Raw genomic sequence first — 53,169 nt, forward strand, 5'->3', positions numbered from 1 at the left:
TGCTCAAGACAAAAGTTCTTTTACTTTCTTCACATATTTTTTCACCGTTGATAAAGAAACATTATATTTCTCTGCGATGAATTTTTGGGTAATATACTGTCCTTGTTGCTGCCTCCATACATACTCGGTTGCCGCAGCCCATGCAGAATGATTAGAAAAGTGCTCGGTTGTTTCTAGCGCTTTTACAAATATATAAAACCAAGTGATGTACATTTTTTCATCGTCAAAATGATTTTTTTCCCATAATCGATTAATGACTAAGTGGCTATCAGCTATATAAACAGGAATAAGCGGATTCGTTTCAAAGAGAACATAGTCAGCAAATTGTTTAATTAACGGATGGTTAGCCATATGGCGTTTTACATTGCTATAAGCCACTAATTCGTTCTTATAGAGGGATTTGCTCATTAAATATAACCCGTACAAAATTTCCTCTGTTTTCGTACCGTTGAGCCATTGTGTAATTTTTTCTATTTCCTTCTGTATGAAGAGGGGAGAGTCGTTCCAAGGTTCTTGGCCTTGCTTGTCCGGGCTTAAGTTGATGACTTTTTCCCAAGCGGTTTTTGCCAGTTGGTCATGTCCTGTATAATAAGCAGCATAGGAAAGCCAATAATAAAAAGAATAATCACCGTCAAAACGAATTTTATATAAGTGCCGCAACCATTTAAATGCAAGGTCAAAACGACCGACAAGCGCAAACGTTGCCCCAAGCTTGTAACGATGTTCGACTAAAAAAGGATGAACACGCGCTAATTGCTGAACAAGGCGGTCGACTTGCTTATCATCGCGTAAATAGTAGTAAAACACAAGCCGATTACAAAGAGCGTGCAAATTACCCGGATTTCGTTCGAGCACTTCGTGAATAATTTCTTGTGCTCTTTTTGCATTTCCCATGTAAAAATGCGCTAACGCCAAGTTATTATAAGCAGACCAAAATTCCGGATAATCAGCAATAATGCTTTCTAGCACGTTGATCGCATCGCGAAAATCCCCTTTTTCGAGCAGTGTGCGCGCTTTCTCTTGCTTCACAATTAAATCATCTTGATTGCCGATCTCATCATAATCTTCGTTTTCAATGCTTAATAATTCGATTAAATCTTCCGTCTCATCTGCAAAATCGCCGTTAGGATCGCGCTCGAGATATGTTTCTGCATATTTCATGGCTTCACGAAATAAGCCGAGATGCGCATAATTATTAGCTAGAAAATAAAAACATTCATTCATCTCGCGGTCAAGTTCGTGAATTACTTTGAAAAACAACTGATTCGATGCTTGATATTCGCCTAACTCTGCTAAAACAACAGCGAGCTGGGAGACAAACATCGCTTCACGTGCATTTAGCTGCACCGCTCGTTCCAAATACTTTTTCGCCTTATATAGATCACGACGTCGGTAAGCGTTTATTCCTTTTTCAAAATAATATTCACCGCTCTGAACGAACGGAATGATTTTTGCTGTCGATCGATTCGGTTTCAATTGTTTTCCCATCTAGTCCTCCATATTCCGTTGAATTCACCGAACAGAAGTATAGCATATTCTTGCGCCGAACAGTAAGGTTTCCAGAAAAAATAACAAAAGCTGACTCAAAAGTCGTCAAGCCCTTCCGATACAATACATCCTGCCATCATCAGGGGAAGCTAGACGACATGAGTCAGCCTCTCGCTATTGTTTCGCTGCATGACGCTCGCTTAATACGTTCAAAACGGCATCAAGCGGAAGTTTTTGTTCCCGTAAAAGCACAAGCAAGTGATACAACAAATCCGCTACTTCCCATTTCAATTCTTCCGGATTGCGATTTTTTGCAGCAATAATCACTTCTGCAGCTTCTTCGCCGACCTTCTTTAAAATTTTATCAATCCCTTTTTCAAACAAATACGTGGTGTACGCTCCTTCTGGTCGTTCTGCTTCACGCTCAGCGATAACTTTTTCAAGCTGATCAATAATCGCGAACCGATCAGTCAATGGACGAAAGCTTTCTCCATCAACACGTTCAGAAAAGCAAGAATAGCTCCCCGTATGACAAGCAGGCCCAGCTGGTTCGACAAGCACAAGGAGCGCATCTTTATCGCAGTCATAACGCATTTCGACAATGCGTTGCGTGTTGCCGGAAGTCGCTCCTTTATGCCAAAGCTCCCCGCGCGAGCGGCTGTAAAACCAAGTTTCACCCGTTTCTAGCGACTTTTTGAGCGATTCTTCATTCATGTATGCAAGCGTCAACACTTCTTTACTTTGTGCATCTTGCACGATCGCTGGAACAAGTCCTTTTTCGTCAAATCGAATGTGAGAGACGTTCACCGCACATTCACTCCTCTCTCTTTCAAATATGCTTTCACTTCTTTCACCGATGTCTCTTTATAGTGAAAAATCGACGCTGCCAATGCCGCATCTGCTTTTCCTTCGCAAAACGCCTCAAGAAAATGTTCTGCCTTGCCCGCACCTCCTGAAGCAATGACAGGAACAGAAACCGCTTCGCTCACCTTTTTAGTTAACGCTAAATCAAAACCGTTTTTGCCGCCATCACAATTCATGCTCGTTAATAAAATTTCTCCCGCACCGCGCTTAACGGCTTCCTTCGCCCATTCGACCACTTCCCAGTCTGCTGCATTACGCCCCCCATGTGTATACACGCGCCAAGAGCCAAGCTCATCATCATATTTCGCGTCAATGGCGACAACGATGCATTGCGAACCGAAAAAATCGGCTCCCTCGTTAATAAGTTGCGGATTTTTAACGGCTGCCGTATTTAAGGAAACTTTGTCCGCACCTGCGCGCAAAATCCTTTTCATATCCTCTAACGAATGAATCCCGCCGCCGACCGTAAAAGGAATCGCCAGTTGTGCAGCAACTTTCTCAACGACTTCAATCATTGTTTTCCGTCCTTCGTGGGAAGCGGAAATATCTAAAAACACAAGCTCATCCGCTCCTTGTTCATCATAAAACTTCGCTAGTTCCACCGGATCGCCAGCGTCACGTAACTGAACAAATTGCACTCCTTTAACGACTCGTCCATCTTTGACATCTAAGCAAGGAATAATGCGCTTTGTAATCATTCGTCTTGCACCACCTTCAGCGCCTCAGCAACAGTAAACTGCTTCGTATATAGTGCTTTTCCTACAATAGCTCCAACAACGCCATCTTTCGTAAATTCCTTCAATGCTTTTATATCAGCAAGCGAACTTACTCCACCGGAGGCAATGACGTTTTTTCCGGTCACACGCGCCATTTCGGCAACGGCTTGTATATTCGGCCCCGACAACATTCCATCTGTGGCAATGTCCGTAAAAATAAACGTCTGTGCTCCAGCTTCCGCTAGCTCTTTTCCGAGCTCTGTCGCTTTAACATTCGAAGTGTTTAACCACCCTTCTGTGGCGACAAAGCCGTTTTTTGCATCTATCCCAACTGCAATGCGTTCACCATATTTTTTTAGCATCTCTTTGACAAACGGTGGATTGGCGATAGCAGCACTTCCTAAAATCACGCGGGCAACCCCATTTTCCAAATAATACACGATATCTTCTTCCGTACGAATGCCGCCGCCAATTTGCACATTGACATTGAGCTGTTTCACCACTTCCAGTACAAAACGATCGTTAACGCGCTTTCCTTCTTTCGCACCGTCTAAATCAACCATATGAATCCATGTTGCTCCCTGTTCGGCAAACAATGCGGCCATGTCAACCGGCGAATCTCCATATACGGTCTCTTTATTATAATCACCTTGCAGAAGACGAACACATTTGCCTCCGCGCATATCAATCGCCGGATAAATCGTAAACGCCGCCATCACTCATTCCCCTTCCCTTCCACGATGTTTGCATAGTTTTGTAAAATGCTCATGCCGATGTAGCTACTTTTTTCCGGGTGAAACTGTGTGCCAAACACGTTTCCTCTACCAACAACAGCAGGAACATCGACATCATAGGAGCTGCTCGCTAACACAACGTCTTTATCCTTCGTATCGACATAGTACGAATGCACAAAATAAACGTGTCCTTCTTCGACATTCGTTAGTAGCGGGGACGGATGGCGAAAGATAAGGCGATTCCATCCCATATGCGGCACTTTATACGTTTCACCGCTTGCGGTTACGCCCGGAAACCGGACGACGCGACCTTTCAATAATCGTAATCCTTCTGTTAATCCGTTTTCTTCGCTTTCTTCAAATAAAAGCTGCATGCCAAGACAGATGCCAAGTAAAGGGATTCCCTCATTGGCAGCTGTACGAATAAATTCCGACAGCCCCGTCTCATTTAAAATGCGCATTGCATCCTTGAAGGAACCGACACCCGGCAAAATCAGACCCTTGGCTTCTTTTAATTTGTTGAGATCATCAGAAATAAAATATTCATAGTCTAGGCGCTCTAACGCCTTGCTGACGCTATATAAATTGCCCATACCGTAATCAATAATGCCGATCATTTATAACATTCCCTTCGTTGATGGAACTCCTTTAATACGCGGGTCAATCATTGTTGCCTCATCCAATGCGCGCCCTAATGCTTTAAATACCGCTTCAATCATATGGTGCGTATTGCGTCCATAATGGACGATAACGTGCAGATTCATGCGTGCTTCAAGGGCTAGCTTCCATAAAAATTCGTGAACTAATTCCACATCAAACGTCCCTACTTTTTGGCTTGGAAACTCACCGCGAAACTCGAAATGCGGACGGTTGCTCAAATCGATAACGACTTGTGCAAGCGCCTCATCCATCGGCACAAACGCATTGCCGTAACGTTTAATCCCTTTTTTGTCACCGAGCGCTTCCCGAAGCGCCTGCCCTAAACAAATGCCGATATCTTCTGTTGTATGGTGGTCATCAATGTCAATATCGCCTTTGGCTTTGACCTGTAAATCGAACTGTCCATGCTTTGTAAACAAATCGAGCATATGGGTTAAAAACGGTACCCCTGTATCTAACTCCGCTTTTCCTTCTCCATCAATAGCAAATTGCAGCTGAATATCAGTTTCTTTTGTCGTCCTTGAAATCGACGATTTCCGTACCATTCCCGTTGCTCCCTTCTGTTCATTTGCTTGTCAAGTGCGGCTTTTTAACCGTTCTTCAACCGCACGCGCATGCGCTTCTAGTCCCTCTAATCTCGCCAATGCCGTGATTTTTGTTCCATGCTCTTGTAGCGCTTGTTCGCTATATAAAATGATGCTTGATTTTTTCACAAACTCATCGACGCTTAACCCGCTTGAAAATCGTGCCGTTCCGTTCGTTGGTAAAACGTGATTCGGTCCAGCGAAATAATCACCAACAGGCTCAGAACTGAAGCGGCCTAAAAAAATCGCTCCGGCATGTCGAATTTGTCCAAGAAGACTCGTTGGCTCCGCCGTGATGACTTCTAGATGTTCCGGCGCCAATTCGTTGACGACCTCTACCGCCTCTTCTAACGTTTCCGTCACATAAATCGCTCCATATTGTTCGAGCGACGCAGCAGCAATCTCTTTTCGTGGCAATGTTTCTAATTGTTTCTCCACTTCGCTCGCTACTTCTAACGCGAACTTCATGGAAGGCGTGACAAGAATGCTTGACGCGCGCTCATCGTGTTCTGCCTGTGATAAAAGATCAGCTGCGACTTCATTGGCTTTCGCTGTTTCATCGGCTAACACGACAATTTCGCTCGGTCCGGCAATCATATCGATTGCGACTTGACCGAACACTTCTCGTTTTGCTAGCGCCACGTAAATGTTCCCCGGGCCGAAAATTTTATCGACCGGCTGAATCGTTTCGGTTCCATAGGCAAGAGCAGCAATCGCTTGGGCTCCGCCAACTTTATAAATTTCTTTGACTCCTAGCTCATTGGCGGCCACTAATACCCCTGCTGGCAACGTGCCGTGCTTGTTTGGCGGAGAGACGATGACAATGCGCTTCACTCCCGCTACTTGCGCAGGGATAACATTCATGAGTACAGACGATGGATAGGCAGCTGTCCCCCCCGGAACGTACAAACCGACGGCATCAAGCGGTGTCAATTTTTGCCCAAGAATCGTTCCGTCTTCTTTGGTCATCATCCATGATTCGCGCTTTTGCCGCGCATGGTAATCGCGGATGTTTGCCGCTGCTTCGCGAATAAAGCAAAGTAAGTCTTCTGCCATTGCTTCATAAGCTGCTTTCATTTCTGCTTCCGTTACACGCAATGAATCCAATGTTACTTGATCGAATTTTTCCGTATACGTTTTTAACGCTGCATCACCATGCTTACGCACGTCATCAATAATTTGCCGAACTGCCCGTCTTTGCTCTTCCGTTCCTGTTTCAATCGTCCGTCGCAACGATAACTGCCCCGTTACTCGTTCGATTCTCATCTCGTTCCCCCCCTCATTCATCTGGAATCACGACCGATAGCCGTTCTACCATTTGATTAATTTGCACATCTTTCATCCGATAGCTGACCGGGTTAACAATGAGACGTGATGTGACATCGGCAATTTTCTCGAATTCGACAAGACCATTTTCTTTGAGCGTCCTTCCGGTAGACACAATGTCAACGATGCGATCCGCAAGCCCTATTAACGGAGCAAGCTCAATCGAGCCGTTTAACCGAATGATTTCAACTTGCTCCCCTTGCTCACGAAAATAGCTCGACGCGATATTCGGGTATTTCGTGGCGACGCGCGGAGCGATATGATGAACTTGGCCGTGAGGAAGCCCGGCGACCGCTAAATGACATTTGCTAATTTTTAAATCTAGCAATTCATAGACATCCCGTTCTTCTTCTAACATAACGTCTTTTCCAGCAATCCCTAAATCAGCTACTCCATGTTCTACATACGTCACGACATCCATTGGCTTCGCGAGAATAAATCGCATCTTTTCCTCCGGAACTTCAATAATTAATTTGCGTGATTCAGCAAATTCCGGCGGAAGCGTATAACCCGCTGTTCGCAACAATTCCAGCGCTTCTTCAAAAATCCGCCCTTTCGGCATCGCAATCGTCAACACCACTTACTCCCCCTTCCCCGTATGACCAAGCAAATACGTAATATGTTGATACCGTTTGCTGTACGCATCAATATCCTGAATGCCAGAAATGTGTTGCAATACGACCCGCTTTCCTTCTCGGCGCTTTTCATTCGCTAATTGAATCGCTTCGCCAAACCGTTCTTGACTAAAAATAATGCATTCGATTTTTGCTTCTGTTTCCATTTCTCCGAGTGCTTCGATTAAACGGTCGAGGCGAATGCCAAAGCCAGTCGCCGGGGCTTTGCGCGCAAACTTTTCAAGCAATTCGTCATAACGTCCGCCATTTCCAAGCGGAAATCCGATATTTTCCGCATACACTTCAAATAAAATGCCTGTATAGTAGCTCATATGGCTCACAAGTGTCATATCCATTTTGACAAAATCAGCAACCTCATACAGTTGGAGTGCATTCCACAGCTCATGAAGCTCTTCGATCGCGTTTACCCCTTCTTCCGTATGAACAAGCTCTCGCGCTTCGTGAATCGCCGTTTCGTCACCACGTAAATCAAGAAGATGAAGAAGGCGTTGCTGGTCGATCGATGAAAGAGGCAACGATTTAACATGCTCACGATAACCGACGTAATTTTTTTCATATAAAAATCGGCGTAAAACGTTGGCACGCTCTTCGTTCCCTAGAATCTCCAAAAATAATGCATTCACGTAGCCTATATGACCGACAGCTACAGTAAAATGCTGTAATCCGGCCTGTTGTAATGTCGCAATCATTAAACTAATCACTTCCGCATCCGCGGCGACCGTACCATCGCCAATGCACTCAACACCCATTTGTTCAAATTCCGCTGGTCGGCCGCCTTCACGCTGCTGAGCGCGAAATACACTTGCATTATAGGCAAGACGTAATGGATTGCCTTGCTGGTAAAGGCGGGAGGCCGCCAAACGTGCGATCGGTGCGGTCATATCCGGGCGAAGCACAAGCGTATGGCCTTGCTGATCGAGCAATTTAAACAATTGATGGTCCGCAATCGCTGACGCTGAGCCCACCGTCTCGTAATATTCTAAAGTCGGCGTTTCGATAAATTCGTATCCCCATTTTTCAATTTCACTCGTCATTGCTTGACGAACAGATTTTTTTATCTCATATAGAAACGGCAATGTATCACGCATGCCCAACGGTTTTTCGAACATAAATAATTTTGACATGTTCACACGTCCTTTATCCCCAAATACTTTAGTTTGCTAATATGGTAGAGAAGTGAAGTTATTTGTAGTTTACTCCTCATAAACCCATGCGTCAACTATAAAATATTCATTTTACATAAAAGAGATGGACAATAAAAACAAATAGATCCGCTCAATAAGGAGGGCAAAAGAATTTTAACCCCTGTGCTGTTCCATTGAGAAAAACAACAAAACGAGCAGGATGAAGTGCCATCCTGCTCGTTAATACTTTCTTAATCCATATCGTCAATACCCAGCTCTAGTATTAAACGATGAAAAGTATAAAATGCCAGTTCTGGAGTATATAATTATCTCGCAATAATACCAAATTGACGGAACAGATCGTCGATAGAACCGTCCGCATCTCGCAAACCAACAAGCTCATAATGGGCAATGTGAAGTTCTTGGCGTAAAGCATAAAATGATCCGGATGATCGCCTTCAGGACTTTATCCTGATGTTCATAAGATCTGTCTTTGCCGGTAAAAGGGTGCCCTCCAGTAGGTCAACCGTTCTCAGGAATCCGTATAGGAACCGATTCGAGTATGTGGGCAGTCTTTAAGATTTTTTCCCCGAAAACAACGCAGCACATATTCTATTGAAGCCAGTATATCTTTCAGATCAATTGTTTCTTCGAATACCTCCGTATAGAACTTATATCCGACATAATCCAATGACTCCACAAAAACTCGCCCGCCAAGCTGAAAAATACGCTCCCAGAAATCAGGAACAACCGGACCGAAATGATCTGGAACTGCACTGAACCCGATATTCCCCTGAACGCCAGTCGCTTCCGTTTCCTCTTTAGCCGCGATAATCCCTTGGACCAAAGCGTTTTGCACATTCGATTAGCGCTTCGACCGTAATTCGCAAGGAATCGAGACCAAAACTATATTGTCTGATGATGGTACGAATCAGCTCGAGCCAGCCAGCTAGCTCCATCCCTGAATCTTGAAAGCCTAGTGCTACATCCCGCTTGAACTCCCATTTCACTAACGTTCAACGTAGGATAAGGTTTTATTGGCTGATTCAGATCCACTATATAAATGTAATAATGTTTTTTCTGTTCCTTGAAGCTCTTTTAATGCCCAATAAATTTTTCATCATTATCCTTCGGTCCTACAGCTAAACCTGCTGGCGTCCCCGCCACGCTGAACATAAACACCAAAAATCAAACCGGATGAACTCATGAGAGAACCTCTCCCCATAGTATTGAGAAACTATGCAAGCAATCAGTTACACATCATAAGCGCAGTTTCACTACGATAAGTTAGTATCGCTTTGCTGCTTGCCTTGGCAACTAATGAAATTGAATTATGATTCCCATCACGATAAACTAAATTTAGTCAATAAATATTTTCTATAAACAAAAAATATTTAATAAATATTTACTTTTTACACCTCTATATTGTTAATTAAAAAAGCCATTAAATTCATATTTTTTACTTAAAACTCAAATAAATAGTAAATAATTATTCCCTAATATCAATGCGTTAAAAAAGAGAAAGGATGTATTCAATGACACGAGTTCAAAAAATCGCCGAAAGCTTTGCTCAACTTCTTCCTCTGTTTGATAACAAAGTTTTTAAACCGATTATCCAAGCTACCCCCATTCCGAAAAAACAATCGGATTTGACTCATTTGCAGTTTCACATTTTGGAAGCTTTATTCCATGCAAAGACAGGGATCTCGATGACCCAATTGGCCCAAAACTTAAGAATTTCCAAGCAGCAGTTGACCCCTCTGATTCGAAAATTGGAGGAAAAGGACTATGTGGTAAAAGTGCAAAGTTCTACTGATAGACGGTTTGTTATACTCACACTGACCGAAAAAGGGAAACAAATCGTACAGAAACGCTGGGAGGAAATTTATCGTCTATTTTGTGACAAGATAGGGAAACTCAGTGAGGATGACTTGATCGACTTGGACTATGCAATCACCAAGCTCGTTCGAATTATGGCCAAACTCGAGTAAGTCTCATCTTTGATCTGTGTTTTTCTCTCTAAATAAACCAATTTTTAATCCCTAATATCATGTCAAACATCGCTCGATTTTCGAACAACGTATGAAGGCCGGCATTAAACAGAGAAAGCTAAAGCTCACAATCCATCTCCAAAATAAAGAGGTGAGTCCTTTATCTAGAAAGCTCCCTGACAAAGTCGAACAAAAGCGGGAAAGGAATTGATTTTGAGAAGGAATTCGATATTAAAATCCCCCTACTTAACCGAAGGAACTGTGGAGATCGCTCAGTAAATAAGAAACTGGTCTCCCGCCTCTACACGAATGCAGGCGGGAGACCCAAGCTATTTATTGGAATGACCTTTTCTTTTCTCCATCTCTTCTTTCGTATAAATAATTCTCATCGGATTACCGGCGACAAAGGAGCCAGCCGGCACATCCTTATGCACGACCGTTCCCGCTGCCACTACAGCGCGGTCACCAATAACAACGCCGGGGAGTATGGTCGAATTGGCGCCAATCATCACCTCATTGCCGATGACAACATCACCGAGCCGATATTCATCAATTAAATATTCATGTGCTAAAAGAGTCGTATTATACCCAATGACCGAGTTACGGCCGACTTTAATTTTTTCCGGAAACATAATATCCGGCATCACCATTAACGCTAACGCTGTTTTTTCGCCAATTTCCATGTGTAAAAACGTACGGTACAGCCAATTTTTTAGCGGCAAAAACGGCGTATAGCGCCCGATTTGAATAACGATGAAATTTTTGATGACTTTCCAAAATGATACAGTCTTATAAATCTGCCAAAGCGAATTCGCTCCTGACACCGGATACTTCGTCGTCCGCCTCACGCCCTATTCCACTCCTAAAATGTTCAATAAATCACTCATTTTTTCTAACATAAAATCCGGTTCATACTGCTCCAAGTATTCTCGTCCTTTAATTGTCCATGCAACTCCTGCCGTCTTTGTTCCTGCATGTTTTCCCGCTAAAATATCATGATAATTGTCGCCGACCATCAACGTTTCTTCTGGTGTTGATTGCAGCACCGAAAGCGCCTTAAAAATCGGTTCTGGGTCTGGCTTTGCCTTTTTCACATCGTCAAGCCCGACGACGCAATGAAAAAACGAATCTAGTTTCGTTCGCTTTAGTCCCATCAAAGCGGTCGAGTGTATTTTAGTTGTTACCACTCCTAATTTAAATCCCTTTGCATGAAGCGTTTGAATTGTTTCATAGACGGTTTCATATTCTTTGATAAGGGCATCGTGTTGCGCATGATTGAACGCCCGATATGTATCAATCATTTCTTGTACCCGTTCCTCATCCAACGCTACAAATGTATCGTAAAGCGGTGGACCAATAAACGGTAATACGTCCTCACGCTTATATTTCCCCGGATAGTACATTTCTAACGTGTGCAAAAAAGATTGAATAATCAGTTCATTCGTATCAATTAACGTTCCATCTAAATCAAATAACACGGTACGAATATTCATAAAGCAGCTTCCTTCCTTCGAGTTTGTGCGATACGATTCCAAGTAAAACTAGCTATCATCGTCAATATAATCGCGGTGATTAAGCGAATCAATAAAAGTGACCATACTGGAATTCCAAGCGGAACAAACAGCAATGTATCTTCCACCACCGCATGACACGCAACAAGAAAAAGAAACACTAGCGTTAAATCTCGTTTTGACACTCCATCTTCTTTTACCGCTTGAATCATTACACCCGCTCCGTACGCAAGCCCAAATAAAAGCCCCGCAGCAAGCGTCATCGATGTATTTTCCTTCATTCCCAGCGCTCTTGTCACCGGAGCCATCCAACGTGAAAACACGTCAAGCCATTTTAAATCTTTTAATAATTGAATACCGATCATTAACGGGATGACAATCATTGTTAATTGAACGATGCCAAGAAACGCTTTTTTGACACCAGCGATGATGATTGCGCTCCAACTCGTGAGTTGTTCAGGAGAATTGGAGATAAAACCGTACTGAGCCATCTCGTTTCCGCCTTGCCAAAAAAGATGGATAAAAAAAGCAGAAACGATCGCTAATGCAAGGCGCACCAATACCGTTAAAGCAATATTCATTCCGGTTTTTGCCGCTACGGTCGATTCAACAAGCAAATTATGAGAAAACGAAAGCATCACAGCTAAAATAAACACTTCTTTTACCGTCAAGTCTAACGTTAAAATCGCTCCGATCCCCGCATACAAACTTAACAAATTCCCTAACACAAGGGGAATCGCCGCATCGCCGGGCAAACCAATCCATTTCATTAGTGGGGTGACGAATTCAATCACCCATTGTAAAATCGGAGTATGCTGTAACATTGATACGATCAAGGTAATCGGAAAAATGACTTTTCCAAGCGTCCATGTCGTTTTCAACCCGACGATGAGACCCCGCTTTAGCGTTCCAAGCATAGCTCTTCTCCCCTTTTCTAATCTGTATAACGCTCCTTGGCTAGCCCTCTCACTCTTCTAAAAATCCATAGACTGACGGCAATGAGAATAAGCACAATCGACATCACTTGTGCCATGCGAAGATGAGCAGTTAGCATTAAACTGTCCGTTCGCATTCCTTCAATAAAAAAGCGGCCGATCGAATACCAAATAAGATAACTAAGGAATAACTCACCACGTCGCAAATTGATGTTTCGAAGCGCTAGTAAAAGTAAAAAACCGATGAAATCCCAAACCGACTCGTATAAAAACGTCGGGTGATAGTACTGACCGTTAATATACATTTGATTAATAATAAAATCCGGCAAATGCAGGCTTTCAAGAAACTGTCGCGTCACCGGACCACCGTGTGCCTCTTGATTCATAAAATTCCCCCAACGGCCGATCGCTTGCCCTAAAATAATGCTTGGTGCCGCGATATCCGCCAGCTTCCAAAACGATAAACCACGCACTTTGGCAAAAACGATTCCTGTGGCAATCGCTCCAATCAACCCACCGTGAATCGCCAGCCCCCCTTCCCAAATTTTTGGAATTTCAGAAAGATGCTTTGAATAATAGTCCCACTCGAAAATAACGTAATATGTACGCGCACATATAATCGCGATTGGTACAGCAAATAGGACAAGATCGACAAACGTCTCCTTTGGTAACCCTCGCCGCACTGCTTCCCGCGTCGCTAACCATAATCCAAGAAGCACTCCCGTTCCGATAATGACACCGTACCAATAAATGGTGATCGGGCCTAGATGCAAAAACACGCGGTCTAACGGTTGAATCGTTGTCTCCATTGATGTTCCCTCCTATCTTTTATTCATAATCATGGTCTCCATCCTCAATCGCATCTGTTAGACGCGCTGAAAACTCTTCTGCTGCATTCATGCCCATCCGTTTTAAGCGGAAATTCATCGCTGCTACTTCAATAATGACCGCAAGATTTCGCCCTGGTCTTACAGGAATCGTCAGCTTCGTCAATTCTGTATCAATAATTTTGACTTTCTCTTCCTCAAGTCCGAGGCGATCATATTGTTTGTTTGGGTCCCAAAGTTCCAAATCAATCACTAACGAAATGCGCTTATGCGTCCGAACGGCTCCAGCTCCAAATAATGTCATCATATTAATAATGCCTAAACCGCGAATTTCCAAAAGATGTTCAATTAATTCAGGAGCGCTTCCCACAAGTACACCTTCATCTTCTTGGCGAATTTCCACACAGTCATCCGCCACTAACCGGTGCCCTCTTTTAACAAGTTCAAGCGCCGTCTCACTTTTTCCAACGCCGCTTTTTCCAGTGATCAAAACACCAACCCCATAGACATCCACTAATACACCATGCACTGCTGTCGTTGGGGCTAGTTTACTTTCCAAATAGTTCGTCAAACGGCTTGAAAGGCGTGTCGTTTTCATCGTGGAACGCATAACAGGAACAGATTGACGTTCAGAAGCCTCAATAAGCTCTTGTGGTATCTCTAACCCACGCGACACGATAATGCCGGGAGTAATATCGGTACAAAGTCGTTCCATACGCACTTTTCTCTCTTTCGGACTTAACGTTTCAAAAAAAGAAAGCTCTGTTTTTCCTAATAATTGAATGCGTTCAGCAGGATAATAAGCAAAGTATCCAGCGATTTCTATCCCTGGACGCGACAAATCACTCGTCGTAATCGGGCGGTGAATTCCTTCAGCGCCGCTGATCAATTCCAATTGAAATTGGTCAATAATATCTTTTGTACGTACTTTCGGCATGTCGGCCCTCTCCTTTCCTCGTCTTTTTCCATTTTAGCACTTTTCCTCCCTTCATTGAATGGGAGACAATAAGAAAAGAATAAGCGTCCCAAGTTCTCCTAAAACTTGCCCACGTCCTGTGTGCAAACAGAGAAACATCACCATCCTAGCTCCGCGATGGTCAAACGTTCTTCGTCCACAAAAGTGCTTGCACTTCGAGTGCGAAGACTATTTGACACAAGAGAGGCAGCCGAAGGAAGACTATTTTCCAGACTCTGCACCTGCGATCACTCGTCACATGTCAGCGAAGAAGTTGGTTTAACCAGCAGATATGTTTCTAATTAGACACCCCTTCTCAAGAAAGGAAAAAAGATATAATGATGAAAAAGGTGAGCACCGATTCAGGTGTCTCACCTTTGTACTACGATCTGCGCTGCAATGGTTCGATAATTGCTTTTTGGATGAGCAAATGGAAAAAGGAAAGAACGATGGAAGCAAGCAGTGCCGTTCCAAATCCACCAATTTCAAATGCATCGCCCATAATAGCGGCAGTCATCATCAACGTTATTGCATTAATCACAAAGAAAAATAATCCAAGCGTAAGAATCGTAACCGGCAATGTCAAAAGGATTAAAATCGGCCGTACAAATATATTGAGAATGGAAAGAATGAGGCTCGCAATGAACGCAGCCCCCACTCCGCTAAAGTGGATCGAGGCAAAATACCCATCAATTGCCATCAATAAAACTGTGTTCACAAGAATGCTAATCAGCCAGTTCATCATGAAAAAATCACGGAAAAGTAATGTTTCCTTCTTATGACTGTCACTCGTTGCTTCATATACTATCATCTCCAATGGATTGTAATGAAATCGAACCTGTTTTGGAATCGGCATAAACGCGTAACAGTGGTTGTTCCGTTTGCTTGCTTACAAACTGCAGCCCCTTTTGTGCTGCTTCATGCTTTTCTTCAACAATGACGAGATTGGTATGGTTATACGATAAACTGCCGAGATTCGTCTTTATCTCCCCTTCTAGACGAGCGTCTGCTGGAACGAATAATTTCGTATTTCCTGTTACGGTTTTAGTATATATCGTCCCTTCTTTCCCTTCATTCTTACATATCATCGTACCACTAAATGTGCGCAAGTGCACGTTTTTGTATGTTCCGTTTATTTCGATAAGGCCATGAACATTTTCAGCCTCAATATCTTGCACTGTGCTTTGCAAAAGAGAGATGGAGCCGTTTGCCGTTTCCAACTCCGCTTCTTCAACAATGAGGTGATGAAGCGCAATCGAACCATTGACCGTTTTCGCACGCAGCTGTCTTGCTTGCAAACGATCCGCGTGAATATCACCGTTAAATAAACGCACTTTTACATGATCATAATAAGTCTCTGGAATGTAAACAGTGGCCTTTGTTTTCATGAATGGCTTCGGAACGGAAAATCGGCAATATCCGTTTTCGATTGAAAAAAATACCTCCCGCAAAAAGGACTGCCGCGCTGCTTCCAATGACTCAGCCCGATATACTTTTGCCTCACACTCGATACGAACATCCCTTTGATCCCATGGCACTACCTTTACATTGCCATTGGCGATATGAACATCAATGGCTCCAAAAGAGGCATCGCTTTGCTGAAAAATATGTCTTACTTCAAAAGCAGTACCGAAATGAAGATCTAAGTCTTTGATCTTTTTCACCGTTGTATCCAAGAAGTCGAATAGCTTTTCTTTTAACGATGACGACTTGACAGAATCTTGCTTTGTATCGGTAAACTGAACATCTGTTGTTAAAAACGCAGCATCTCCACTTTTTTTTCCTTCCTCTAATTGTTCAAGCAATGTAAGCGCCTCTTCTACCGTTAGCATTCCTTCCTTCACCATTTTTAATATGCGCTTTTTTTCCTCCATGCGCGTATCCCTCCATCACCGTTATTTTAAGACTTGAATCCCTTTAATAATGTTCCAAACTACAACAATCATATTAACAATCCCCGCAATAATGATCCCTATTAATACAAGACCTGGCATTGAGTCAACCGCGCCACTTTGATGAAAAATTCCAATAGAGATGCCCATAATCACAAAGAGCACAATCGTGGCAAACGGGATAAGATGAGAAAGAAACGCTTTTTTCGCATGCGTTTTTACTTCAACACGATCGCTGACGAAATACACAATAATCGGAAAAATAAACCCGGCAAAAAAGACACTAAAATAACATAACGAAGCAAGCACTTTATTTGAATTCATCGTCGTTTCCCCCTTTGCTTTTTATATACGACATGGGTGGCAAAAAGTTTCTAAAAAAAAGCACGGCGGGTATTACACCCCCGCCGTGTCATACATGGCTCTCATTCGCTTGCGATCCCGCTCAAGAATCGGTTTTAAATACTTTCCTGTATAAGAACCTTCCACTTCAGCAACCTCTTCCGGTGTTCCCGTAGCGACGATTTGTCCACCTTTATCGCCGCCTTCCGGACCAAGGTCAATAATGTAATCAGCTGCTTTAATAACATCAAGGTTATGCTCGATGACAAGAACGGTATCGCCGTTATCGACTAATCGCTGCAACACTTTTAACAAACGAGAAATGTCATCGACATGCAATCCGGTTGTTGGCTCATCTAAAATATAGAGCGTGCGCCCTGTAGAACGGCGATGCAATTCCGACGCTAATTTCACACGCTGAGCTTCTCCGCCAGAGAGCGTCGTTGCTGGTTGACCAAGCTGAATATATCCTAAGCCAACGTCATAAATCGTTTGCAGCTTCCGTTTGATTTTCGGGATATTTTCAAAAAATTGGAGCGCATCTTCAACTGTCATCTCTAACACTTCAGCAATATTTTTTCCTTTATATTTCACTTCTAACGTTTCGCGATTGTAACGTTTGCCGTGACACACTTCACAAGGTACATACACATCCGGCAAAAAGTGCATTTCGATTTTAATAATTCCGTCGCCGCGGCACGCTTCACATCTTCCACCTTTGACATTAAAGCTAAACCGGCCTTTTTTATACCCGCGCACCTTCGCTTCGTTCGTTGCGGCGAACACCTCACGAATATCATCAAATACTCCTGTGTATGTGGCAGGATTGGAACGCGGCGTTCGACCGATTGGCGACTGGTCAATGTCAATCACTTTATCTAAATGCTCAATACCTTTGATCGCTTTATGTTCACCCGGCTTCGCTTTAGCGTGATGCAGCTTTTGCGCCAATGCTTTATGCAAAATTTCATTGACAAGCGTACTTTTTCCAGAGCCTGACACACCTGTTACCGCAATAAACGTGCCGAGCGGAATTTTCACCGATACATTTTTTAAGTTATTTTCCCGCGCGCCGACAATTTCTAACCAACGTCCGTCAGGCTTGCGTCGCTCAACTGGAAGCGGAATAAATTTTTTCCCTGACAAATATTGTCCGGTAAGCGAGTTCGGATCGTTCATCACTTCTTCCGGCGTCCCTGCGGACACAACTTGCCCACCATGAATGCCGGCCCCCGGGCCAATGTCAATTAAATAGTCGGCCGCAAGCATTGTATCTTCGTCATGTTCAACGACAATAAGCGTATTGCCGATATCACGCATACTTTTTAACGTCGCAATTAAGCGATCGTTATCGCGCTGATGAAGACCGATGGATGGTTCATCTAAAATATAGAGCACACCTGTCAAACGAGAACCGATTTGGGTCGCTAAGCGAATACGCTGCGCCTCGCCGCCCGAAAGCGTTCCCGCCGAACGACTTAACGTTAAGTAGTCGAGACCAACGTTGTTTAAAAAGCCAAGGCGTTCAATAATTTCACGCAAAATCATATTGGCGATTTTCATTTCTTTTTCGCTCAATTGTAAATTTCGGAAAAAGTCGAGCGCTTCAGTAACCGAAAGTGCTGTCACTTCTCCAATATGTTTGCCGCCAACAAATACGGCTAGGCTTTCCTTTTTCAACCGGTTTCCTTTACATGTCGGACATGGCTGATCCGCCATGTACTTTTCCATTTGCTCGCGAATATAATCGGAGCTTGTCTCACGATAACGGCGTTCAACGTTCGGAATGACCCCTTCAAATTCAATGTACTGCTCGCGAACTTGTCCAAAATCGTTTTCATAACGGAAATAAATTTTCTCTCCATTGCTTCCGTATAAAATTTTATCAAGCTGATGCTTTGGCAGCTCTTTCACTGGCACATCCATGTCAATGCCGTAATGACGGCAGACCGCTTCTAGCAATTGCGGATAATATTGCGAGCTTTGCGGTTCCCAAGGGGCAATCGCATGCTCACGCAATGTTAATTCATCGTTTGGAATGACTAAATCTGGATCGACTTCTAACTTAGCTCCTAGCCCATCACAATCCGGACAAGCTCCGTACGGGCTGTTAAACGAGAACATGCGCGGCTCTAGCTCGCCGATGGAAAAACCGCAATAGGGGCACGCATGGTGCTCGCTGAACAACAATTCTTCCTCGCCAATGACATCAATAATCACTTTACCATCTGCAAGCTTCAATGCCGTCTCAAGCGAATCCGCCAAGCGTGAAGCGATTCCTTCTTTGACCACAATTCGGTCCACAACTACTTCGATGGAATGTTTTTTGTTTTTCTCAAGCTCGATGTCTTCGGTCAACTCACGCATTTCTCCATCAACGCGAACGCGCACATAGCCTTGCTTTTTAATCTCTTCGAGCGTTTTCACATGTGTCCCTTTTCGCCCTGATATGACCGGTGCGAGAATTTGAATTTTCGTCCTCTCCGGATACGCTAAAATACGATCCACCATTTGCTCGATCGTTTGCGACGTAATTTCAATCCCGTGCTCCGGACAAATCGGGCGCCCGATGCGGGCAAACAACAGGCGCAAATAGTCATAAATTTCCGTTACTGTTCCGACCGTTGAGCGCGGGTTACGGCTCGTCGTTTTTTGGTCAATGGAAATCGCCGGTGACAACCCTTCAATCGCATCAACATCCGGCTTGTCCATTTGCCCTAAAAATTGACGCGCATAAGCGGACAGCGATTCAACATAGCGCCGCTGTCCTTCCGCATAAATTGTGTCAAAGGCAAGCGACGACTTTCCCGATCCGGATAAACCTGTCAACACGACAAGCTTATCGCGTGGGATTTCTACATCAATGTTTTTTAAATTATGAGCTCTTGCTCCTTTAATAATAATCTTATCCTTAGCCATATATTGCGATCATCCTTCCGCTTTTAGCTCAAAAATTAAATCACGCAACTCGGCTGCTCGCTCAAAATCAAGCGCTTTGGCCGCTTCTTTCATTTCCTTTTCTAAGTTGGCAATGAGCTTGTCTCGCTCTTTTTTGGTGAGATTGCTGTAATTCGGCTTTGTGTCGTACGTTTCCTGTTCTTCCGCAGCATACGTCGCACGAATTACATCGCGAATGTCCTTTTTAATCGTCTGCGGCACAATGCCATGCTCGCGATTGTACGCTTCTTGGATGGCACGACGCCGCTTTGTCTCATTAATTGCGATTTCCATGGACTGGGTAATCGTATCAGCATACATAATGACATGCCCATTCGCGTTACGGGCAGCACGACCAATCGTCTGAATCAGCGAGCGCTCGGAACGCAAAAATCCTTCTTTATCGGCATCAAGAATTGCCACAAGAGATACTTCCGGGATATCTAACCCCTCCCTGAGCAAGTTAATGCCGACCAACACATCGTATTTGCCCATACGCAAATCACGAATGATTTCAATTCGCTCAAGCGTTTTAATTTCCGAATGCAAGTACGCCACTTTAATGCCAATCTCTTTTAAGTAATCCGTCAAATCTTCCGCCATTTTTTTCGTTAACGTCGTCACAAGCGTACGCTCATTTCGTTTGACGCGCTCGTGAATTTCCCCGATTAAATCGTCAATTTGCCCTTGAATTGGACGAACATCAATCGTCGGATCTAACAGTCCCGTCGGGCGGATAATTTGTTCAACGACCTCAGGACTATGCTCTAATTCATATGGTCCCGGTGTTGCCGATACATAAATAATTTGATTAATTTTTTGTTCAAATTCCTCAAACGTTAACGGGCGGTTATCAAGTGCTGATGGCAAACGAAATCCATGATCCACCAATACTTGCTTGCGCGCCCGGTCCCCATTATACATTCCGCGAATTTGCGGCAATGTCACATGTGATTCGTCGATCACAATAAGAAAGTCATCAGGGAAATAATCAAGCAACGTATATGGCGTCGACCCCGGCGGACGCAATGTTAAATGGCGGGAATAGTTTTCGATACCTGAGCAAAAGCCCATTTCCCGCATCATCTCAAGGTCATAGCGCGTCCGCTGTTCCAAACGCTGCGCTTCTAGCAGTTTTCCTTGCTCACGCAATTCTTTCAACCGTTCCTCTAGCTCTTTTTCAATATTTTGAATCGCCAGTTGCATTTTTTCATCGCGCGTAACGAAGTGGGATGCTGGGAAAATGGCAACATGTTCCCGTTCACCGATAATCTCTCCTGTTAACGCATCCACTTCGCGAATGCGATCAATTTCATCACCAAAAAATTCAACGCGAATGCAATGTTCATCGCGCGAAGCTGGAAAAATTTCAACAACGTCGCCGCGCACGCGGAACGTTCCGCGCTGAAAGTCAATATCGTTCCGTTCATATTGCACATCGACAAGGCGACGCAACAGTTCATTCCGTTCTATTTCCATGCCTACACGCAATGACACGACGAGCTCGCGATATTCTTCCGGCGAACCTAAACCGTAAATGCACGATACGCTCGCGACAATAATGACATCGCGCCGCTCAAACAGCGCCGATGTCGCCGAATGTCGTAATTTATCGATTTCATCATTAATGCTTGCGTCTTTTTCAATGTACGTATCCGTTTGCGGCACGTATGCTTCCGGCTGATAATAATCATAGTAACTAACAAAATACTCCACCGCATTGTTCGGAAAAAACTCCTTAAATTCGCTATATAATTGCCCCGCTAATGTTTTATTATGGGCAATCACAAGCGTCGGCTTATTGACTTCTTTAATGACATTGGAAATGGTAAACGTCTTTCCCGTTCCTGTGGCCCCTAACAACGTTTGATGCTTCACACCATTTCGAATTCCTTCTACTAATTTGGCAATCGCCTTTGGTTGATCGCCTTGCGGCTGATAGGTTGAGACTAACTCAAAACGCTCTCCCACATGCAAAGCCTCCTATTCTCATTCATCCTAACTCTCATTGTAGCATATTGAAAGAAAAGATGCACAAAAAAAGCGAACTTATATTCGTTCCAAAAAATCCAATCGTTACAAAAAAACGTGCCTTCCGTATTCGAAGGCACGTTCTCATTTCATTTTTTTAGCCTTTTGACCATCTTTTCTGCATACAAAAATCCGACGGTCGTGGATACAATATCAGCTAAAATTTCATGTAATTCATCCGTATACCCTTTCACATAAGAAGCCACTAATAAAGCGACCGTTAACAGCGTACCGACATAATGGTTATACGTCACACGTGTGAATAAAAGAACTAGCAAGCATGGCACAATTAACGCAATGATAAACCACATCGCCAAAACTCCTTATTTAGACGGCTTCAGAGGCCCATTTTTTTCGTTGTTGCACAAACAATAAACCAAGTTCATGGTGTTCATCTTCATATAATGCTCCTTGCACAAAGCGAACTTCTCCATTTTCTCCCAACACTTCTAACTTGCAAAACGCGCGATTCCGCTGCAATGCTCTGTAAAACTCTTCTTCCGTTTTCACTGGCATTCCATTTACCTTCACAATCACTTCACCAATTTGAAGTGCCATCTTCTCCGCTTTCGATTTCGGAAGGATCCCTACGATTACCAGCCCGTTCGCGCGCTGCGAAAAGTAAGGCGGCTGGGAACGGTCTTGAACATGCTGGGAAAACGCAAACCATTCTCTCACAATAAACGCTACAGCTGCCGCGGCAATCGCTAACGTCACATACCAGTAGCTTACCACGGCCAGAATGCTGGTCACAAGTGACAACAGCATGACACGTTTCCCCGTAAAGTGAATCGATCGATGCGGATTCATTCCTTGAACATGCTGGGAAAAGCCAATGAAAAACGGGACAAGCATGAGGGAATACGTGTCATTCCCTCCCGGAAACAGCGGCCACCACGAAAATGGAGGAACAAGCGCATCCCCCGTCACCGGAAGCAGTATCGGCACAAACCAAAGCCGTTGTGCCCAATGTTCCCCGACGATGAACCCACGCTTACTTTTCGTCAATTGCGGAGATGTCCCTACAGCCCCATTTCGTAAAATCAACCACGCTTCCGCCATTAAAAGCAACGCTAGCAATATCGCTAACGCTGGCAAATTCGTTTCATTAAGTCCAGGAAAATTGGCTGTAAAAAATGATTTTGTTCCTTCATATCTAGCTAAAAAACTAACAACAAAAAAAGTCAATCCGATCGTGTAAGCAGGCGATAACAACCTCATTTGTAACGTCAGCCCAAGCAATATCGTTACCCAAGCGAGCAACATCACCGCATCCCGCGGAAACGCCACACCGACAACAACGGTCACAAACGAAATAACAACGCCGATTCCAAGACCGCTACGCCAAAAAAATTTGCTTTCATGAAACCAATCATACACACGAATATGAAAATGACTTCGCTCTTTTTTTACCCGGCGCCATCCAACAAAAAGCACCAACAAAATTCCATAATAGAAAAGAGGTTGTATCCATAACCGACCAATTCCTTTGATTATTTCTAACACCCACGCGGACATTCCCTATCACCTCGCTATGTTCACGATTCTGCCAATCTACTTGTATTCTATCAAATCGCTGTCGTAAATCCTATGACTGTTAGGAATTTTTTTCAACGCCTCTTGCCAACAATTGACGAACCGTTCGAGATGACCACTTTCTTTGCCGAATCCGCACTAGTTTTGTCAAGCCGAAAGGAAATCAGCACTCGATGGAAAAATGATATAAGCAAGAAGAAAAAGGAGGAGGAAACTATGGAGCTAAAAACAAGTAACGTCGCCAAACGCCTTGGGGTATCGCCGAAAACGGTTCAACGTTGGGTGAAAAAATATAACATTCCGTGCTCAAAAAACGAAGCTGGTCATTATGTATTTGATGCTGAAACACTGGCATTGTTAGAACAAATTAAGTTTGAACATGGAGCCGCTCTAGAAGACAGCGATATCATCGATATAGAAGAAAAAGATGCCTTCTCTGCCGAAGCGTTTTTCACCACTTACGTCCAACCGCAACTCGACAAATTCACCTCACGCCTCCAGCGCATGGAGCGCCAACTTGATCAAAAAGCCGATGAAGTCGTTTCATTTCAACTATTGCAACACCGTCAAGAAATTGATGAGCTCACTACTTACATTCACGAATTAGAACAACGGCTGGCTCTTCTCGAAAAAGTCAATCACGACCGCTCCCTCGATGAAGAAAATAGCAGAAAAAAACCAAAACGACGCGGTCTTAGCCGCATTATGAGTTTATTTGCATAAAATCGTTTCGTTCTCCCTTTCCGCTTGCTAGCGCACAGCGGGAAGGGAGTTCTTTTTTCCACTAGAATTCATCGCGCTACCTTTTACTTTTCTTAATAAATTTTTTATTGTTTTTTAATCATTTTGTCTTATAATAAATGCCGTTTTGACTAAGTTTAAACAAGAAGGAGCGGAGAACAATGATACCGTGTAACAAACAAGTCAAAAACAAAGAACAAATAGCCATATGGATCGCAGTCCTCCTTTTAGCTCTTTATCTCTCTCCGCTTTATCTGTTAGGAGAAAACGCTCATATTCGCGTTCATGATAACTTAGATTCCAATATTGCGTGGTATAAGGTGCTGACAAAAAGCGGAGAGTTGTTTGGACCGCTCAATGCCACGATTCCACAAGTCATTAATGGTCTGCCTCGCAACGCTTTTGGCACGGAGTTTAGCGGCATCGTCTGGCTCCATGCCCTGTTTCCTTCAATGGTTGCGTATGCCCTTAGCCAGACGATTACACGAGTGTTCGCCTTTCTTGGGATGTATTTGTTACTAAAACGACACTTTTTGACAGAACAAGAGGCCTATCTCATTCGCGTCGGGGCAGCTCTCGCGTTTGCCCTTACCCCTTTTTGGCCATCAGGTATGTTAAGTACACTCGGGATGCCGCTTGCGCTTTGGGCGTTTTTAACCATTCGAAATCGACAAGCGTCATGGAAAGAGTGGCTCGTTCTTGCCCTTCTTCCGTTTTATGCAAGTTTTGTCCTTGGCTTTTTCTTCTTTTTAACGGCGATGGCATTACTTTGGTTGCGCGATGTCATCGTCAAAAAACAATGGAATCTCCCGTTCCTTGGGAGTATCGCCTTTATGACGGGACTGTTTCTAGCCATTGAATATCGTCTCGTTTACTCACTGCTGTTCGGAGAAGAACCGACGAGCCGAAACGAGTTTGTATCTTCCAAACTTGGTTTTTGGCACACGGTTCGCCTTGTCTTTAAAAATTATTTACTTGGACATACCCATGTGATGACATTGCATACCTTCATTATCTTACCTGTGCTTTTCATTGCATTTGCCTTTGTCATCGCCAAACAAAACAAGAAAATAGAAAAACAGTTTTTATTTCTATTTGTCTTAAATTTCGTCTTATCCGTCTGGTATGCGTTCTGGTTTTACAAAGGGTGGCAGCCGCTCAAGGAAAGATTTTCGTTGCTGAACACTTTTAATTTCGCTCGCTTTCACTTTTTACGCCCGCTTGTCATCTATCTGGATTTTGCGATTGCGTTATGGATTCTCTGGCAAAGAGGAGAAAAATGGAGACGGTTTGTCGTTGTCTCCCTTGTCCTGCAAATTCTCTTGCTCTGTGGCTTTAACGAAGAAATTCGTTATCGAATCATTGGCACTCCATCATTTAAGGAGTTTTACGCAGAGCATTTGTTCCAAGAGATTAAAGACTATATCGGACAACCACAAAGCTCCTACCGGGTCGCCAGCATCGGGCTTCATCCGGCGATTGCGCAATATAATGGGTTTTACACGCTCGACACGTACAACAATTTTTACCCGCTTTCTTACAAGCACGAGTTCCGAAAAATTATTGCGAAAGAGCTCGATAAAAGTCCGGAACTCAAAGATTACTTCGATCATTGGGGCAATCGGGTGTATATTTTCTCAGCAGAACTAGGCAAGCATTACGATTTTCGAAAAACGTCTCATAAAAAGATTCGCCATCTTGACATCAACACAGACGTCTTTAAAAAAATGGGAGGACGCTATATCTTTTCTTCTGTTCCGATTATGAATGCGAAAGAAAACCATCTTCGCTTGATGAAATCATTTGAAGACTCAGAATCCGTCTGGAAGATTTACTTATATAAAGTGGAGTAAAGGGGGAAACTATCGTGAAAAAACCGGTATTAACGATTGTTGTACCATGTTATAACGAAGAAGAAGTGTTCCTAGAAACCGCCAAACAATTAACCGCCGTATTGGAAGACTTATTGGACGAACATCTCATCGCAGCCGAAAGCAAAATTTTGTTTGTAGACGATGGTAGTCGTGACCGAACATGGTCGCTCATTGAAAAAGAAAGCGAAACTAATCCGTTTGTAACAGGCTTAAAACTATCGCGTAATTTCGGACACCAAAAAGCGCTTCTGGCCGGACTTGAAACAGCAAAAAACTATTCTGATTGCGTCATTTCGATTGATGCGGATTTACAAGATGATGTCTCTGTTATTCGTGAGTTTGTGGTGAAATATTGGGAAGGGTTCGACATTGTATACGGAGTGCGCCGCAGCCGCAAAACAGACACCTTTTTCAAGCGAGCGACCGCTCAAGGCTTTTATCGTTTTATGCGAAAAATGGGTATTCATCTTGTTTATAACCATGCGGATTTTCGCTTAATGAGCAAACGGGCGTTGGAAGAATTAAGCCGTTACAGTGAAGCAAATGTATTTTTACGCGGAATTGTTCCCTTGCTTGGATTCCGCTCGACCGAGGTGCTATACGACCGAAAAGGGCGATTCGCTGGAGAATCGAAATACCCGCTCAAAAAAATGCTGGCATTTGCCTTTGACGGAATGACATCATTTAGCGTTGCACCGATTCGGTTTATTACATTCATCGGCTTTCTTTCGTTTCTCCTCAGCAGTGCAGCCGGCATTTACGCCCTGATCGTCAAATTATTAGGACATGCGGAATCCGGATGGACATCGTTAATGATTTCGATTTGGTTTATAGGAGGACTCCTATTAATGAGTATTGGCTTAATTGGAGAATATATCGGAAAAATTTATCAAGAGGTAAAGAGACGACCGCGGTTTACGATTGAAGAAAATTTATACTCTCGACAAATGGAACACGAGTTATCCCTTCCTTCATTCCATGAAAAAGAAAGGGTGAAATCATGAATCACCCCTTCTTTCGTTTTTTACTTGTCGGGCTGATGAATACGGCGGTTGGACTGTCTTCGATGTATATGCTTCTCCATCTTGCCCATTTTTCCTATTGGTGGGCAACATTGATCGGCAATACGATCGGCGCTATTGTAAGTTACATTTTAAATCGTGTCTTCACCTTTCAAAGCAACGCTCCGATTGCCGATAGCGCCGTTCGCTTTCTTATCGTCATCATGACGTGCTATTTTGTTTCCTATCGCCTCGCGAAACAAATCGCAGATTGGACAATGACAACCATTTCCATTGTACCTCCGCATTATACGAACGATATTGCCATTTTATTTGGCACAGCTCTCTATACCGTTCTCAACTATCTTGGTCAAAAACGATTTGTGTTCGTAAAATAAAAATGGGCTGCATCCGCATACGGATCAGCCCATTTTGTTTGGATTATTGGAAAAGTACTTTCATTGCTGTCTTTAATTGTTCATCATTTTTGTCATCACGAATTGCTTCAAGCACTTTCGTTTGCAGCAATTCCGCTGTTGCCTTATCAATCTTTCCGGTGACCGGAAGGTTGTTTGCTTTTTGGAATTGTTTAACAGCTTCTACTGTTTTTTGGCTGAAATAACCATCCTCACGTCCCGGATCAAAACCAAGACCTTTTAACATTTGCTGAGCACTTTTTACTTGTTCGTTATTCATATCGTAAACAAGTTCTTTTTCAATATGGATTGGGCTTGCATAGAAGTATTCCGGTTGTTGCACCACTACGTCCGGTTTGATTCCTTTTTTATGAATCCAATGCCCATCAGGAGTCAACCATTTATAAAGTGTCAGTTTGATATTGCTGCCATCGCCCATTGGAATCGCTTGTTGAACGGTTCCTTTTCCAAATGTCGTCTCTCCAACAAGCTTATAGCCTCCTGCTTCCTTCATAGCCCCTGCGAGAATTTCCGAAGCGGAAGCACTTCCTTTGTCAATTAACACGACAACCGGATACGGTTTTTTCGTTGCTAAATCAGAGTAGAAGCGCTGTTTATCACCATCGCGCTCTTCAATTTGTACATATGGCTTATCTTTCGGAATAAACTGTTTTAAAATTTCCTCGACGCTTTGTAAATATCCTCCTGGATTACCACGCACGTCAATGACTAATCCTTCAATTTTTTCATCTTCTAATTTTTTTAATTTCTTTTTAAAATCTTGTGCCGTATTTTCTGAGAATGACGTTACTTCCAAATACCCAACCTTTTTCCCTTTGTACGTTTTCATGGAGTCATATACTGTTTCGATTGGGATTTCATCACGGACAACATTTACTTTTAATACTTCCTTCACACCTGGACGAAGAACATCCAAGTGAACGGTCGTCCCTTTTTTACCGCGAATCTTCATTACCGCTTCATATAAATCGAGTCCTTCAATACTTTCTCCATTCACTTTAATAATTTGGTCGTTTGGTTTCAGTCCAGCCTTTTCTGCTGGTGAATTCTTAAACGGAGCGACAATCGTCACTTTTCCGTCAATCATGCTCACCTCGGCACCAATGCCTTCAAAGGAAGAATCTAATGATTCGGTGAATTGATGTGCCGTTTCCTCATCCATATACACAGAATAAGGGTCATTGAGCGTTTCAATCATCCCTTGAATCGCGCCTTCAATTAATTTTTGATCATCGACTTTTTGGACATAGCGATTTTTAATTAACTCGTACGCTTGTTCAACTTTCTTTAACTCTTCCTCCTCGCTTTTTGTTGCTTTGTTTGCATCCTGTTTCGGTTGGATAAGCGACATGTGATCACCCGCATCCCGGTCAACTAGCTGCATGCCGGCATACGTCCCGCCTGCCCCAACCAACATGGATAAAGCCATTAACATTGCTGTCATTTTCTTGTTCACTCTCTTCTCCTCCTCACCCTACACCATACAGGAAAGGCACCACACAACGTGCCGTGCGATGCCTTTTATTATCATCATATGGATTGCTTGTACATATTATGTATAAAATAAATCATCCATGCAATATCAGTTTACACGTTTATGTTTATTTTCTCAACTAAGAAGCAAGAGAATTATTTATTTTCTCTTCCTTGAAAGGTGCCCTTTCGAAGAAAACATTAGAGCACATTAAAATAGGATTCAAACTCGTTGTCTGAACCCCATTTGTCTACACTCTCAGCTTATCGACAAAGGCGGCAAGCTAAGCTGCCAGCAGATGTCCAAATAAGGAAAATTCGATATCTAAACATATCATAGAACAAGACAACGAGTCTGTGCTATGTTCAAACAGCTACTCAAAATCCTGAACGGGATGGAAATGATGCATATGCTGAAAAAAGGACAACTTCCACAAGAGGTGAAGTCTGTCCAAAATCGAAAGGAATCTATTAACGTTTTAGCATCGTATCATAATCTGTAATCATGTCCTATATTTCTAGTAAATGATCTTCGTACCGAAACCATGTTGCACATCTGCATGTTTCAGAATATGAATTAGTTGCCCCTTGAAAACCTATCGCGTATTTTTTTCAGTCTTGCATGATACTCTAAGATTTCGATTCTTGCTTTTTCAGCTAGAGGTGCAATTGGTCGTAAGTCTTTTAATCTCCAATAATCAACAATGACATCAAGCACTTGATCAAAATATTGAAGCGGACCATAATTCGCTTCTTTTGCAATGACAGCCATTCGATTTTCAAAGTCAGGCATAACAGCACCTGGCATTTTAAAATTCATAATCACATTGGCAATGTGATAGCAATAATTAGGTTCCAATTTCAAATGCTCTCGAATGACATCCCGATAAAACGCATAATGGAGTGTCTCATCTTTGGCAAGACGGCGCAATAACGTAGCAAGTTCCGGATCATGCTTACTTGCAACCTTGGCTACATTATTGTAAAACACCATCGTTGCAAGCTCTTGTAACGTCGTATACGTCATCGCTTCAATGGGTGTATGAAAATTAGCCGTAAATCCATTCTCAACGACTGATTTTCTTAATTCATGCAACCGTTTAGGATCAACATTTCGAGTGAGCAGCAAATAAGTCTCCAATAAATCAGAATGTTGATCTTCTTCCGAAGTCCAAGTATGGATAAAATCTGTAATAACAGAAAGGGATCCTTTAAAGGTTTCGGATAGATAGGTAGTAAACCATGGTAAGTTTACTTCTGTTAATAAAGCTGTTTCGATAGCAGTAATCACACCAGAAGGCAGAGTAACTTGACTTTCATCCCAAGGAACTCTTTTAAAATCCATTCCCTTATCCCATGGTAAAAATTCATGATAGCTCCAATCGATTTTCTTTGCTCGCTCTTTATGTTGTTCATAAAGTTCTTTTAAACGTGATTCTAATCGAAAATCTAAATCGTTTGTTAGCATAGCATTCTCCCTTTCTCACTATTCAGCAAAATAAAAACTTGTCACTCTTTTAACGTAAATGGGAATTCGCAATAAGATGACGATCGATAACGAGAATTATGCTATGTGAATCGTTGTAAGTTTTTGTTCTGTGCAAACCGCATAAAAGTATAATTATACGCAGTAATGTTTCCTACACCAATTCCCCTCTTTATTATTTAATCAGGACTGAAAGAAAGTTCTTGGTAAGTCATTAACTTCATAGGCAACATGTATTCCGGACTCGATTGCACCTTGGATCCAACCGTGGGTAGATGAGGCATGTTCGCCAGCAAAATGAACTCTTCCTTCGGGAGAGGAAATATAGGGAGATAGTTCTGTCGCCTGTTCTGGTTTAAACATCGTGAAAGCTCCACCAGAGTACGGATACCGGACCCAGCTGTGGCTCGTTCCTGTTTCAAACTCACGATATACCTCTTTACCATGGATGATGGCCAAGTTTTTTAATGAATATTCCAAACGATTTTCATCGCTCAAACTATCCCACGGTATAGTATCATCCTCCCATGTATAACTAGCCAAAATAACCCCCGCTTCTGTTGTACCAAGGCCATGACTCGGATATTGAGTATACGTAATAGGAAGATCAGAAACAGTTTTCCCGCCATACATGCCTTCCTTTTCCCAGAACCTGCTTTTAAACTGAATGCCGGTCTTCGTAGAGCCCACATAATGAAGTTCCCGAATCGCCTTCCATTTGTTGTGAGAAAAAGAATCACGTGGTTCAACCTCTACAAATTGTAAGATTGAAAAAGGAATGGTCACAATTGCAAGATCACCGGTGATTTGAAATGGCTCCAAGATTCTTGTATGGACAGAATGAATGGTTACTTGATTGTTGTGCTGCACAATTTTCCTCACCTTTTGTCCGAACATGATATTATCTTTCAATTGAGGAACAAATGCTTTAGGAAGTTGGTCGTTACCGCCTGTGATCTCATAAAAGACAATATTAGGGGTAAACAAGATCATCAGTTCGCGTAACGCTTCTAGGAAAGAAAGTTCCGGAAATCCTTCCAGTGAAAGAAGTACTTTGATCATCTCGATAGCAGCCGGAGATAACGTGGTTCCAAACGGGTTATATCTCAAATAAGCGTCCATCGAGTATTTATCCAATTCTTTTACGACTAAAGGCCAATTCTTTCGCGGATTTTGGTTAATAAAATCTGTCACGGGCTTAATTGCTAATTGAAGCAGCTCCGTAGCAGTTCTCCCCCTTTCATGCGGTGCTACCGGAAAGCCCAAAATGTCAGGGTTTCTTTCATACATCTTCAAACGAGTTTTGATTCCTCTAACATAGATAATGTCGTTAGGAGTGCTGTTGATAAACTTATTAATCGGAAGACGGAATTTTCTTATATATTCCAAAGTCAAAAAATGAGTATGAGGAATACGCATCGCACCCGCTTCAAGATACTGATCATCTCTAAAATCGGATCGCAACGTATAGATCCGTCCTCCCACCCTTTCAGAAGCTTCAAGAATCGTCACATTGTGTCCAGCTTGTTTAAGCAAAGAGGCTGCGACCAGTCCTGCCATCCCTGCGCCAACAACGATGATCTTCTTGGAAATTTTTGTTTTTTGAAGTCCATTTCTGATGATAGCAATCATCTGATCGGATGATAACTTAGGATATATGTAACTTGACATACTTCCCCCCCTTTACAATGCTCGTCAAACCGTAAACTGACAAAAAGATGCCTTACTGTCATCTTATTCAGCCAGAAAGTACAGTTATGCAAAAAATCTCCGAAACTCGGACATACTGATACTACTAATCTAAAAAAAGGGGGTGACAAATTCGTGCAAGTGGAAGCATGATCAACCTGATATGACTTTGTTAAAGGTGATGGGATAGTACTTACGGCACAATCGGAGCTTTCGTGCTCCTGTGGAAATGATGGAAGAACGAGGTTGGTCAATCGAGTATACATCCATTATGAGTTGGGTTCATCCATACGGACCCCAATTGAATAAGAGAATCCATCGTCATCTCCAGCAAGCGAATGACTTGTGAACCTATATCACGGTAAAAGGGAAATGAAAGCACTTGTATCGTGTGCAGCGGGTTCCCAAGAAAACTCCGTTGATTTTCACCCAAGCAAAACAAGAGACCAAAAAGCTGCAAGGCGCTTCTTAAAGACTGCTTTGCGGTCTTCTCATGTCTCTACACCTCGTGTCATTACAGTCGATAAAAGCCCAGCTTACCCTGTACCAATAGAAGAGTTGAAAAAAGAAAAAAGATGCCAGCAGGCATCCAAATAAGGCAAATGAAATATCTCGATAACATAGTGAAACAAAATCATCCATTTTTTATTGTTCGTTCTATGCCAGGATTGGGATCCTTTCGTACAGCAAAGCCCATATTTTTTGTTAAAACAAGGAAAGTTGCTTTACTGGACAAGTCTGTCCAAAATTCAGTGAAATCCATCAATTATTTTGGAATTACTGCGTAAACCTCGATTCCGTTAAAAATCTTTATGAATGCCGTATTGGCATTAGAACCAAAAGATAAGAACTAAAACTATATTTTGAGTAGAAGAAATATTTCAAAAACAACAGCGATATTTGATTATTTTACTCCTTCTCTTGCTATTCAGTTGTCTTGTTCTATTAGTTTTAATTCTTGGAAAATTAGTATTTGTTCAATTCTCATTCCTGTATCACTTCATATCCGTGATCTGCAGGCTTTTCCTCCAAAATCGAAACACTGTTTTAAGAAATTAGTAAGACGAAATCATAAAAAACTTGCTTTTGTTTGTTATCAATGTCCTCCAAGGTACGCCATCTTTACTTGTTCACTAGCGTTTAACTCTTCTGCTGAACCGGACAAAACAACACGGCCAGATTCAATGACATACGCCCGATCCGCCACAGAAAGTGCCATATTCGCGTTTTGTTCAACTAGCAATATGGTAGTTCCAAATGAATTAATCTCTTCAATGATCCGAAAGATCGTTTTGACCAGCAAAGGAGCTAGTCCCATAGATGGCTCGTCTAACAGAAGGAGACGCGGACGTGCCATTAATGCGCGGCCCATGGCCAGCATTTGTTGCTCTCCTCCCGACAAGGTTCCGGCAAGTTGCTTTCTACGTTCGTGGAGTCGTGGGAATAGTTGATACACTTTCTCGAAATCCTGTCGAATCCCATCTTTATCCTTCCTTAAAAAAGCACCCAATTCTAAGTTTTCTTCTACGGTCATATTGGCGAAAATACGACGACCTTCTGGAACATGAGAAATTCCTTGTTTTACAATCATCTGTGCTGCTTTGCCTGCAATAGATTGCCCCTCATATAAAATGTCTCCATGTTTCGGCTTTAACAATCCGGAAATCGTCTTTAGCAGCGTACTCTTGCCAGCGCCATTTGCTCCAATTAATGTGACGATTTCTCCTTCTTGTACTTCAAGTGAAACACCTTTTAACGCTTGAATATTTCCGTAAAATACATCGATACTTTCTACCTTTAGCATTACGAAACCTCCTCTCCCAGATATGCTTCAATCACTTTAGGATTATTTCTGATCTCTTCAGGTGTCCCATGTGCGATGAGCTGTCCGTGATCAAGCACGTAAATTCGTTCACATACTCCCATAACAAGAGACATATCATGCTCAATAAGCAAAATCGTTAATTGGAACTTTTCTCTTATAAAAGCGATCAAATTCATCAGTTCTCGGGTTTCCTGCGGATTCATTCCGGCTGCCGGCTCATCGAGCAACAACAATTTTGGATGTGCCGCAAGAGCTCTTGCAATTTCTAAACGACGTTGTTGTCCGTATGGTAAATTTTTTGCTTTTTCATACATAAAACTCTCAAGATTGAAAATTTTCAAAAACTCAATAGCCTTTTCTTCTATTTCTTTCTCGCCAGAAAAATGAGAAGGCAAGCGAAAAATGGAGCTAAAAATGGAATGACGAGCAAGAGAATGGTAGGCAACCTTTACATTATCAAGTACGGAAAGTTCACCGAACAGTCGAATGTTCTGAAACGTACGACTAATCCCTTTTCGTGTAATTTTGTAAGGTGCCAGACCGTTTAACTTTTCATTATCAAGTACAATACTTCCTTCTGTCGGTTCATATACACCTGTCAGCAGGTTGAAAAATGTCGTTTTACCTGCACCGTTCGGTCCAATCAGCCCAACCAATTCTCCCGCATTTAATTCAACATTTATACCAGACAATGCTTTCAAGCCGCCAAAATGAATTCCAACATTATTGGCTTTAAGCAACGGTTTGTTTGTTTTCACCCTGTTTTCCCCCTTCAACCGCTTTGCCTAACCTGAAGAATGAAGTCAATTCTCGGGTACCTAACAACCCTTTTGGACGATAGATCATGACCAATATAAGTACTAAACTATATATGATCATCCGAGTCTCTGGATAATCCTGAAGGAACGTAGAAACAATTGTCAACAAAATAGCAGCTATCACCGCTCCAGACATGCTTCCTAATCCCCCAAGCACGACGAAAATCAAAATATCAAATGACTTCAAAAAACCAAAATTCGTCGGCTGAATAATATAAAAGTTATGGGCGTAAAGACCTCCGGCAATACCAGCAAAAAAAGAACCTATCACAAACGCGGCGACTTTATAGTACGTTGTATTAATCCCCATTGAATCCGCAGCAATTTCATCCTCTCGAATAGAAATGCAAGCACGGCCATGAGTGGAGTTTGTAAAGTTTGCAATGACAATAATGGTAATAAGCAGGCAGGCAAATACCCACGGCCAACTTGTTAGATGGGTTACTGTCATACCGCTGGCGCCGCCAACATAATCAACGTTTAGTAAGATGATTCGTACGATTTCTCCGAAACCAAGCGTAGCGATCGCCAGATAATCCCCCTTTAGCCGAAGGCTAGGAATGCCAATTAGAAGCCCCGCTGCCGCTGCTACAATACCGCCGACCAGTAAAGAAAGTGCAAACGGCATTTGCAGTTTCATTGTCATAATAGCAGAGGCATAGGCGCCCACTGCAAGAAACCCTGCATGCCCAATTGAAAACTGGCCTGTAATACCAATGATGAGATGAAGACTGACTGCCAATATGATATTAATAGCCATAAAAAACAGTGTATTAATATAAAAAGTATTTAACATTCCTCCTGATATTAATAACTGAACCACGATAAAAAACACAAGTGCTAACACAAAAGAAATCCAAAATCCATTGATCCGTTTTAAAGTAGTCATCAACTTCTATCCTCCTTATACTTTTTCTCTTACATTTTTGCCAAATAGGCCTGATGGTCGGAAAATAAGAATAAGTATAAGAACGATAAAAGCCACTCCGTCACGCCAGAGAGAATAACCAAGTCCGCTTACTAGTGCTTCAATCACACCAAGGGCAAGACCGCCGACCATAGCACCCGGAATAATACCGATACCTCCTAATACTGCCGCTACGAAGGCTTTTAAACCTGGAATAATGCCCATAAGTGGCTCAATTTTAATATAGTAAATACCGAAGATGACACCCGCAGCGCCTGCCAGCGCGGATCCTATTGCAAAGGTTGCGGATATTGTATTATCTACGTTAATCCCCATTAGTCGCGCTGCTTCTGAATCATAAGAAACAGCACGCATGGCTTTTCCTATTTTCGTTTTATGAACGATTAACTGAAGTAAAATCATCAATACAATGGAAGTACAAAGAATCAATAATGACTGACTGCTAATGGTCACGCCAAATACTTCAATGCTTTTATCAGGGAGCAGTGTACTTGGATATGCTTCTGGCTGAGCACCTCGTACATATATCGTCCCGTATTCAATAAAAAGCGAAACCCCGATTGCAGTGATTAAAGCTGCAATTCTTGTGGCGTTTCTTAAAGGCTTATAAGCAATTCTTTCAATAATTACGCCCAATAAGGCACATACAACCATAGCCAATAGAAGCGCTGGGAAGAACCCTAGATTTAAACTTGTAATCGCATAAAATCCGACAAACGCACCAACCATAAACACATCGCCATGAGCAAAATTAATCAGCCTAACAATTCCGTACACCATCGTATATCCGAGAGCGATCAGCGCATATATGCTGCCAAGAGATATCCCGTTAACTAGCTGTTGAATGAGTTCCATATTTGCACTCTCCTTAGGAAGTACTGTTTTCATTTCGAAGGATTAAAGCTATTAAGCTATTAAAACCCCGAATAGGGGGACATGCCCCCTATTCGACTCATACCATTAGATGGTATTATGGATTCACTTTTGTTTTAAACTGTTGCTCACCATCTTTATATTCAAGAATTGTTGCAGATTTAACTGGATCATGATTCTTATCAAGAGTCAATGTTCCTGATACGAGGGAGAGGTCCTTCGTTTTAGCAAGAGCCTCCTTGATTTTTACCGGATCTGCACTTCCTGCGCGTTTGATTGCATCAGCAAGGAAATACGCCGTATCATATCCAAGTGCGTTAAACGCATCTGGAGATTTGTTGTATTTTGCCTTGAACGCTTTTACGAACTCCTGAATTTTAGGATCTGGATCATTAGAAGAATAGTGATTTGTGATAAATGTATTGTTTAGAGCTTCTTTTCCAGCAATTTCAACAAGCTTTGGAGAATCCCAGCCGTCACCGCCCATGAAAGGAACTTTAAGCCCAAGTTCACGTGCTTGTTTCACAATAAGACCTACTTCTTCATAATAACCAGGCAAGAATACAAATTCTGGATTAGCAGATTTAATACGTGTAAGAGTAGCACGGAAATCGGTGTCTTTTGCCACATAGGCTTCTTCCGCTACAATCTTTCCGCCGTCTTTCTCAAATGATTTTTTAAAAGAAGCAGCAAGCCCTTTTGAATAATCACTAGAACTATCAATGAGTATAGCTGCATTTTTTACCTTCAAATCATTGATCGCAAATTTAGCTGCTACCGTACCTTGGAAAGGATCGATGAAGCAAGTTCGGAATACGAAGTCATTTACTTTGCCGCCTTTATTTGTAATAGTAGGATTCGTTCCTGTAGGTGTAATTAACGGAATTTTGTTATCCTGCGCCACTTGGACTTGAGCAAGCGTATTTGTGCTTGTTGCTGACCCAATAATTGCTTTAACTTGATCCTGACTAATCAGTTTAATTGCACCATTAGTAGCTTCTGCTGCATCAGATTTATTGTCTACTTTGACTAGTTTCAACTCTTTTCCATTAATGCCTTCTTTATTAATTTCCTCGAGCGCAAGTTCCAAACCTTCAGCAATAGACTGTCCAAATGAAGCTACTCCACCAGACAGTTCGAGATCAGCACCGATTTTAATGATATCGTCTCCTCCGCCATTATTGCCTGACGAACTGGTTCCATTATTTTGGGATCCACCATTACACCCTACCATCAGGCTGCTAGTTATCATAAGTGACAAAAAAACACTAACTAATTTTTTCTTCCTCATAATTTACCCCCATAATAAAAAATTTGGTAAAATCCTTGATTGGCTACAGCTATCTTTTACACTTATCGAAATCCCCCCTATACATTTTTATGAATAATAAAATTGTTCTTAATTAATATAATTTTACAAAAATTATACTTTTTCGTCTAGGTGTATAAGTAAAATAAATGTCATTTGTACTTAATTTAAAATTACTAATCATTTCGAACACATATGTCTTTTTTACCTAAAAAGCAATAACTCATTTACATATTACATATATATCTTCTATTTTCCCCTCTTACGTCTTTTGCCCATTATCGTTCTTTATCAACTATTATCTTTTAGTTACTTAAAAAATTAATTTATTTTTAAGGAATAATTTGTAAATAGAAAATAATAAAAAACTGCTCATTTTTGAACAGTTTTTTCATCTTCAGCGATTAACCCTTTGCAGCACCTTTATGGCTGTATCTTTTCCGACTTCAGTTAATGTATCATTTGAAACATGATAGTCACTCTTTTATCAACTGACTTTTTGATCGTTTTTGCCTAAAGAAAAACCGCCTCTTAGTCATTAGGAGGCGGTTTCATGCAATCCATTATTGCATAGAGACAAAAATAGTTTTAAAAAAGACATTGTAACCATCTTGATTTTTCAAGTTTTTTCTTTTAAAAACAGATTATTTGCTTGAAATCAAAAAATGCATAAATATTTTAATATTGTAATTCTGTTCTAACATCAGCAATCCGTTCAATCTACACATTTACGGTATAAACATTATTTATTCGATAATTTCGTAATATTATATTTAAAATAAGACAACATTAAGTAAAGCAGTGGACGCTATTTTATTCAAATCACTATTTTAGATTTACATTTTTTTCTTTTCTTAAGTGGCTTGACTTCTATGTACAAAAGTGAGAAACAACCTGATTCAGTCGGTTGCCTCTCCATCCCGTGCGTATTGGCATTTGTCATCTTAAAGCAGGTGTCCAGATGAAACCTTCGTCTTCATTCGCAGTGTTAAAAATGAGAGTCTTCCCTTAAAAATTTTGTGAGTTCTCCGCCGCATCGTACGTATAGTTGAAATCAAGCACAGCGAGCGGCACAGACAATATGCTGACCCGTTCATCTTCCTGCGTCATCATACGATTGATACACGCTGAAGAAAGAAGAATTGACATTATTTTTCACGTTCATGCGAATCGATTGACCGTTTTCATTGTAGTAAAACTCAGTCATTCGTCCTGTCGGCATTTGAATTGACGATAAACAGTCAAACGTTACGTATACTAACTGTCGCCGTATAAAAGATAAATTACACTTGCTTAACTTAATTGACTAACGAGGACGATAGTTAAATAACGTCAGTCACTATACATTTATCACAATCTTTTCAACATAATAAACCGACTCCTGCCAGAGAAATCTCTAGCAGGAGTCATTGGGCATAAAAATGGTTATGGCGAACTCCACCGCCTAATTCAGCTGGACTTAATGACGATATTTATAATAGGTAATTGAAACCAGCAGTTCATTAGCCAAAGAAAGTCTGAATCAATAAATATGCGTTTAAGCTGATAATCACAATAGCTACCATCCACGCAAGAACGCTCAACCATAATGGATTTACGAACTCTCCCATCTTCTTTTTATCGCTTGTAAATTGGACAAGAGGAACAACCGCAAAAGAGAGCTGTAAAGAAAGAATTACTTGGCTCAAAATAAGCAATTGAGCCGTTCCGCTTTCGCCATAAAGAGCAGTTACGATGACAGCCGGAACAATGGCAATCAATCGAGTGATAAGCCTTCTTAACCAAGCAGGAAGGCGAATGTTTAGAAACCCTTCCATCACAATCTGACCGGCCAAGGTCCCTGTTAATGTTGAGTTTTGACCAGAGGCCAACAAAGCAACTCCAAATAAAATACTTCCAAGTGTGGTCCCAAGCAGTGGAGCAAGCAAGTGATAAGCATCTCCAATCTCCGCGACATCCTTCATTCCTGCTTTATGGAATGTAGCAGCAGAAACAATAAGGATAGATGCATTAATTAATAAAGCAAAGAAGAGTGCAATAGTTGAATCCCAAGCGGCATATTTGATCGCTTGTCGTTTCCCTACACTAGTTTGTTCGTATTGCCGTGTCTGCACAATGGAAGAATGCAGATAAAGATTATGAGGCATTACGGTTGCACCTAAAATACCGATGGCGATATAGAGCATTGCTGGATTGTCAAGAATCTCTTTGCTTGGAACAAATCCCTCCAATATGCCGCCGACATCTGGTTTAGAAAGAAAAATTTCAGTCGCAAAGCAAGCACTAATAGTTAGAATTAAAATAATTACCAACGCTTCAATATAACGAAACCCTTTATTCTGCAATAACAATACAACCAGTACATCCACAGCTGTAATAATAACTCCGTATATTAATGGAATTCCAAACAACAAATTCAACGCGATTGCCGAACCGATCACTTCCGCCAGATCACAAGCCGCGATGGCTAACTCGCATAAAACCCATAAAGCTATTGCTACAGGCTTGCTGTAATGATCGCGACAAGCTTGTGCCAAATCTCTTCCCGTTACAATTCCCAACTTGCTAGCTAAGGCTTGAAGCAATATTGCCATTAAATTTGAAAGCAAAATCACGAAAAGTAACGTATACCCGAACTGGGAACCTCCTGCAATATCAGTCGCCCAGTTTCCCGGATCCATATACCCCACGGCAACTAAGTATCCTGGTCCAGCAAACGCTAGAAACTTTTTCATCCAAGACCCCGTCTTTGGTATACGCAAACTTCTATATACTTCGGGTAAAGTGGGTTGTGTCCGTTTCTTTCTCCAACCTTTCTCAACAGCTAACGGCGGTTTTTTTATATTTTCACTCACGATGATCACCTCATCATTGGTTTACACTAAATATTTTGTGTCAAGGAAACTTTTAGAATAAAAAAATTTGCTCCTACACTTAGAAACTAGATATATGTAAGAGCAATGAAAATGTTACCTAAATGAATTGTACATCAGAAAATATTTTAGTCAAGGGAAACTTTTATCGTTTATTAGTTTGAGCTCTCCAAAAATATTGAACAAGGTACCATACTTGCTCTATATTGGTCATATTTTTCGTTAAACCTTCATTTCCCCGTGATGGATTTGAGAGGTTTCAATTTGAATGGTTGTATGCAGAATCTTAAATTTTTCTTCAACAATGTGAATGGCATCTTGTAAAACCTTTTGGCTGTCTTGATGATCTTCAATCAAAATATGGCAACTTAATGAGTCCAACCCTGATGTAATCGTCCAAATATGGAGATCGTGAACGTTAATAACTCCTTCAATACTTTCTAAGGCTTTTTTCACTTCATTTTGATCAATGGTAATGGGCGTCCCTTCCATCAAAATATGAACTGTATGTTTAATAACTCCCCAAGCTCCTTTCAAGATTAATAAGGCAACCAGAACAGAAATAATAGGGTCAGCTACATACCAACCAAAGATCCACATGACAAGCCCAGCGATGATAGCACCTACGGAACCCAAGGCGTCACCGATCACATGAAGATAGGCGCTGCGAAGATTGACATTATTTTTCACATCCCCTTTTCTCATTAACGCCCAAGCACTTAAAAGATTGGCAAAAAGACCAATGGACGCAATTAGCATCATAGAGCCGCTAGCTACGGTTGGTGGGTTGTAAAAACGCTCAATGGCTTCCCATACGATAAACCCAGCGATAACAAACAAGGTAACTCCATTAAACAAAGCGGCTAAGATTTCAAAACGATAAAAGCCATACGTTTTATTGGGGGAAGCTGGTTTGGTGGCAAACCAAATAGCAACTAAACTAAGAACAAGTGAACTGGCATCACTAAGCATATGACCAGAGTCAGAAAGAAGGGCTAAGCTATTTGTGATTAAACCTCCGAAAAACTCTAACAACATAATTCCAGCGGTAATGAGAAGGGCAATCGTAAGCCCTTTTTTATTACCTTCTCTGCCGTGATCGTGATGGTGTCCGTGGAGATGGTGATGACCATGGTGGTCGTGAGAATGATGGTGGTGATGATGATGCATGATAAAACGCCTCCTTAATGATGTTCAGCATGGTCAATGGCTTGTTTTAATAATGAAATAACGTGTTCGTCATCGCAGGAGTAAAACAGTGTTTTTCCTTCGCGGCGATACTTAACCAGTCTCAGATTTCGCAATATACTAAGTTGGTGGGAAACGGCTGATTGAGACATTTCCAACACTTCTGCAATGTGATTTACATTGCACTCTTCTTGCGATAACAAATAAAGAATTTTGATTCGTGTTGGATCGGCTAATACCTTAAATATTCGCGATACATTTTCAATGGTTTCAGATTTTAAGAAAGAATGGTCTTCCATCTTCATGATGATGTCCCTCACTTTATTTATTATATATGAGCATATGTTCATATGTATGTATAATATTTTACATTCATTTTTTTGTCAAGTTTAGGAAATTTTTTAATGAAAATGGGTGATTTAGCTCTTAATGAATGGGAGGGGATGATGATATGGTAGACAATCATAATCATTTTCACGTACCAGATACAAAAAAGGGATTAATGATCGCTCTTCTTATTACTTCGGGGATAACGGTTTTGGAGTTCTTCGGTGACTGTTTACGAATAGCCTAGCATTACTATCAGACGCAGGGCATATGTTAAGCGATATTGGCTCTCTAGCTTTGAGTTTAGTCGCTATGTGGTTCACCGCAAGACCACCTTCTCCACGAAAAACATACGGTTTTTACCGATTTGAAATACTAGCAGCTCTGTTGAATGGACTTCTCTTATTCGTCATTGCAGGATTTATTTCTTACGAAGCTTATAAACGTTTTTTTGAACCTTCAACAGTCGCAAGTGGTACAATGATGCTCATTGCTACCATTGGGTTGTTGGAAAAATCACCAGCGCATTTATTTTGACAAAAAAGTGATACCAAAGAAAATGTAAATGTACGAAGCGCCTATTTGCATATTATTTCTGATGCATTAGGTGTAGTTGGGGCAATCGTAGCAGGGATTGTAATGTACTTCGTTGGATTTAACACAAAAATAACAATATAAATCGCATCCCAATCCGCAACAAAAAAGGGCATTATCGTAATGATATGCCCTTTTACTTATTCCAAATGACTAAAACAATATTCTCGGTGCTTTCTTGATCACAACCATCCAATAAATAATCTGTTCTCTCTTGGGTTTTCTCTATTTTGATTGATTTACAAGTTGAAGTATTTATACTTCCACTTCCAAACTTATCTCTTGTGGTATCTGTTATTAAAGTAATACTTTCTCCATCATATTCAAGGTCTTGTATTATTGGATCACCTTCAACTGTATAAGCAACTATTCTAATCTTATCCTCTTTACCTCGATTAACATTTTCTACAAATTGCATAAACTTACCAAGATTGGTTATATCCCCGTGTTTATTAACAATATCGTCTTTTGATGGTTCGTATTCCCCACAACTAGATAATAGGAGCATAATTAACATAAAACAGATTATTTTTTTCATTCCATTGTTTCCCCTTATTTGTATTTAAATAAATTATATCATTTAAAGTGAATTCCTTGTCTTAAATTCCCAATTTTTGTTCCAATAAAAATAAAGAGACCAATACATATGCGAATTGGTCTGCTAATAGCTATGTTGTGTTTTCTCTCCTGCAAGTGCCCCCGTTAAACTTAACTTGTACCTTTTTAGTAAAGTCTTTTATAGAAAAAACAAGTAAAATGAAACCAATACAAAACCGATTATAGCCATGATAACGCAATATATTTTTGTAGATGTGCGTAAAGCTGTTCCAAAAATTTCTTTTCCCGTCACGGAAAGCATTACCCCCATCGCCAATGCGATAATCATTGCTACTAACCAAGGAATCCCCATTCCATAATTGCTTCCTATGAAAGCTCCAACTCCTACGGGAGCGGAGGCTATGGTTGCCCCAAGTATGATGCTGAGAATTCCAAACCCAGCCATCAGCAAGGGAGTAAAAACAGCAATACCTTCTGGAATATTGTGAAGCATGATCGCAGTCATCATTGGTTTAGTCAATGAATCGTGAGTATTTGCTCCAAGTGCGATGCCTGTTGGAAAATTGTGTAGGGCAATACTGAATGTTAAAAATAGACCAGAATGTACGAATAAGTCTTTTTTAGCGTCATTTGTAATAATGATCACATGATGAGAAACCTTTTCTAGATGCTTGTATATAAAATAACCAAAAATCAATCCGGCAATGGGGACAAACCAGCCTCCAATTTCTATGCTTTCAGGCAAAATTTCCATTGTGACCAGTCCAAATATCATTCCACTACATATGGAAAAAATGGTCGGCATTCCTTTTTGCAAACCTTTAAACAGCCAAGCAATCACTCCACCAGATAACATTCCAATAGCAGAAGCAGAAAAACCTAAAAGCCAAAGTGAGTTCATCCATCATCCCCCCTTGTACTAAGTTGTCTTTACTTTTATATCTGCCAAACTTATAAAATATGCCCTTTAAAAACAAAAAATCCTCCATTGTTGGAGGATTTTTTGTTTTTATGAGATTTTGACTACGAAAGAAATGGTAATGACCTTTCCTTCGTGTTGAAACTGACTTCTATTTTTTAAACTCTTTTTTCCGCTAATCAATTATTAAAAGTTAACATAATTAAGCGGATTTACTGCATTTGATTTTGCTGGGTTCCACGGACCGCGGTGCAGCTCGAAATGAAGGTGTGCACCTTCAGACTGCCCCGTATTGCCCATGTATCCAATGATTTGTCCTTTTTTAACAGTCTGTCCTTCGCTCACGAGACGCGCCTCTAAGTGTGCATAGACCGTCGTGTAGACTTGTCCATTAATGAGGTGAGTAATAAACACAACGTTTCCGTAACTTGTAGAGTAGTAAGAACGGAACACGTAACCATCTGCTGCTGCAACGACTGGAACTTCTGGTGCACGCTTACCAATATCGACTCCGTAATGGAACTCACCGCCGCGTGGACCAAATCCTGATGTAATTGGGCCGTTTGCCGGTCTCATAAATACGCCGCTTGTCACTGGCGGAGTATTCGCTGAAAAGTTTGTGCCAGCTGATGAAGTTGAATGGCTGTTAGAGCTGCTATACGAAGATGAATGGCCTCCAGAGCTACTAGATAAAGCCGCTGCGCGACGTTTTGCTTCTGCCTCTTCTGCCTGCTTTTTCGCAAGCATTTGCTGAAGCTGTGCTTTCATGGCCGCTTCTTGTTTCGCTAACAATTCTTTTTCTTCAGCAAGCGCCATTTTCTTTTCATGGTTTTCTTGTTCTTCTTGTTTCAAGCTGGCCATAAGCTTATCTTTTTGCGCGATTTGACTATTGAGTGTTTGCTTTAACTGTTCAAGCTCTTTTAAATCCTTTTGAAGATTGTCAAGCTTCGTCGCTAGCTCGTTCTCTTTCTTTTCTTTAAGTGCTTTATCGGCTTTTTGTTCTTCAATAATTTGCTTGTCCGCTTCAAAAATTGTTGTTACGGCACTTACACGATCAATAAAGTCACTGAAACTTTGTGATCCTAATAACACTTCAAGGTAGCTAATAACTCCACCGCTTTGTTGTAATGAACGAACACGCTCTTTCAACAATTCATTTCGTTTTTCGATTCGCTCCTGTACTTCCGCAATTTCCCGTTTTAACGCTTCAATATCCTGTTTCGTTTGATTGACGTCTTGCGATAAACTGCGAATTTTTCCGCTCGTTTCTTCCACTGCCATATCTAACTTTTTAATTTCTTCTGCCAGTTTTGCTTGTTGCGTTTGCAGACGTTCAATCTCTTGATCTGCTTTGTTCATTTGATTTTGCACGGAAGACTGTTTTGATTGAATGTGATTAATTTCATTCCGCTTTTCTTGAATGTCTTGATTGCTTACAGCACCTGCCCAGTGAGGCGAAAAGCTTGTCGCACCAACCACAGTTGCGACCGCTAATGTCATCATTCTCCTCTTCACGGCCTCGTTTCCCCTTTCTTATTTTTCATCTATTACACTTTCAAAAATTTACGAACGGACATCATACTTCCCCATACACCGATGCATGCACCGAGCAATAATAAGACTGCGCTAATTTGCCACATAAACGGATTGAACGGCAGCAATTGCATAAATGGAACGGCTAATCTCGGCTTTACAAATTCATAAATGTTATAGTATACAAACGAGAGAGAGACAACCGGAACGACAGCACCAATGACACCAAGCCATAATCCTTCCAGAAAAAACGGCCAACGAATAAATCCGTTTGTCGCTCCTACTAATCTCATAATCTCGATTTCGCGACGACGCGCAAAAATGGTGATTTTAATAGTATTAGAAATGAGAAACATCGCAGTAAACAACAAACCAATAATTAAACCTAACCCAATATTTCTTGCAATTTTTAACGTTTTAAAGAGTTTTTCGACTTCACCTTGTCCATATTTGACCTTATGCGCAAACTTAAATGTTTCGATCTGTTTAGCTACTTTCATCGTATCCGTCGGCTTTACCGTTTTGACGACATAGACATCGCTGAGTGGATTATCTTGCTCAAACAATCGGAACGATGAACCTTCTTCACCAAAACTTTTAATTAAATTTTTCAATTCGTTTTCTTTGGATGAATATTGAATTTCTTTTACTTCAGGAATCGCGTCAATTTTTGCCCGCAATGCTTGTTTATCTTTTTCTGTCGCTGTTAAATCAATATAGACTCGAATTTCGACATCGTCCTCAATGTTTTTGGCAAAATGGTTCATATTGAACATGATCACAAGGAACACGCCGACGAGTAACAGCGTTACAGTCACTGCACTAATCGAAGCAAATGTCATCCAGCCATTTCTACCAAGGCTTTTTACACTTTCCCGCATATGACGTTTGAGGGTGTTAATCGTCATAGCCGTATTCCCCCCTCGCCTCATCGCGGACAATTTTCCCATTTTCAATCGCAATCACACGGCGCTTAATCGTATTGACGATCTCGCGGTTATGTGTTGCCATGACAATTGTTGTACCACGATCATTAATTTGTTCAAACAGCTCCATAATTCCCCACGATGTTTCTGGGTCTAAGTTCCCAGTCGGTTCGTCTGCAATCACAATTTTCGGCGAATTGACAATTGAGCGAGCGATGGAAACGCGCTGCTGTTCTCCACCCGATAGCTCATTCGGATACGAACGCACCTTATGCTTCAAACCAACTAAGTCTAATACTTCCATTACTTTCTTTTTAATCGTCTTTGGAGATTCTTCAATTACTTCCAAAGCGAACGCTACATTTTCATATACCGTTAGCTTAGGAAGTAATTTAAAATCTTGGAAAACAACACCGATATGTCGGCGCAATAATGGTACTTTGCTATCTTTTAATTTCGCAAGGTTTACACCGTTAATCATAATTGATCCGCTCGTCGGCTTTTCTTCGCGGTACATCATTTTAACAAATGTTGATTTTCCCGCGCCACTAGGACCAACGACATATACAAATTCCCCTTGCTTAATGCGAACACTCACGCCATTCAGCGCAACGACGCCATTGGAATATGTCTTATATACATCTTGCATTTCAATCATATATATCACCTAATTTTGCTTTTTCATCTTTGCTGACATCATTCGAGCTATGTCGTGCAATTTATACAAAATTCCACAACAGTCATTATAACATTATTTGCGCCCATTTATTTTTACATTTATATTTCAAAATCATTACACGAACCGAAAAGCAGATAGCCAACATAGGCAAATATTCCTATTGAACACGCGAAAGAGGGCCGTTAAGAACGATCTTCACCCGCAGAAGTGATTGTGATCCTCAAGAGGAATGGCATCGAGCATCCTTTTCAAATCATGCTTTAAGCAAGTATTGCATGGATGCTTAAACTGGCTGCGAGCCGAAATACACAACGGCGCGAATTTACTTGCAAACGTGCTTGTCGCTTTGGATCGAGCTGATTTGGCGCAAGACAGCTAGCTGCCGAGCTATACTGTTCTCTTTTAACATTTATAACTTTCTTATAACAAAGTATCTGGTATCCATAGCGGACACCAGATACTTTGTTGCGCTTTTATTTTTTCGACGCTAACCACTCGGCCACTTTATCTACGTTTTCTCCTTGAATGAGGCCACCAGGCATGCCACCGCGACCTTTTTCAATAATTTGTTTAATTTCGTCTTTCGAATATTTGCTTCCGACTTTTTGCAAACTTGGTCCTATTTTTCCCTCTAAATCTTGACCGTGACAGCTTGCACAATTTTGCTGGAAGATCTGTTCTGCTGTTGAAGCCGTCGAACCACCGCTATCTTTATTATTGTTATCAGCAGCCTCGTCTCCCCCGCCACAGGCAGCTAATAGAAGTGCTGTACCGATGAATAGACCAAACAGTTTCTTTTTCATGAACGAACTCCCCCCAGTAAAAAATTGCATATATCGTTATTATAACCGATGTTTCGACGATTTACGCGCGCTTAAATCCTTCACCGAGCACTTCTGCGGCATCCATTACCACGACAAACGCTGATGGATCAATGCTTTTCACTAATTGTTTCAATTTCGTGAACTCTGTTTGTTCAACGACGCACATCAGTACTGGACGCTCATGCTCCGTATAACCGCCGTAGCCAGATAGCTTTGTTACCCCGCGGTCAATTTTGTGTAAAATTGCTTCCCGTACTTCCTTTTCCTTATTTGTAATAATCATGGCCATTTTTGAATAGCCGAAGCCAACTTGTACTAAGTCAATCGTTTTGCTTGTAACAAAAAGACCGATGAGCGCATATAACGCTTGTTCAATATCGAATACAAGCGCTGCCGTTAACACGATTAAGCCGTCAATGAGAATGACGCACTTCCCTAGTGACAATCCCGTGTACTTATGAATAATTTGCGCAGCTAAATCTGTTCCACCGGTCGAGGCCTTGCCGCGAAACACGATTCCTAAACCAATGCCAACCCCAATCCCCCCAAAAAGGGAACCAAGAAGTGGATCATGGGTGGCTGGGTCAAAATCTTTTGTCAAGTAAACAATGAATGGCAAAAACAGCGTACCCACTAACGTTTTTAAGCCAAATTGTTTACCGAGCAATACGACACCGGCGATAAAAAGCGGAATGTTTAACGCCCATTGCACATATGCTGGCTGCCATCCAAGCGTCGCGTGCAAAATGGTGCTAATGCCGCTCACTCCACCGGAAGCGACACGGTTCGGCAATAAAAAGACATTAAATGCTACGGCAACGATCGCTGAACCGATCAGTATGTATACATATTCCATGATCATTTCTATTTTTGGATGTAATCCTTGGTTTCTTTTTCTCATTCTCGAACCCCCCATGAGAGTATAGCACGCGCGTTTGAGCAAGTAAATGACAGCCAAATAACGTAGTAAAGCGTTAAAGATAGTTTATACATAAAAAAGCATCTAATATCCAAAAACGATATTAGATGCTCGATTACTTTACTTAGTTTATTTCAATTTTGAACGTAAGTAAGCATCGATAAAGACGTCAATTTCGCCGTCCATCACCGCTTGCACGTTCCCAACTTCAACGTTTGTACGATGATCTTTCACAAGTGAATACGGATGGAACACGTACGAACGAATTTGGTTTCCCCAACCAATTTCTTTTTGCTCTCCACGAATTTCCGCGAGCTCGGCTTGTTGTTCTTCCAATTTCTTTTGATAAAGTTTCGCTTTTAACATGTTCATTGCTTTTTCACGGTTTTTAATTTGTGAACGCTCTGATTGACATGTCACCACAATACCAGTCGGGATATGGGTAATACGAACCGCTGAGTCCGTCGTGTTGACGTGCTGTCCGCCAGCACCGCTTGAACGGTATGTGTCGACTTTAATTTCGTCCGGGCGAATCTCAATTTCAATGTCATCGTTAAACTCCGGCATCACTTCGCAAGAAACGAACGACGTATGGCGACGGCCGGAAGCATCGAACGGCGAAATACGCACTAAACGATGAACGCCCTTTTCCGCCTTTAGGTAGCCATATGCATTGTGACCTTTAATTAAAAGGGTAACGCTTTTAATCCCCGCTTCTTCCCCCGGCAAATAGTCGAGCGTTTCGACTTTGAACCCTTTTTTCTCTGCCCATCTCGTATACATACGAAGAAGCATTGAGCCCCAGTCTTGCGACTCCGTTCCCCCTGCACCAGGGTGAAGCTCTAAAATCGCATTGTTTTTATCATATGGCTCATTGAGAAGAAGCTGAAGCTCAAACTCGCTAAAATCTTTGGCAAGTTTTTTTGCTTCTGCCACTAACTCGCTGTGCAAGTCTTCATCTGGTTCTTCTTTCACCAATTCGTATGTGACTTCTAAATTTTCATATCGCTCTTCTAGCGACTTAAATTCCCCGACTAAGTCTTTGAGTGCATTCGCTTCAGCAATGACCGTCTGCGCTGCTTTTTGGTCATCCCAAAAGTCAGGCGCTGCCATTTGCTCTTCTAATTCGCGAATGCGCGCTTCTTTCACATCGAGGTCAAAGAGACCCCCTAATATCCGCTAATCTCTTAGCCATTTTCTCAAGGTCTTGCTTAATTTCCACTAAATCAATCATCATATCTTCACCTCTTTACTCATTTTACTTGATAAAACAAGCAAGAATCAATGGGTGCTTTTCGTAAGAAAGAGGAGGAGGCGCAAATCGCTCTCGAAGCCAAATGTTCTTTACGCGTAAAAAGTGCTTGTCCCTTCGGAGCGAGGCTAGTTTGGCACAAAAAAGTTAGTTAACATTCATACTTTTTATTGCTCAAAAACAAAGTGAGAGGTTCACCCCCTCACTTTATGACTGCTCTTACTTAGCTTTATCATGCCGTCAATCCCTTTGCCAGATGACAAAACAAGTGGCACTTTCTATTGAATGATATAATGTTATGCATTTCTTCCGCAACAGTTTTTATATTTTTTGCCGCTGCCGCAAATGCATGGATCATTGCGGCCAATATCGATAGCTTTTCTCACCGGCTTACGTTTGACTTCTCCTTCTTCTTCCTTAGGATGAACAGCTTCCCCTTTAGCCACTTCTTGGCGTTCAAGATTGCTGTGAATTTCCGCTTTCATAATATATTTCGCCACTTCTTCTTCAATGGACGCGATCATATTTTCAAACATCGCATACCCTTCCATTTGATATTCGCGAAGCGGGTCGATTTGCCCATAGGCACGCAAATGAATACCTTGACGCAGTTGTTCCATCGCGTCGATATGATCCATCCACTTCATGTCGACCGCCCGAAGAACGATGACACGCTCAAATTCGCGCATTTGCTCTGACGGAATTTGCTGTTCTTTTTCGTCGTAGCGCGCTTTTACTTTTTCCCAAATGAGCTCAATCATTTCCTCAGGCTCTTTGCCGCGCAAATCGTTGATCGTCACATCACCTTCAGGCAAAAGGTTCGCATTCGCATAGTCGATAATACCTTTTAAATCCCACTCTTCCGGCAATTCTTCACGCGGCGTATGCGCGTTAACGACACGCTCAATGACAGATTGAATCATTTTTTCTACAATGTCACGAAGATTTTCCGTATCGAGCACTTCAAAGCGTTGGCGATAAATAATCTCGCGCTGTTCGCGCAATACATCATCGTATTGTAAAAGCTGTTTGCGCGCATCGAAGTTGTTGCCTTCAACTCGTTTTTGCGCGGACTCAACTGCTCTTGTGACCATTTTGCTTTGAATCGGCTGCGAATCATCCATACCTAACCGGTCCATCATCGCCATTAAGTTTTCTGAACCGAAGCGGCGCATGAGTTCATCTTCTAATGATAAATAAAATTGCGATATGCCAGGATCCCCTTGGCGTCCAGAACGACCGCGCAACTGATTGTCAATGCGGCGGCTTTCGTGGCGTTCTGTACCAATGACAGCTAATCCGCCAAGCTCCCGCACACCTTCACCAAGTTTAATGTCGGTACCACGTCCGGCCATGTTTGTCGCAATCGTCACCGCGCCTTTTTGACCTGCTTGGGCGATAATTTCCGCTTCTTTCGCATGGTTTTTAGCGTTTAAAACGTTATGAGGAATGCCGCGCTTCGTTAACATGCGCGAAATCAGCTCTGACGTTTCAATCGCGACTGTACCGACAAGTACAGGTTGTCCTTTCGCATGCCGTTCAGCAATATCCTCGACAACGGCACGGAATTTCCCTTCCATTGTTTTAAAAATTAAATCAGGACGGTCCTCACGAATGACCGGCTTATTCGTCGGGATAACAACAACTTGCATATTGTAAATGTTACGAAACTCTTCTTCTTCCGTTTTTGCCGTCCCCGTCATTCCTGCCAGTTTTTCGTACATGCGGAAATAGTTTTGGAACGTAATAGTTGCCAGCGTCATTGATTCGTTTTGGATTTCTAATCCTTCTTTTGCCTCGATCGCTTGATGCAATCCATCGCTATAGCGGCGTCCTCTCATCAAACGACCGGTAAATGGGTCGACAATAACGACTTTTCCATCTTCCACAACGTAATCGACATCACGATGCATCGTCACATGCGCTTTTAACGCTTGGTTAATATGATGGTTCAGCGTCACGTGCTTAAGATCAAACAAGTTGTCAATGCCAAACGCACGCTCGGCTTTTGTAATCCCTTCCTCAGTTAATTGAACGCTTTTTGTTTTTTCATCGTACGTATAATCGACGTCCTTTTGTAGCGTGCGAACGAACGCATTCGCTTGAATATAAAGCTTCGTTGATTTTTGCGCCGTTCCTGAGATGATGAGCGGCGTGCGCGCCTCATCAATCAAAATCGAGTCCACTTCGTCAATAACGGCAAAATGAAGCGGACGCTGCACCATATGCTCTTTGTACAACACCATGTTGTCGCGCAAATAGTCAAAGCCGAACTCATTGTTTGTTCCATACGTAATATCGGCATTATACGCCGCTTGTTTTTCCTCGCGGGACATGCCGGTTAAGTTTAATCCGACCGTTAGCCCTAAAAATTCATATAATTTTCCCATCTCTGTAGCGTCACGGCTTGCAAGATACTCGTTCACTGTTACGACATGTACACCTTTTCCCGTTAACGCATTTAAATACACCGGCATCGTCGCCGTTAACGTTTTCCCTTCCCCTGTTTTCATCTCGGCAATATTGCCCTCATGAAGCACAATACCGCCCATAATTTGCACCTTATATGGATACATCCCAAGGACGCGCTTTGCTCCTTCGCGCACAACCGCGAACGCTTCGACTAACAAATCATCGAGCGATTCGCCTTTCTGATATCGTGCTTTAAATTCCTCCGTCTTTTGACGCAACTCGCTATCAGAAAGCTTTTCCATCTCTGGACCAAGCGCATCAACTTGGTCAGCAATTTTCTCTAAACGGCTAATTTGGCGTTTGTTTGGATCAAACACCTTTTTCAATACTCCAAGCATATATGGAACGCTCCTTATTTCATCGGTTTATCACAAAAGTAAAAACAATTATCCAATATTAATGATACCATTTACTATCCACAGTGACAACTTGGACACCCTTTTTCACAAAAACAAAACCCAGCGAATTTGATATGATCCCCTTATAGTAGACAGAAAAAAGAAAGCCAATTAATCTGTCTACTATGGAGGGGATTTTTCTATGGGGAAAATACGAAAAACCTA

At 41.8% G+C, this 53,169-nt stretch carries 49 protein-coding genes, 2 pseudogenes and 1 riboswitch; of the genes and pseudogenes, 7 read left to right on the forward strand and 44 right to left on the reverse strand.

The genetic code is table 11. The features are described from left to right. Positions 1 to 3 precede the first annotated feature (3 nt). The 11 genes from HNR31_RS12260 to HNR31_RS12310 all read right to left on the reverse strand — a co-directional run bounded on the left by HNR31_RS12260 (position 4) and on the right by HNR31_RS12310 (position 9,141). Positions 4 to 1,488: a tetratricopeptide repeat protein gene (locus HNR31_RS12260; protein WP_181556516.1), complete on the reverse strand. Its 1,485-nt coding sequence runs from the start codon at positions 1,486 to 1,488 to the stop codon at positions 4 to 6. Between the two features lie 174 nt (positions 1,489 to 1,662). Continuing rightward, positions 1,663 to 2,295 carry a bifunctional phosphoribosyl-AMP cyclohydrolase/phosphoribosyl-ATP diphosphatase HisIE gene (gene hisIE, locus HNR31_RS12265; RefSeq protein ID WP_181556517.1) on the reverse strand — a complete coding sequence of 211 codons (633 nt, stop codon included), beginning with the start codon at positions 2,293 to 2,295 and terminating at the stop codon, positions 1,663 to 1,665. After that, positions 2,292 to 3,050 (reverse strand): imidazole glycerol phosphate synthase subunit HisF, encoded by a 759-nt coding sequence (hisF, locus tag HNR31_RS12270; protein ID WP_181556518.1) that lies wholly within the window; start codon positions 3,048 to 3,050, stop codon positions 2,292 to 2,294. The genes hisIE and hisF overlap by 4 nt, the downstream gene beginning before the upstream one ends. Then, entirely contained in the window at positions 3,047 to 3,784 is a 738-nt protein-coding gene (gene hisA, locus HNR31_RS12275; protein WP_181556519.1) for a 1-(5-phosphoribosyl)-5-[(5-phosphoribosylamino)methylideneamino]imidazole-4-carboxamide isomerase, read from the reverse strand. Before hisA ends, hisF begins: the two co-directional genes overlap by 4 nt. Further along, positions 3,784 to 4,419, reverse strand: a complete 636-nt coding sequence (gene hisH / locus HNR31_RS12280; protein ID WP_181556520.1) for an imidazole glycerol phosphate synthase subunit HisH — start codon at positions 4,417 to 4,419, stop codon at positions 3,784 to 3,786. Before hisH ends, hisA begins: the two co-directional genes overlap by 1 nt. Next, positions 4,420 to 5,007, reverse strand: coding sequence for an imidazoleglycerol-phosphate dehydratase HisB (hisB, locus tag HNR31_RS12285; RefSeq protein ID WP_181556521.1), 588 nt, complete (start codon positions 5,005 to 5,007; stop codon positions 4,420 to 4,422). A 30-nt stretch (positions 5,008 to 5,037) separates the two neighbouring features. Next, positions 5,038 to 6,312 carry a histidinol dehydrogenase gene (gene hisD, locus HNR31_RS12290; protein ID WP_181556522.1) on the reverse strand — a complete coding sequence of 425 codons (1,275 nt, stop codon included), beginning with the start codon at positions 6,310 to 6,312 and terminating at the stop codon, positions 5,038 to 5,040. A gap of 13 nt (positions 6,313 to 6,325) precedes the next feature. Next, positions 6,326 to 6,949, reverse strand: coding sequence for an ATP phosphoribosyltransferase (gene hisG, locus HNR31_RS12295; protein WP_181556523.1), 624 nt, complete (start codon positions 6,947 to 6,949; stop codon positions 6,326 to 6,328). Between the two features lie 3 nt (positions 6,950 to 6,952). Next, a complete protein-coding gene (locus tag HNR31_RS12300) occupies positions 6,953 to 8,131 on the reverse strand; it encodes an ATP phosphoribosyltransferase regulatory subunit (RefSeq protein ID WP_181556524.1) in 1,179 nt (392 codons plus the stop codon). 532 nt (positions 8,132 to 8,663) lie between these two features. Beyond that, positions 8,664 to 8,978 carry a hypothetical protein gene (locus tag HNR31_RS12305; protein WP_220129512.1) on the reverse strand — a complete coding sequence of 105 codons (315 nt, stop codon included), beginning with the start codon at positions 8,976 to 8,978 and terminating at the stop codon, positions 8,664 to 8,666. Further along, positions 8,953 to 9,141, reverse strand: a complete 189-nt coding sequence (locus HNR31_RS12310) for a hypothetical protein (protein ID WP_181556526.1) — start codon at positions 9,139 to 9,141, stop codon at positions 8,953 to 8,955. The genes HNR31_RS12305 and HNR31_RS12310 overlap by 26 nt, the downstream gene beginning before the upstream one ends. A 525-nt stretch (positions 9,142 to 9,666) precedes the next feature. Between HNR31_RS12310 and HNR31_RS12315 the strand changes: the two genes are divergently transcribed. Continuing rightward, positions 9,667 to 10,122, forward strand: a complete 456-nt coding sequence (locus HNR31_RS12315; RefSeq protein WP_181556527.1) for a MarR family winged helix-turn-helix transcriptional regulator — start codon at positions 9,667 to 9,669, stop codon at positions 10,120 to 10,122. 329 nt (positions 10,123 to 10,451) lie between these two features. Here HNR31_RS12315 and HNR31_RS12320 read toward each other — a convergent pair whose 3' ends face one another. From HNR31_RS12320 to HNR31_RS12375, 12 genes are all read right to left on the reverse strand, one after another. After that, complete coding sequence (locus tag HNR31_RS12320) at positions 10,452 to 10,970, reverse strand: acyltransferase (protein ID WP_181556528.1); 519 nt, start codon at positions 10,968 to 10,970, stop codon at positions 10,452 to 10,454. A gap of 3 nt (positions 10,971 to 10,973) precedes the next feature. Continuing rightward, positions 10,974 to 11,615 (reverse strand): pyrophosphatase PpaX, encoded by a 642-nt coding sequence (gene ppaX, locus HNR31_RS12325; RefSeq protein ID WP_181556529.1) that lies wholly within the window; start codon positions 11,613 to 11,615, stop codon positions 10,974 to 10,976. After that, on the reverse strand, positions 11,612 to 12,550 hold the full coding sequence (locus tag HNR31_RS12330) for a nucleoside recognition domain-containing protein (RefSeq protein WP_181556530.1): 939 nt from the start codon (positions 12,548 to 12,550) through the stop codon (positions 11,612 to 11,614). The genes ppaX and HNR31_RS12330 overlap by 4 nt, the downstream gene beginning before the upstream one ends. Before the next feature lie 17 nt (positions 12,551 to 12,567). After that, positions 12,568 to 13,377, reverse strand: a complete 810-nt coding sequence (gene lgt, locus HNR31_RS12335; protein WP_181556531.1) for a prolipoprotein diacylglyceryl transferase — start codon at positions 13,375 to 13,377, stop codon at positions 12,568 to 12,570. 19 nt (positions 13,378 to 13,396) lie between these two features. Beyond that, on the reverse strand, positions 13,397 to 14,332 hold the full coding sequence (gene hprK / locus HNR31_RS12340) for an HPr(Ser) kinase/phosphatase (RefSeq protein WP_181556532.1): 936 nt from the start codon (positions 14,330 to 14,332) through the stop codon (positions 13,397 to 13,399). Between the two features lie 400 nt (positions 14,333 to 14,732). Next, positions 14,733 to 15,095, reverse strand: coding sequence for a phage holin family protein (locus HNR31_RS12345; protein ID WP_181556533.1), 363 nt, complete (start codon positions 15,093 to 15,095; stop codon positions 14,733 to 14,735). Positions 15,096 to 15,147: 52 nt separating this feature from the next. Continuing rightward, entirely contained in the window at positions 15,148 to 16,224 is a 1,077-nt protein-coding gene (locus HNR31_RS12350) for a DUF4097 family beta strand repeat-containing protein (RefSeq protein ID WP_181556534.1), read from the reverse strand. Between the two features lie 21 nt (positions 16,225 to 16,245). Beyond that, positions 16,246 to 16,566, reverse strand: a complete 321-nt coding sequence (locus HNR31_RS12355) for a DUF4870 domain-containing protein (RefSeq protein WP_181556535.1) — start codon at positions 16,564 to 16,566, stop codon at positions 16,246 to 16,248. A 72-nt stretch (positions 16,567 to 16,638) separates the two neighbouring features. After that, the gene (gene uvrA / locus HNR31_RS12360) at positions 16,639 to 19,503 is read right to left on the reverse strand and encodes an excinuclease ABC subunit UvrA (protein ID WP_181556536.1); all 2,865 of its coding nucleotides are present in this window, start codon (positions 19,501 to 19,503) and stop codon (positions 16,639 to 16,641) included. A 9-nt stretch (positions 19,504 to 19,512) separates the two neighbouring features. Further along, positions 19,513 to 21,492, reverse strand: a complete 1,980-nt coding sequence (uvrB, locus tag HNR31_RS12365; RefSeq protein ID WP_181556537.1) for an excinuclease ABC subunit UvrB — start codon at positions 21,490 to 21,492, stop codon at positions 19,513 to 19,515. A 149-nt stretch (positions 21,493 to 21,641) separates the two neighbouring features. Beyond that, positions 21,642 to 21,863: a CsbA family protein gene (locus tag HNR31_RS12370; RefSeq protein WP_181556538.1), complete on the reverse strand. Its 222-nt coding sequence runs from the start codon at positions 21,861 to 21,863 to the stop codon at positions 21,642 to 21,644. A gap of 16 nt (positions 21,864 to 21,879) precedes the next feature. Beyond that, the gene (locus tag HNR31_RS12375) at positions 21,880 to 23,070 is read right to left on the reverse strand and encodes a PDZ domain-containing protein (protein ID WP_181556539.1); all 1,191 of its coding nucleotides are present in this window, start codon (positions 23,068 to 23,070) and stop codon (positions 21,880 to 21,882) included. Between the two features lie 234 nt (positions 23,071 to 23,304). Here HNR31_RS12375 and HNR31_RS12380 point away from each other — a divergent pair, with 234 nt between their 5' ends. The 4 genes from HNR31_RS12380 to HNR31_RS12395 all read left to right on the forward strand — a co-directional run bounded on the left by HNR31_RS12380 (position 23,305) and on the right by HNR31_RS12395 (position 27,102). Continuing rightward, positions 23,305 to 23,811, forward strand: coding sequence for a MerR family transcriptional regulator (locus HNR31_RS12380; RefSeq protein ID WP_181556540.1), 507 nt, complete (start codon positions 23,305 to 23,307; stop codon positions 23,809 to 23,811). Positions 23,812 to 23,990: 179 nt separating this feature from the next. Then, a complete protein-coding gene (locus tag HNR31_RS12385) occupies positions 23,991 to 25,682 on the forward strand; it encodes a DUF6044 family protein (protein WP_181556541.1) in 1,692 nt (563 codons plus the stop codon). 14 nt (positions 25,683 to 25,696) lie between these two features. Beyond that, positions 25,697 to 26,707, forward strand: coding sequence for a glycosyltransferase family 2 protein (locus HNR31_RS12390; RefSeq protein WP_181556542.1), 1,011 nt, complete (start codon positions 25,697 to 25,699; stop codon positions 26,705 to 26,707). After that, positions 26,704 to 27,102 (forward strand): GtrA family protein, encoded by a 399-nt coding sequence (locus HNR31_RS12395; RefSeq protein ID WP_181556543.1) that lies wholly within the window; start codon positions 26,704 to 26,706, stop codon positions 27,100 to 27,102. Before HNR31_RS12390 ends, HNR31_RS12395 begins: the two co-directional genes overlap by 4 nt. Positions 27,103 to 27,145: 43 nt before the next feature. On the opposite strand, the gene HNR31_RS12400 is transcribed toward HNR31_RS12395, so the two are convergent. The 3 genes from HNR31_RS12400 to HNR31_RS12410 all read right to left on the reverse strand — a co-directional run bounded on the left by HNR31_RS12400 (position 27,146) and on the right by HNR31_RS12410 (position 31,771). Then, positions 27,146 to 28,597, reverse strand: coding sequence for a S41 family peptidase (locus HNR31_RS12400; RefSeq protein ID WP_181556544.1), 1,452 nt, complete (start codon positions 28,595 to 28,597; stop codon positions 27,146 to 27,148). A 594-nt stretch (positions 28,598 to 29,191) separates the two neighbouring features. Beyond that, complete coding sequence (locus HNR31_RS12405) at positions 29,192 to 30,082, reverse strand: acyl-ACP desaturase (RefSeq protein ID WP_181556545.1); 891 nt, start codon at positions 30,080 to 30,082, stop codon at positions 29,192 to 29,194. Positions 30,083 to 30,283: 201 nt separating this feature from the next. Next, positions 30,284 to 31,771 carry a flavin monoamine oxidase family protein gene (locus HNR31_RS12410; protein ID WP_181556546.1) on the reverse strand — a complete coding sequence of 496 codons (1,488 nt, stop codon included), beginning with the start codon at positions 31,769 to 31,771 and terminating at the stop codon, positions 30,284 to 30,286. Between the two features lie 181 nt (positions 31,772 to 31,952). Here HNR31_RS12410 and HNR31_RS12415 point away from each other — a divergent pair. Continuing rightward, positions 31,953 to 32,577, forward strand: a pseudogene (locus HNR31_RS12415) (IS6 family transposase). A 308-nt stretch (positions 32,578 to 32,885) separates the two neighbouring features. On the opposite strand, the gene HNR31_RS12420 reads toward HNR31_RS12415, so the two are convergent. From HNR31_RS12420 to HNR31_RS12455, 9 genes are all read right to left on the reverse strand, one after another. Then, entirely contained in the window at positions 32,886 to 33,593 is a 708-nt protein-coding gene (locus tag HNR31_RS12420; protein WP_181556547.1) for an ABC transporter ATP-binding protein, read from the reverse strand. Beyond that, a complete protein-coding gene (locus HNR31_RS12425; RefSeq protein WP_181556548.1) occupies positions 33,593 to 34,372 on the reverse strand; it encodes an ABC transporter ATP-binding protein in 780 nt (259 codons plus the stop codon). The genes HNR31_RS12420 and HNR31_RS12425 overlap by 1 nt, the downstream gene beginning before the upstream one ends. Beyond that, positions 34,347 to 35,321 carry a branched-chain amino acid ABC transporter permease gene (locus tag HNR31_RS12430; RefSeq protein ID WP_181556549.1) on the reverse strand — a complete coding sequence of 325 codons (975 nt, stop codon included), beginning with the start codon at positions 35,319 to 35,321 and terminating at the stop codon, positions 34,347 to 34,349. Before HNR31_RS12430 ends, HNR31_RS12425 begins: the two co-directional genes overlap by 26 nt. Before the next feature lie 15 nt (positions 35,322 to 35,336). Further along, on the reverse strand, positions 35,337 to 36,215 hold the full coding sequence (locus HNR31_RS12435) for a branched-chain amino acid ABC transporter permease (protein WP_181556550.1): 879 nt from the start codon (positions 36,213 to 36,215) through the stop codon (positions 35,337 to 35,339). Between the two features lie 115 nt (positions 36,216 to 36,330). Then, entirely contained in the window at positions 36,331 to 37,524 is a 1,194-nt protein-coding gene (locus HNR31_RS12440) for an ABC transporter substrate-binding protein (protein ID WP_181556551.1), read from the reverse strand. A 1,026-nt stretch (positions 37,525 to 38,550) separates the two neighbouring features. Further along, entirely contained in the window at positions 38,551 to 38,691 is a 141-nt protein-coding gene (locus HNR31_RS18440; protein WP_220129514.1) for a hypothetical protein, read from the reverse strand. A 244-nt stretch (positions 38,692 to 38,935) separates the two neighbouring features. Further along, positions 38,936 to 38,996: riboswitch (Fluoride riboswitch) on the reverse strand. Positions 38,997 to 39,044: 48 nt separating this feature from the next. Further along, positions 39,045 to 40,397 carry an Nramp family divalent metal transporter gene (locus tag HNR31_RS12445; RefSeq protein ID WP_181556552.1) on the reverse strand — a complete coding sequence of 451 codons (1,353 nt, stop codon included), beginning with the start codon at positions 40,395 to 40,397 and terminating at the stop codon, positions 39,045 to 39,047. A 240-nt stretch (positions 40,398 to 40,637) separates the two neighbouring features. Next, positions 40,638 to 41,585: a cation diffusion facilitator family transporter gene (locus tag HNR31_RS12450; RefSeq protein WP_181556553.1), complete on the reverse strand. Its 948-nt coding sequence runs from the start codon at positions 41,583 to 41,585 to the stop codon at positions 40,638 to 40,640. Between the two features lie 14 nt (positions 41,586 to 41,599). Further along, on the reverse strand, positions 41,600 to 41,908 hold the full coding sequence (locus tag HNR31_RS12455) for an ArsR/SmtB family transcription factor (RefSeq protein WP_181556554.1): 309 nt from the start codon (positions 41,906 to 41,908) through the stop codon (positions 41,600 to 41,602). 146 nt (positions 41,909 to 42,054) lie between these two features. Between HNR31_RS12455 and HNR31_RS12460 the strand changes: the two are divergent. Continuing rightward, positions 42,055 to 42,575 (forward strand): annotated as a pseudogene (locus tag HNR31_RS12460) (cation diffusion facilitator family transporter); the annotation flags it as partial. Between the two features lie 85 nt (positions 42,576 to 42,660). Here HNR31_RS12460 and HNR31_RS12465 read toward each other — a convergent pair. From HNR31_RS12465 to secA, 9 genes are all read right to left on the reverse strand, one after another. Next, complete coding sequence (locus HNR31_RS12465; protein ID WP_181556555.1) at positions 42,661 to 43,062, reverse strand: DUF4362 domain-containing protein; 402 nt, start codon at positions 43,060 to 43,062, stop codon at positions 42,661 to 42,663. Positions 43,063 to 43,260: 198 nt separating this feature from the next. After that, positions 43,261 to 43,983 (reverse strand): ZIP family metal transporter, encoded by a 723-nt coding sequence (locus HNR31_RS12470; RefSeq protein ID WP_181556556.1) that lies wholly within the window; start codon positions 43,981 to 43,983, stop codon positions 43,261 to 43,263. Positions 43,984 to 44,187: 204 nt separating this feature from the next. Further along, on the reverse strand, positions 44,188 to 45,504 hold the full coding sequence (locus HNR31_RS12475; protein ID WP_458296329.1) for a murein hydrolase activator EnvC family protein: 1,317 nt from the start codon (positions 45,502 to 45,504) through the stop codon (positions 44,188 to 44,190). A gap of 44 nt (positions 45,505 to 45,548) precedes the next feature. Beyond that, the gene (ftsX, locus tag HNR31_RS12480) at positions 45,549 to 46,442 is read right to left on the reverse strand and encodes a permease-like cell division protein FtsX (RefSeq protein ID WP_181556557.1); all 894 of its coding nucleotides are present in this window, start codon (positions 46,440 to 46,442) and stop codon (positions 45,549 to 45,551) included. After that, positions 46,432 to 47,118 carry a cell division ATP-binding protein FtsE gene (gene ftsE, locus HNR31_RS12485; RefSeq protein ID WP_181556558.1) on the reverse strand — a complete coding sequence of 229 codons (687 nt, stop codon included), beginning with the start codon at positions 47,116 to 47,118 and terminating at the stop codon, positions 46,432 to 46,434. Before ftsE ends, ftsX begins: the two co-directional genes overlap by 11 nt. Positions 47,119 to 47,612: 494 nt before the next feature. Next, the gene (cccB, locus tag HNR31_RS12490; protein ID WP_181556559.1) at positions 47,613 to 47,942 is read right to left on the reverse strand and encodes a cytochrome c551; all 330 of its coding nucleotides are present in this window, start codon (positions 47,940 to 47,942) and stop codon (positions 47,613 to 47,615) included. A gap of 61 nt (positions 47,943 to 48,003) precedes the next feature. Then, positions 48,004 to 48,864, reverse strand: coding sequence for a YitT family protein (locus HNR31_RS12495; RefSeq protein ID WP_181556560.1), 861 nt, complete (start codon positions 48,862 to 48,864; stop codon positions 48,004 to 48,006). 147 nt (positions 48,865 to 49,011) lie between these two features. Beyond that, positions 49,012 to 50,113, reverse strand: a protein-coding gene (gene prfB / locus HNR31_RS12500) for a peptide chain release factor 2 (protein ID WP_181556576.1) whose coding sequence is annotated in 2 segments (ribosomal slippage) — positions 49,012 to 50,040 and positions 50,042 to 50,113 — 1,101 coding nt in all. Because the reading frame shifts where the segments join, the coding sequence is not laid out codon by codon here. A 317-nt stretch (positions 50,114 to 50,430) separates the two neighbouring features. Next, positions 50,431 to 52,944: a preprotein translocase subunit SecA gene (gene secA / locus HNR31_RS12505; protein WP_181556561.1), complete on the reverse strand. Its 2,514-nt coding sequence runs from the start codon at positions 52,942 to 52,944 to the stop codon at positions 50,431 to 50,433. Positions 52,945 to 53,169: the final 225 nt, after the last annotated feature.

The sequence above is a fragment of the Thermaerobacillus caldiproteolyticus genome (genome assembly GCF_013761245.1).
Lineage (GTDB): Bacteria > Bacillota > Bacilli > Bacillales > Anoxybacillaceae > Thermaerobacillus > Thermaerobacillus caldiproteolyticus.

Excerpts from the sequence above, each read along its gene's own strand:
- HNR31_RS18440 (WP_220129514.1), bottom strand. The coding sequence starts at position 38,691 with ATGTCAATTCTTCTTTCTTCAGCGTGTATCAATCGTATGATGACGCAG.
- HNR31_RS12420 (WP_181556547.1), bottom strand. The coding sequence starts at position 33,593 with ATGCTAAAGGTAGAAAGTATCGATGTATTTTACGGAAATATTCAAGCG.
- HNR31_RS12315 (WP_181556527.1), top strand. The coding sequence starts at position 9,667 with ATGACACGAGTTCAAAAAATCGCCGAAAGCTTTGCTCAACTTCTTCCT.
- HNR31_RS12455 (WP_181556554.1), bottom strand. The coding sequence starts at position 41,908 with ATGAAGATGGAAGACCATTCTTTCTTAAAATCTGAAACCATTGAAAAT.
- HNR31_RS12385 (WP_181556541.1), top strand. The coding sequence starts at position 23,991 with ATGATACCGTGTAACAAACAAGTCAAAAACAAAGAACAAATAGCCATA.
- hisH (WP_181556520.1), bottom strand. The coding sequence starts at position 4,419 with ATGATCGGCATTATTGATTACGGTATGGGCAATTTATATAGCGTCAGC.
- HNR31_RS12465 (WP_181556555.1), bottom strand. The coding sequence starts at position 43,062 with ATGAAAAAAATAATCTGTTTTATGTTAATTATGCTCCTATTATCTAGT.
- uvrA (WP_181556536.1), bottom strand. The coding sequence starts at position 19,503 with ATGGCTAAGGATAAGATTATTATTAAAGGAGCAAGAGCTCATAATTTA.
- HNR31_RS12375 (WP_181556539.1), bottom strand. The coding sequence starts at position 23,070 with ATGTCCGCGTGGGTGTTAGAAATAATCAAAGGAATTGGTCGGTTATGG.
- HNR31_RS12380 (WP_181556540.1), top strand. The coding sequence starts at position 23,305 with ATGGAGCTAAAAACAAGTAACGTCGCCAAACGCCTTGGGGTATCGCCG.
- hisB (WP_181556521.1), bottom strand. The coding sequence starts at position 5,007 with ATGGTACGGAAATCGTCGATTTCAAGGACGACAAAAGAAACTGATATT.
- HNR31_RS12405 (WP_181556545.1), bottom strand. The coding sequence starts at position 30,082 with ATGCTAACAAACGATTTAGATTTTCGATTAGAATCACGTTTAAAAGAA.
- HNR31_RS12430 (WP_181556549.1), bottom strand. The coding sequence starts at position 35,321 with ATGACTACTTTAAAACGGATCAATGGATTTTGGATTTCTTTTGTGTTA.
- hisA (WP_181556519.1), bottom strand. The coding sequence starts at position 3,784 with ATGGCGGCGTTTACGATTTATCCGGCGATTGATATGCGCGGAGGCAAA.
- HNR31_RS12440 (WP_181556551.1), bottom strand. The coding sequence starts at position 37,524 with ATGAGGAAGAAAAAATTAGTTAGTGTTTTTTTGTCACTTATGATAACT.
- HNR31_RS12470 (WP_181556556.1), bottom strand. The coding sequence starts at position 43,983 with ATGAACTCACTTTGGCTTTTAGGTTTTTCTGCTTCTGCTATTGGAATG.
- HNR31_RS12450 (WP_181556553.1), bottom strand. The coding sequence starts at position 41,585 with ATGCATCATCATCACCACCATCATTCTCACGACCACCATGGTCATCAC.
- HNR31_RS12495 (WP_181556560.1), bottom strand. The coding sequence starts at position 48,864 with ATGAGAAAAAGAAACCAAGGATTACATCCAAAAATAGAAATGATCATG.
- hprK (WP_181556532.1), bottom strand. The coding sequence starts at position 14,332 with ATGCCGAAAGTACGTACAAAAGATATTATTGACCAATTTCAATTGGAA.
- ftsE (WP_181556558.1), bottom strand. The coding sequence starts at position 47,118 with ATGATTGAAATGCAAGATGTATATAAGACATATTCCAATGGCGTCGTT.
- HNR31_RS12330 (WP_181556530.1), bottom strand. The coding sequence starts at position 12,550 with ATGCTTGGAACGCTAAAGCGGGGTCTCATCGTCGGGTTGAAAACGACA.
- HNR31_RS12355 (WP_181556535.1), bottom strand. The coding sequence starts at position 16,566 with ATGAATTCAAATAAAGTGCTTGCTTCGTTATGTTATTTTAGTGTCTTT.
- lgt (WP_181556531.1), bottom strand. The coding sequence starts at position 13,377 with ATGGAGACAACGATTCAACCGTTAGACCGCGTGTTTTTGCATCTAGGC.
- HNR31_RS12345 (WP_181556533.1), bottom strand. The coding sequence starts at position 15,095 with ATGATGAACTGGCTGATTAGCATTCTTGTGAACACAGTTTTATTGATG.
- ftsX (WP_181556557.1), bottom strand. The coding sequence starts at position 46,442 with ATGACGATTAACACCCTCAAACGTCATATGCGGGAAAGTGTAAAAAGC.
- HNR31_RS12410 (WP_181556546.1), bottom strand. The coding sequence starts at position 31,771 with ATGTCAAGTTACATATATCCTAAGTTATCATCCGATCAGATGATTGCT.
- secA (WP_181556561.1), bottom strand. The coding sequence starts at position 52,944 with ATGCTTGGAGTATTGAAAAAGGTGTTTGATCCAAACAAACGCCAAATT.
- HNR31_RS12260 (WP_181556516.1), bottom strand. The coding sequence starts at position 1,488 with ATGGGAAAACAATTGAAACCGAATCGATCGACAGCAAAAATCATTCCG.
- HNR31_RS12475 (WP_458296329.1), bottom strand. The coding sequence starts at position 45,504 with ATGATGACATTAGCGGTCGCAACTGTGGTTGGTGCGACAAGCTTTTCG.
- hisF (WP_181556518.1), bottom strand. The coding sequence starts at position 3,050 with ATGATTACAAAGCGCATTATTCCTTGCTTAGATGTCAAAGATGGACGA.
- HNR31_RS12435 (WP_181556550.1), bottom strand. The coding sequence starts at position 36,215 with ATGGAACTCATTCAACAGCTAGTTAACGGGATATCTCTTGGCAGCATA.
- HNR31_RS12395 (WP_181556543.1), top strand. The coding sequence starts at position 26,704 with ATGAATCACCCCTTCTTTCGTTTTTTACTTGTCGGGCTGATGAATACG.
- ppaX (WP_181556529.1), bottom strand. The coding sequence starts at position 11,615 with ATGAATATTCGTACCGTGTTATTTGATTTAGATGGAACGTTAATTGAT.
- hisD (WP_181556522.1), bottom strand. The coding sequence starts at position 6,312 with ATGAGAATCGAACGAGTAACGGGGCAGTTATCGTTGCGACGGACGATT.
- HNR31_RS12370 (WP_181556538.1), bottom strand. The coding sequence starts at position 21,863 with ATGTGGTTTATCATTGCGTTAATTGTGCCATGCTTGCTAGTTCTTTTA.
- cccB (WP_181556559.1), bottom strand. The coding sequence starts at position 47,942 with ATGAAAAAGAAACTGTTTGGTCTATTCATCGGTACAGCACTTCTATTA.
- HNR31_RS12300 (WP_181556524.1), bottom strand. The coding sequence starts at position 8,131 with ATGTCAAAATTATTTATGTTCGAAAAACCGTTGGGCATGCGTGATACA.
- HNR31_RS12350 (WP_181556534.1), bottom strand. The coding sequence starts at position 16,224 with ATGGAGGAAAAAAAGCGCATATTAAAAATGGTGAAGGAAGGAATGCTA.